The following is a 57,671-nucleotide window of genomic DNA, read 5'->3' on the forward strand; positions in this document are numbered from 1 at the left end:
CAATAGTTTTTTAAAAAATTTTACGACCCCCGCTAATGCAGGTAAATGCTTTTTAGACCGAATCATTCAACACTCCACGATAGTTAAGAGCTTCCGTCAAATTAGAATTTTAATGAGGGGATGGAAAAATAGGGAAATTTCATTAAGATTTCTTTGCGGGTTTTTGAAGTTAAAAGAGGTTTCTTGAAGTTTTTTGCAATTATTGTAAAAGAATAACCTAAAAAAGGGCAGACTACTCCCTTGGTAAATTTTAAATTTTTTAAAAATGATCTTAAAGAGGATGTTCAAAAAGGAGTATTTTGAACATTTTCAAAACCAAAAGAAAATTTTCCGGTCTTCCATAAATGGAAATAAAAGTAATTTATTTGTTCGATATTACTTTCCCTGTTAAAAAGGTGGAATTTACATCTAAAAAAGGGCAGACTTCCCCTTGGACCCCGTATTCCGCCAATCACATCATGTCGAATTTTATGGTAAACCCACATCAAAATTCGACTTATTTTTACATCTAGTTAGGATTGAATACGTGCTTTAATAAAGGAAAGGCCTGAATGGCTTCCCTCCGCTATTCTTCGACAAGATCGTTCGACACAGTGGGTTTATCTAGGCCCACTTTCATCCAAATAAATGGACTCATCGAAGCCCAACCAATTTAATAACGTGCGCGTTACTTCGGGAAGATCTGACAAAATCCGCCTTTTACCATAGATGGGATCCGTAATTTCCACCACACTTACATTATTGAATTGATCCAGAATCGTTTTACCTGTTGGCCGGTAAAAATCCTTTCCGAAGAGGCGAATAGGCGTTTTGTCTTTCTCGATTTTCACTCGAATTCTGCGTTGCATCAAGGCATAAATCAAAAGTCCAATAACAAGTACGTAGCTTAAGCCCAAAACCCTGGCTTCGTTTTTTAGGTAAATCCCGTGTACAAAATATAAGGATGTTTCAATGCCCGGAAGAGATTCTCCACGTCTATCTGTTGCTTGTACCTCTTTAGAATATCGAGGCTGCTGGGCACCAGTTCCCGTTTCGCATTGCTAATGAGGACAAACGTACTTTCCCTTTCCCGTTCTTTTTGAATCTGTTTCTCATCCTTTTCAAGTGTAAATTCACATACATAGTAGCGTTCAATTGTAGCTGTTTCCGTTTTGGATGGGCGTCCAGGCCGTCGTTTTATTCGTTCTTTTTGTACGACTTTGCCATGTATCTGATGAAATTTAGGTGCTGTCTTCAGACATTCAGCCAGTCGGGCAACGGCGTCCTCTTCACAATGGAATTCCGAACTGCTCCAGTTTTTACTAGACTTTTCTAGTTTAGACTGCTCGTCCGCAATCTGCCGATCAATTTTCTTTTGTTTCCGCTGATCAAGAGCCGAGGAGTGAACAATCGTAAACCGGTACTCCCGATCATACAGCTCAGCTGTCACTCCTTGAATCCGGTAAGATGCCGCGTTCTTGGTATCCGTCAGTTTACCGATCTGAACCCAGTCGGATTGCTTTTCAAACGCCTTAGTTTTCAGTGATTTACAAAGTGCAAAGTTCTCAGGGAAACGGCTAATAAACGGGCGCTCACCATAAAGTTTCAAGTTCTCTGCGGTGACCATCGCTGAATCAGCAATCGTTACCATCGAATCCAGCGTTTCCTTCGGAAGTAAGTCTTTCATTCGGATTGCCATGTTTCCGTTCCAACTCTTATCCGATGTGCTTCCGTTCATGACATCCGCAAATAAAGGGATTCCATCCACACTGCCAAGTCCGAACATGAGTTGTTTTAGATCCTGGCGAAGATCCTTACTGTGGCCATACTCAATCTTGAGAAGAGAGCCTTCTTTCTCCGACTGTTCACAGTGTCCCTGCAAAGACAAGCTTGTCGTGTCAAGATGGGCTTGATCCAGAATGATGCCTTCCTTTTCTAACGCTTCACGAGCGATGGCGTAATAGATACCTGGAAGATCACTGTGAGTCATCTTTTCGAGCGCCCTCCCAAGTCGGTCATCATTAAAATCTTCTGGCTTCCACGTCTTTCCAAATAAATTTGGTATGTCCATCTCTTTGTAAAAACGTTCAACACCATACAATGGTGCTCTTTTAACCAAAAGATTGATGATTAACGCTTTGACGGCTTCCCCTGGGGACATCTCAGAACGGTGAGGATCCCAAGACACTCCTTCGTTGATGTGGTTAACCACACCTAACGAGTCACAAAAACGGGCGATTACAGCAGATGAGCGAGCAGTGATTACATGAATACTTTCAGCGGTGTTAAACATGAAAAACCCCTCCATTTAGAACGACATAAAGATTGATTCACCAAGAGGAGTGGCAATTCCTTTTACTAGACACATAAATTCAAATTTCGAGCTTTTGTGACATGCGGAATAGGGGTTGGACATAAACAACTTTTTTAAGAATTGTTCGACTGGGATTTACTAAACAGCGAAGTTTAATGACATCTGTTCAATCTGTATCTGTTGTAATTCCTTTATTTTTTCGACATGATCCTTTGGTAAAAGGGTATCTCGGGCTTGCTTGATCATTCGTTCAATCATTCGAAATAAATCTCTCATAATAAAAAAGGATTGAACTCTTACTGTTTTTCGTACAGGTACTTTCTTGTGGCGCATAACAGAATCTAACTGATTGGATTCATGAGCGAAGGCTAACTCGACTTGCTTACGATAGTGAAGTATTTGATTTTGTGGCTCAGAACCTTGTGGGACCGGGCCATAGAAGAACGGGTTTTCTTCAAAAGAGAAACTAAACTGTTTATCGCAAGTTGCCTGCAGTGGACAGGACATACATTTGCTTTCGTCCCCATTAAACCAAGACGTATAGGTTTTTCGGTCAAATCCATCCCAGATTAGCTCATGTCCTGCCTCACATTCAGGCTTCCCTTCTTTGGAACAGGTTTCTGGAATCGTTGTATTTTTCTTGAAATCTGTCACAACTGCTACATCGTGCTCAACCAAGGATTTGGCCTGATGTTCAGCACTAAAATAACCCAAATCAGCCGCGAGATATTCAACTTTCAGATCCCCTATTTGCTTGAGTTTTTCAAGCAACGGGAGAAGGACATTCACGTCAGAAGTATCCGGCGGAAGAATAATCGACAGTAAGACAATTGGGCCTGAAGGTGTGGGGCACACGATAGAATGCTTGCGATAGCCAATAAAAAACTTGTTTTGATTAGCCTTATTTCGCTGAACTCCCACTTTTGCATCAGGATCCGAGTACGTTTTTTCGCAATCACAGGTTTCTTTGTTTTCACATCGACAGCGTTTCTTTTTGTATCCATTTACATGTGCGTAAACGGGGCGCGAATCAATGCCTGCAAGGGTTGTTTGTAAAAAACCATCTAATTTCAAGGCTTGGCGAATAAGGTCAAATAAAATGTCATAAAACAGTTCTGGCGTTACGGCATTACGAAAGTGACTCAAACTACTGTGAACAGGTACATCTTCTATGTTGGGAGTACCGATAAAGTTACGCCAAGCCTGATTTTTCGGATCAACAAGTTGCTTGCAAAGCTGACGAAAAGACGTGATTTCAGGACGAGTAAAGTAGAGATAATGCATCCGGAAATAGGTTCTCGGATCTTTAGGGGGACGCCCACCGATCTTAAAAAGGGGGGTTAATTTTCTCTAACACAATTGAATCATCTACCAAATTAATATAATCAATCAGTTCCACGTCAAAACCGAGTGTGTTATAGTAATGGTAAGGAAGCAGTTCTAACTGCATATCCATGAAAATGCACCTCGCAAATTGGTATTTTTGGTTTATTTGTCTCTACCATTTTACCATTTTTCGCATAGGTGCATTTTTGTTTTTTTCAAAAATTTGAGGGCTTTTTGAACACGCTCTTATACATAAATTTCTTTAATAGAAAATAGTTGTCCAGCAATATATTTATGCTAGCCTTATTCAGTTACTTTTGCTTCGGCACGAGAAGTATCGAGTTGCTTATTGATGTCTTCGACGTCTTTATCTGAAAGTGGGTAAAGAGCTATAACAATCATTGATACGATAGCAAGCGCTGCTGGAATCCAGATCGCAGTCATATTAATACCAGAAAGAGCACTTGCTGTTTGCTTCACCGCATTTCCATTAAAGCCGTAGGCGGCAAGCAACCAGAGCGGAATGGCACCACCAAGAGTAAAACCAATCTTGAAGAAGAGGCCCATGATCGCGTTGATGATAGCAGCGTTACGTTTGCCAGACTTCATTTCGCCATAAGAAACAACTTCTGGAACGAGTGCCCACATGAAACCAGTAGCTGAAGTGAGACCCCACTGTTTGATGAAGGTTGAAACATAAGCAAGGAAAAGTGAATCCTGCATACCTTTTAACGACCAAACCCAAGTAAGGATTTCACCTACAACAAACATACCAAGGAAGAAATGGAAGAATCCCTTTTTACCAAAGATTTTCCTCAGTTTTGGCCAGAAGACTGGGAAAGCAATACCAGGGATGGAGGCGATGAGACCTATGGCACCCATCCAGTCAGAGTGATTCACCGTGTATTGGTTAAAGAAGCCATTTACAGTGTTCATGAAGAACATGAAGGTGAAAGCAAGCATGAAGAAGAAACCTAGAATAACAAGTGGTTTGTTGTTCTTCAATTCAAGGAATAGGTCGTAAGCTTTCACTTTTGCAGATTGTTCCGCAGTTGCGATAACGCGTTCTTTAGTAAGACGGTAGCAGAAGAACAAAGCAACAGCACCAAGTACCATGTAAACCATGTAAACCCCAAACCAAGCGTTACTTGCAGATGCATCCGTATAAGTACCCATGTTGAGTTTAAGACCAAAGAAACCTGTATCTTTGAGTGAGCGAGCTTTTGGTGCTGCCAATTGGATAAACATTGGAAACATTGTGTAAACCAAAAGGTTAGCAATGTTAGCCAGCATCATACGGGTCGTTGTGATTTTATCTACGGATTCAGGGTCACGTGTGAGTGAAGCATTCAGCGAACCGTAAGGAATGTTGACAACGGAATAAACCAAGTCGAGCAGGAAGTATGTGATAAAGGCTATTGGTACTGAACCACGAATTGCTGGAATTGGAACAAAAAGCATCGCTGCCAAGATAAGAAGTGGAATACCTGCAATCAAAAGCCAAGGACGATATTTACCGTTTTTGAATGTATGCCTATCGACAAAGGTACCAACCATCGGATCCCAGAATACGTTGATGATACGTACAAACAAGAAGATGAACCCAGCTGCTGCCGTACCAATAGCATTAACGGTAGTCAGATAAAGAGCTAGAAATCCTCCGACTGTACCAAATACGAGGTTTTGTGCAAAATCCCCAAGACCGTAACCGATCCGTTCAGAAAGGCTGAGCTTTCGATACTCGTCTTGTTGAATGTTTTGCGTGTTATTGCTATTCTTCATTTGTTGAACTGTTGATTCCATTAAATAAGCCATGTATAGAACTCCTTTTCTGCTAAATTTTAAATAGATTTATCCGCTTACAAAAATATTGGAAAAATAGGTTTTTTAAAAATAACTTCTCTATCTGTTATAACAAAAAAATTCGAATAAACCGCTTTCAGATAGGAAAAAAAAATTAAAAACCCTTAAATTAGGTAAATATTTTATTTATACACTAAACAAAAAGAAACAATACTTAAACGACCACCTGCTAAAGCAGGTGGATTTTGACATAAATGTCGACGACTAAAGTCGTAATCTAAGACTCAAGTCTTCTTAAAGTCCCTATGCTGAAGCAAACTAAATTTGACTAAACTCATTCTTCAATCTTGAATATTTCACTATCTCCCTCTTCGAACTGGTTTGCTATATAATTTCTGATTATTTCTTCTGTCACAGTTCCAACCGTTGCACAAAAGTATCCTCTAGCCCATAGATGCTGCCCCCAATATCTTTTTTTGAGCTCTGGAAATTCATCTTGGAGTAGCCTGGATGACCTACCCTTTAGATACTGCAATATTTTGCTTGGCGCCAAACTTGGTGGACAGGACAACAAAAGATGTATGTGGTCCTTTCCAACACTTCCTTGTAAGATCGTAATTCCTCTCGCCTCGCACCCCTGCCTAATTAACTCTCTTGTCCTCAGAGCTATTGGGCCATTCAGAACTTTATACCTGTATTTTGTAACCCATATCACATGGTACTTGATATCATAAACTGCATGACTGTTCTTTTTATACTCCATACTTTCACCTCAACTTCAGTATGGACATATAAAAATAAGGCTAAAAGCTGATACCGTCTAAAGACGGTGGAGTTAAACCACGCGCTTGTAAATTAAATTAAATACAGCGAAAGCCTATTAAACAAAATTCGCATTCCAACAGTGCTTTCCTTGACGAATTCATTTGAAACTACTACCCTTGTATGTTGTTTAAATGAAGAGTTTCCCACTCAAGACTGCGAATAGCCTTTTTCATTTTCTAAATTCTGTCAATTGGTCATTAAGAATCTTAGTTTGTGTATATACTTGCTGATAAATTACAAATAGCTTTTTATAGGTTTCTACATTTTCCTTAATAGGATAATAGGTTTTAGAAGTTTGAATAAATCTGTCCGCACATTCTTTTAAGGAAGTAAACCAACCGCATCCATAGGCTGCCAGCATGGCTGCACCCATTCCAGGACCTTGTTCACTTGAAAGTTTTTCAATTTTCGCATCAAAGATGTCTGCCTGCATTTGCAGCCAGATTTCGTTTTTGGCGCCGCCGCCAATGGAAACAATGGTATCAATAGTTTTTCCATTTTGTCTAAAAATCTCAATCGATTCATTCAATGAGAACGTAATACCTTCTAAAACAGCACGGACAAAATGCTTTCGCTCATGGGAAGCATTAATCCCAATAAAGCTGCCGCGAATATTTGAATCGGCATGAGGTGTTCTTTCTCCGACTATGTAAGGAGTAAATAATAGTCCGTTACTGCCTGGAGGAACAGAATCGACACCCTCTAAAAACTGATCAAAAGCTTCCTGATTAGCAAATGTTTCTTTAAACCAGCTTAAACTAAAACCAGCAGCCAGTGTTACTCCCATGGTATAATAAGCATTTTCCTCGCCATGGTTAAAATAATGGACCTTTCCTTTAAAGTCGAGGTCATTCCGTTCTTCATAAGATAGGACAACACCAGAAGTTCCAATGCTGCTCAAAGTTTTCCCTTCTGATAAAATTCCTGATCCGATGGCACCACAGGCATTGTCCGCACCACCTGCAAATACCTTTGTTGCTTCTGATAATCCCGTTGTGCTTGCAAACTCAGCAGTAATGGTTCCAACGCATTCATGAGATTCTACTAGTGGCGGGCAAAACTTGGGTGAAATATTAAATAGACTTAAAATTTCTGTGCTCCATTCCCGTTTTGCCACATTTAACATTAATGTTCCAGCAGCATCTGAATATTCCATATGAATATTCCCAGTCATTCTAAATCGCAAATAATCCTTTGGAAGCATGAAAACGCGTGAGCGTTCATAGATTTGTGACTCCTGCTCTTTCACCCAAAGAATTTTAGGCAGTGTAAATCCTTCTAATGCAGGGTTTTTTGTCACCTCTAATAATCGTTCTTTCCCCATAACATTGTAAATTTCCTGACACTGTGCAGTTGTTCTTGTATCATTCCATAGAATGGCATTTCGCAATACTTTTTTATCTTGGTCTAATAAGACAAGGCCATGCATTTGTCCGGAAAAGCTGATTCCCTCGATATCCTTAACATTTCCATTAAATTGTTGAACCAGTTCTGTCAATCCCTCGGATGTCTTTTTAACCCATTCCTCGGGATTTTGCTCACTATATCCGGATTTTTCGATAATTAATGGGTATGATTTGGATATTTCCTGACATACTTCACCCTTTTGATTAACAAGTAAAATCTTAACTGCGCTCGTTCCAAGGTCGACCCCAATTACATACTTCATTCCTATCATCCTTTTTTATAAAAACGTGCTGGAAGTTTTAAATTCCAGCACATTTTTATTGTTGTAATTATTTTTTTATACAGTTACGCTGGAAAGAGTCTCAAGCAAATACTGATTTACCAATGCTCTTAATCGTTCTGTCTTACCAGATTGGTTTTTAATTTCTGTCAATTGTAATGCATATGCTTCCAACTCACGGAAATTTGTTTTGCCTTCCACAATCTCTAAACCAATTCCTTTTGTGTAGCTGCTGTAACGTTCCTCAATAAAGCTGTCAAGAACCTTATCTTCAATTAGCTTATTTGCAACCTTTAAACCAATGGCAAAGCTGTCCATTCCTGCAATATGGCCTTCGAACAAGTCTTCTGGCTCAAAGGATCCTCTTCTCACCTTTGCATCAAAGTTCAGGCCACCCTTGCCTAAACCGCCGTTTTTCAATATTTCATACATTGCTAATGTTGTAGAGTACAAATCAGTAGGAAATTCATCAGTATCCCAGCCAAGAAGCGGGTCACCTTGGTTAGCATCCACTGAACCAAGCATCCCGTTAATTCGAGCAACACGTAGTTCATGCTCAAAAGTGTGACCGGCAAGTGTTGCATGGTTTGCTTCTATATTAAATTTAAAGTAATCTTCCAGATTGTATTTTTGTAAGAAAGCCAGTCCTGTAGCAACATCAAAATCATATTGATGTTTTGTTGGCTCTTTTGGTTTTGGTTCAATTAGGAATTGTCCGTCAAAGCCAATTTCTTTTGCATAATCAACTGCCATATGGAAGAAACGGGCTAAATTATCTTGCTCCAATTTCATATCGGTATTCAGAAGGGTTTCGTAACCTTCCCGGCCGCCCCAGAATACATAGTTTTCTGCACCGAGTTCTTTAGCTACTTCCAAACCTTTCTTTACTTTTGCTGCAGAATATGCAAAGACGTCGGCATTGCAAGAAGTTGCTGCACCATGGACATATCTTGGATTTGTAAACATGTTAGCAGTATTCCAAAGCAATTTGGTCTTGCTTGTTTTCAAATATTCCTTAATCATCGAAACAATCACATCTTGATTTTCATTCGTTTCTTTTAATGTCGCACCTTCTGGGGCGATATCAACATCATGGAAACAGAAAAAAGGAACATCCAGTTTTTCAAAAAGTTCAAATGCAGCTTCTACACGCGCTTTTGCTAAGTCCATTCCAGTTAAATGACCCCAAGGGCGAATGGCTGTACCAACTCCAAATGGATCGGTTCCATCAGCTGTAAAAGTATGCCAGTAAGCAACAGAGAAGCGTAATAGTTCCTCCATTGTTTTTCCGTTTATTTTTTCCTTAGGATTATAATACTTAAATGCTAAGGAATTTTTTGAATCTGAACCTTCAAATTGAATTTTTTTTACATTTTCAAAAAAAGCCATACGAATCTCCTCCTAAAAATAACCTTATTTGACATCGCTTACATTAAGTTCTTTTTACTTCTACCAAAAATGAATTTTCAGTCTGATACTTTAATTAAAGTATAGCATCACCTCATTAGTTTGTCTATTAAATAAACAAAGATTTTTTAGAGATAGCTGTCTTATTGAAACAGACAGCTATTGTTTTAGTCATTCTGTAGAGCAGTAGTGCTTCTTACTTTCTTCTAGCCACAAAATACTTGTCACTCCACGAGGATAATACTTACTTCCAGCAATTTCCCCCGAAATTATTTGGTCGCTCCAACTCCAAACAGACAAAGTTGGATGGGTTAGCCAAGCTACGTGAGCAGCATCTGCTTTAGCCCCTTTTTCATCCCATTCCCAGTCAAGAATCTGACGGGCAATAAACTGGCATAAATAAATTTTACTAAGCCATGAATTATTACTTGTAGAAGAAATTTTCCAACCCCCATCTTCAAACAAACAGACTCCATCAGTAAGAACGGTTTGCAGATGCTTTTTCAATGCCTTGATATAAGGTCCAAATCGACCATTTGGGTCTAATGCTTTTTGATTGTTGGTATAGTAAGGGAAAATTAACCCTTCAATAGCAGGAATAATTTTCGAATCATTTCCTTCCTTAATAACAGCAGGTATATAACCTCCATCCGTTACATGACTTACAATGGTTTCGGCGCATTTTACGGCTTGTATACCTGCAACTGTTGACAAGTCTCCTTGATTATTTTCAGCAAATATTTTTTCTAAGGCTATATAGGACGCCCATGATTTTCCTGCCAGATAAATATTATTTCTCGCCTGACCTAAAGAAACATCTAAACTATCATAAGTAGTGATTTCAGCTCCACCCATTACCCGTGTAGAGTCAAGACCCATAATGCCATTGCGTTTTTCCGCTTCTGGATGATCACGGTTCAACATACTTTCAAAGCAACGAACAAAAATGACCATATTATCGTTTAGCCATTGTTGATCTCCCGTTTGTTCCACGTAAACCGCAGCACACAACACCCAGTTTACAAGCTGCTCATGGGTCATATGTGAGAAACATCCGTCTAATCCATAGAGCTCATAAGAAGAATAATGCGAACGAGAAACCGTGTTAGCCACTCCCATGTCATGGGTAAAACTAATACCTCCCGGATACTCTTTTTCATCTCCAGGGAAACGGACACGATCTTCATAGCTAAAGCGTTCCACAAACATATCCAGTTCATTTTTTACTGTCCAAGGATTCATCTTTAATTCAAAGAAAATTTGATCAACCGTCAAGTCAAACGTATTCATCATGCGATATTCGCCTTCATTTACCACCCAAAATGGTTTCCCATCTATATCTAACATTTGAGTGCATCCATAATAGCTTCGAATAGAGTGAACCATCATAAATTTTTGATCTTCAGATAAACCGGAAGCCATTACCAATTGATTTGCCTCTTTTGCTCTATTTGTAAACTGTTCGAAATGTTCTAATGCAAAGGAAGCAACTGATTCGATATTAGGAAAATACCTTGTATAATAATAGGATGCATCTATACCAGCTGTGACATATCCAGAACGATGGAAGCAAACGGAAAATTGATAATTTCGCTTTTCCCCTGCCGGTACATCCATAATAAGAGTTCCAACCGAGCCTAATCCAAATGTCCTATTCTCTTCAAATGGTGTTGTTAAAATATTTTCCATACTAAAGTGTAATGCTGACTTTACTTCAGGATCTGCAGATGTAATAGCTGTTATTCTTCCTTGGCCAATACCGGCTATTCCATCACATGTGTCATCAAGCCGGCGCATTGAACTGTATGGGTCGCTGCCTTGATATCCAAAAAAGGCACGGCGACTTTTATTTCCTTTGGTGTTGTCAATGGTAAGCTCCGCCCAGACAGCAGGTATTAAGGCCTGTTTCATTTCATCATCTGTTGCTGTAGAAGGATCCGGAACAGGATGAGCTTGGGAATAAATTGTAAACGTTAAGTCTCCAGCCTTCCAGGTATCGGTCCCTAGCTGAAAATCACGCTCTATCGCATCTTTTGAAAAAGGGAAAATAAGGCGTGGCTTATTAGGATTTGGATCCATATTTTCAATATCATAGCGCTTACTTTCATCGTCTACTACTTCAAAAAATGGCAGTGCTTCATATATTCCTTCTCGATCTGCTGACTCTACCCCAATATACACATTTTGCCTTGGTGGACGACCGAGCTCCAAGTCCAATCCGCCACCGTTACCAAAAAAACCTAATGTAAAGCTGGAGAAAGCCCCGATAGGAGCGTGGTGCGCATTAAAAAACATATTCTTTCCCATACAGTTCCCTACCTTCTTTTTGTTAGTTCTACTGCAAATTTTCTTGAATTCGATTAATCACATGTGTCAATCATGTTTTAGAAATGCTTTTCTAATAAATTAAAAGATTGAGATAAGAGTTTTCTCCAATTGCTTGTGAAAATTTTTTAACTTCGGTCATATAGAGTAGCCATCTACCCACTTTATACAATGCAATCCACTTGTTTAGATTGAATAGTTTTCAAGCCTTTATTTCCATACTGTTATTTTGTAAAATTAGCTTTGCTTAATACTCCTTAACATTTTTTAAGAATTATATTACTCCTTTCATATTGCTATAGAATTATTGTATTTATTATACCACCTAAATAAAAGTTTGTATATTCAACAAACAAACTTTATGATAAAATATATATACCAACAAACGTAAGGAGTTTTAAATTTGCCACAATTAACTTGGAACCAACAAGTCGTAAAAAAAAATAATAAATCTCTTGTTTTACAGATGGTTATGGAGAAGGATCCGATTTCTAGGGCGGATATCGCCCAAGTTACTGGGCTCAATAAGGCAACAGTGTCCTCCTTAGTCAATGAGTTGTTAGAAGAGGAACTGATTTATGAATCTGGCCCCGGAGAATCGAGTGGCGGCAGACGTCCAGTCCTGCTTCATTTTAATAAAGTTGCCGGCTATTCCATAGGAATTGATATTGGTGTCAATTATATTCTGGGTGTTCTTACGGATTTAAAAGGTGAAATTCTATTTGAACAGAATCAAACGATTATTGATACATCTTATCCAGTTATAGCCGAACTTGTCCAAAAATTGATACAAACTCTCTTAGAAAGTTTGCCAAAGAGCCGCTATGGTGCAGTTGGTATTGGCATTGGTGTTCCGGGTATTGTTGAAAAGGAAGGAACTGTGCTACTTGCTCCTAATCTAGGATGGAAGAATATTTCTCTAAAAAAGCAGATTGAGGATGAATTCCAGCTTCCTGTTATCATTGAAAATGAGGCAAATGCCGGTGCATATGGTGAAAAACAATTAGGTGCGGGGCAGGACGGTGAGAATATCATCTATGTTAGTGCAGGTATCGGTATCGGTGTGGGAATTATTTTAAACGGAAATTTATATCAGGGAAAAAATGGTTTCTCGGGTGAAATGGGTCATATGATTATCGAAGTGAACGGTAAGCAATGCAGCTGCGGCAGTAAAGGATGCTGGGAAGTGTATGCTTCAGAAAAAGCCCTATTAAAAATGGCAAATCAAAAAAATATCACTTTAGATACATTAATTGAGTCCGCTGAGAATCATGACCTAAATGCAATCTCATTGTTTGAGAAGATAGGCAACTATTTAGGATTTGGTATCAACAATATTATTAATACGTTTAATCCTGACCAAGTCATTATTGGTAATCGTCTGGCGAAAGCAAAATTATGGCTAGAACAACCGATTCACAATACTATTGAAAACCATACCTTACCATTTCATCAAAAAGAAGTGGAATTGCGTTTTTCCAAGCTTTCCAAATACTCAACTGCATTAGGTGTTTCCGCTTTTGTTGTGGAAAACTTTATCAATAATGATGAAATTCCGATAACAATATGATTGAAAAACTTATCAAATTTGCGCCCCTAAAAAAAGTTAGAGGCGCTTTTTTACAAAATCAACACTTGTATTGGAATTTCATTTCTACTTTTTTAATTCCTACCTCCTCGAAACCATCACCCTCATCTTCCCATCCAGCGCAAACTCGCCAAACCCTACCGGCACAATCAAATGTACCCCTTTTTCCAAATCAAATGTTTCCCCTTCGTGAAGAAGCTTACCCTCGCCATCGATCACGCTTACCAATAAATACTGGTCGTTAAATGAAAATGTGGTGTGGCCGCTGATGTCCCATTTATAGACGGAGAAAAAGTCCGATTCGATAAAGGTGGTGATGACGGCATTTTCGCGAGTCTCGATTCTCGGACGGCTTTCAGCATCTTGATGCGGCACGGTGGTTACATCAATTGCTTTTTCCAAATGAAGTTCGCGCAAGTTGCCTTGATCGTCGCGGCGGTCGTAATCGTAAACCCGGTAGGTGGTGTCCGAACTTTGCTGCGTCTCTAAAATGACGGTTCCTTCACAGATCGCATGAATGGTACCACTTGGAATATAGAAAAAGTCGCCTGGTTTGATTTTTACACGGCGGAGCAGTTCGTTCCAGTTGCCTTGCTTTGTTTGCTCAATGAGTTCTTCTTTCGTCTTGGCAGTATGGCCAATGATGATGTCAGCATCATCTTTGCAATCAATGACATACCAGCACTCTGTTTTTCCTAGCTCCCCGTTTTCGAATTCTTTTGCATAGTGGTCGTCGGGGTGTACTTGGACGGAAAGATCCATATTGGCGTCAAGGATTTTGGTCAATAGCGGAAAAACTTCTTCGGACGGGTTGCCGAAGAGTTCCGACTGTTCTTTCCACAGCTCGTCCAACCGCTTGCCGGCAAATGGACCGTTTTCGATGATCGAAGGGCCATTCGGATGTGCGGAAATAGCCCAGCACTCTCCTGTTTTTTCGGAAGGAATCTCGTAGCCGAATTCTTCTTGCAAAGCGGTTCCGCCCCAAATTCGTTCTTTAAAAACGGGTTTTAAAAATAATGGCTGCACGTATCGTTCCTCCAGATCTTATTCATTTTCCCCTTGTAATGCTTGGGATGCCAACAGCAGTGAACCAACAGTCCCCGCATTGTCCCCTAAGCCCGGGCTGACGATATAGCTTGAAAGTTCAGGCAGATCAACATAACCATTTAAAAATTGTTGCAAATAGTTGTAAACATAAGAGAAAACTTGCTTTTGCTTCATGACGCCGCCGCCTAAAATAATTTTTTTCGGCGAAAGGATCAGAATATATTGCATCAACGCTTGTGCAATATAATAGCCTTCAAGCTCCCAGACTTCCGTGCGCTCAACAAGTTCAATTCCTTTTGCTCCCCAGCGCTCCTCTACGGCCGGCCCGGCTGCAAGGCCCTCCAAGCAGTCGTTATGGAATGGACATCTTCCTTGATAAGGATCTTCAGGATGACGGCGGACAAGAACATGGCCCATTTCCGGATGGGTTAAGCCTTGCAGCAGGTTTCCTTGAACAATCGCACCGGCGCCAATTCCCGTGCCAACAGTTATGTATAAACAACTGTCCAGCCCTTTCGCCGCGCCATAAGTTGCTTCGCCAAGAGCAGCTGCATTCACATCGGTATTGAAGCCTATAGGCACCGGAAAGGTTTCTTTGATCGTTTGCACGAGCGGGTAGTTTTTCCAGCCTGGCTTAGGCGTGGACGTTATATATCCATATGTAGCACTATCCTTATTGACATCAACCGGACCAAATGAACCAATACCAATGGCTTCTATCTCGTATTTTTTAAAAAAATCAATCACTTGCGGCATCGTTTCCTCTGGCACCGTTGTTGGGATCTGAATTCTTTCAACGACATTCCCCTTTTCATCACCAACCGCACAAACAAATTTTGTGCCCCCGGCCTCAATTGCTGCTAACATCGTAACCCTCCTCAAATCATTTGTGAAATTCTTTTTCCATATAAATTATCATAACGGAATCCTATCGACATATACAATCGGAAAAAGTAGAAAAAACTTGAACATTACAATCCTTGAATTTTTGATTTTACACTGCTGGAGCTGGCCAGTTTTTCTTTTCCAAACAGAAGCAGGGACAATAGGCCGATTCCTGCAAAAACGGTATAAATGGTAATAAGATTTCTATAGTTGATCACTTCTGTGATGACGCCAAACAACAAGAATCCCATCGTAGAACCAATTTGAGTTGTGTTCATATAAAGGGTTGTGGCGATTCCCTGTGCCTCCGGAATGAAGTCCTGAAAATAGGAAATGGCAATTCCACCCGTGATAGAAACTTGCGCGGCGCTTAAAAACTGAATCAGATAGATTTGCCATGGCGCTTGAACCAATCCAAACAATAAAAAGTAAATAAAGGCGATGGCAAAGCCAATTCTGATCAAAATCGCATTATTGATTTTCGTTGCCATCACCCCGATGATAATCATAAACGGGACTTCAAAAATCGGCGGCACGCTAAAAATAATCCCGACATCCATTTCTGTCCCATGTAAAATCTTTGTGACAAATTGCGGTGTATTCAGCATATGGATCGAGGTTGCGGCTGATAGCAAAAAGGCTGCGGCAAGATAAGCAAAAATATGCGGTTTTTTTACGTAATTCCTGACAATCGGCGCCTTTTTCACTGAGAATGAATGTTTTGGAACGTCCTTTAGCAGACAGACAATCGTCAAAAAGGACAAAAAATAACCGGCTGCCACAAATGAGAACAAACCTTCGAAACCAACCTTCATCAAAATCCAAGAACCTAATGCCGGCCCCACTGTCCATGATAGCGCAAAAAACATCCGAAAAATATTCATAATGAATGGCGTTTCTTCACTCGGGATGTTTGCCTGTTTTAGGGCATCCCGGGCATATGCCCATAATTGCGGAATCGCACCAGCTGTGACACCGAGAACAAAAAATCCCGTTAAGGCAAGAGCGAAATAGTTGCGCAAAAAAGCGTACAGTGCATATCCCAACATTCCGGAAAACGATGTGACCACCAATAGCCTTTTTCGGCTTGTATTCGTATCAGACAACCGGGCAATATAGCTGCTGATCACAACCCCGCCGATCGCTGTAATTGTCATAAAAATCCCGAAACCAACATTGCTCATTTTTACTTCATCGAGCCCAAAAAGGGACGAAAACGGAGCAAAAAACGATGAAGAAAGTCCAAGAATAAAATTGATCAGAAAAAGGACTGGGAAAGAAGGGATATTCCAAACAAACAGCACTCTTTCCTTTACCTTTGAAAAAGCAATCTTTTTCATTTATCTCACCAGTCTAGTCATTTATTTGAGATGAATTACACCGCTAACTCTTCGGAGTAGCCCCACTAATTGCAATCCTTTTAAAATACCATCTTCATCAACCGAGTTTGTTACATACTTGGCTGCCTTTTTAACCACTTCTTCGGCATTTCCCATCGCGATGCTATTTTTCACAAACGAAAGCATTTCGATGTCGTTAAGTCCATCTCCAAAGGCAAAAACTTGATCCATTGATAGATTCAAGTGGTGCATTAAGGCTTCAATTCCTTTTGCTTTCGAGCTTCCCGCCGGCAATACATCCACAGAAAATTCATGCCATCTGACAAATTCGAACTTTTTAAAGTGCTTCCGATACTCTTCTTCCTCATCTGCTGTGCAAAAAAGCAAAGATTGGTAGACTTCATGATCGTGAAAATAAAAAGGGTCATAGATTGGCTCTTCCGCTATTTGCAATGAGCCAATCCCAGCGTCGATGTAAGGATGCGATTCCATGTTGGCATGCAATTGTTTATCTGACTCATAGATAATCGGATTTCTCCGGCCGACTGCATATTCCGTAAGAAGATGAAGCTCCTTTTGATCCAATGGATTTTGATACACAGGTTTCCCATTATGGACGACATATTGGCCGTTAAAGCTGACATACGTATGGATTCCCAGTTCTTCCCGTAAATCTTTAAACATAAACGGTGCTCTTCCGGTTGCAATCGCCAGTTCATGACCCAGCTCTTTTAATCGATTGATCGCTATTTTTGTAGATTCCGGCAGCCTTTTTTCATGATTGAGGAGGGTACCGTCAATATCAAAAAAAATCATCTGTTTTTCCAAGCTGCTTTCCATTCCTTTCCTAACTGGTTGTTTTTAAAAATGTGCCAATTCCATTTTACCTTAAAAAACCCTCCACTCAGAACGATTTCTTGCTTGTGGAGGGTGCTTTTTTTGTCAATTTTGTAAAATAAAGTCCGGCCTTTAAAGATTTGCGCCATTCTGGGCAATAACGTCTTTGTACCAAAAATAACTCTTCTTTTTAATCCGGCGAAGATCATGTTCGCCTTCTTCGTACTGATTGACATAAACAAAACCATAGCGCTTTTGGAAACCGTTCAGCCAGCTTAATAAATCGGTAAATGACCAAGTGCAATACCCCAGCATATTCACACCGTCAGATATCGCTTCTTGGACTGCTTTTAAGTGTGTTTGCAAATAAGCAATCCGGTAGTCATCGTTAACGATGTCCCCTTCCTCCAACTTGTCATACTCGCCCAAGCCATTCTCGCTAATTAAAATCGGCAGCTGGTAACGGCTTGTTATCCGGCGCAGACCGATCCGCAGGCCGGTTGGGTCGATATTCCAGTCCCAATTGGTTCTTTCGAGATTTTCGTTTTTAACCGTTTTAAACAACCCCGGAATTCCCCGCTCCCCGGAGGTTCCTTTTTTCCCAGTCGTATTCATCCTGCCTTCGGAAACGCCGTCTAATGGATTGGATTCAAAAGTAGTTGTTTGATAATAGTTGACGCCCATGAAGTCTGGTTTTCCTTCTTTTAAAAGCTCAAGATCGCCTTCTTCCAGTTTCGGAGTCAAACCTTTTTCCTCCAAGTAGTTCCATGCGGCTTCTGGGTAGGTGCCCCACGCATAAACATCCATCCACCAGTGGCTGTTAAACTCCTCTGCATTTTCAGCTGCAAGGATATCTTCCGGTTTAGATGTTGCCGCATATGCCGGAGAATAAGCGAAACTTGGACCGATCTTTCCATCTGGAACATACTGACGGAATTCCTTAATGGCACTTGCGTTGGCAAGGTTGGCATGATGATTTACTTGATAAGATAATTTTTCATCCTTCAACCCGGGTGGATGCTGGGCGGTTTTATAGCCCATGCTTGTAAATATATTTTGCTCGTTTAAACTAACCCAGTACTTTACACGATCACCAAACTGTTTATATAACGTGACCGCATAATTCGTAAAATCTTCAACAATTTGCCGCGATTCCCAGCCGCCGTATTCGTCTTGAAGCGCTTGTGGCAAGTCCCAATGATAGATGGTTAAAATCGGTTCAATTTTATTTTTAATTAATTCGTTAATCAACTGGTGATAAAATTCTATCCCTTTTTCATTTATTTCACCTTTGCCTTTTGGATAAATCCTCGCCCAGGAAACGGAAAAGCGATAGGCTTTCAAGCCCATTTCAGCCATTAACCGGACATCTTCTTGATAGCGGTGATAATGATCAACAGCCACATCTCCCGTTGTTGCTTTAAAGGTTTTGCCCGGAATTCTTACAAACTGATCCCAGTTGGAAACGCCTTTTCCATCTTCATTCCACGCACCCTCTATCTGATAAGCAGCAGATGCGGATCCCCACAAAAAGCCTTTCGGAAAGGATTTCAATTTTTCATGAATCATTTTCATTTCGCTCCTTTATTTTCTGGCGTTATTCAAACTTGACCAATCGTCCATTCTGTTTAACTCCCAAAGCAATTCCAAAAACTGTCCAAATTTTTTATGTATTCCTTTTTTGAATTTATTGTAAGTTAAAAGCACCTTCATTTACAGATAACGTTTTTCCGTTGTGCAGCGGAAAAAATAAAAAGGCGGAATGATTTTTTCTCATTCTGCCTTTCCTTTAACTGCCTATGAAAACTTATACTTCCCAATCAATTGATTTAATTCTTCGCTTAAACTGCTCAAGCCATCCGCAGCTGTGCTAACGTTGGATACTGCACGAACTTGCTCATCGATGGAAGATGTGACTTCTTCGGAGGCAGCGGCTGTTTGCTGGGCAATGGCAGAGATATTTTGAATGAATGTCATGATTTTATCATTCTCTGACGTTACTGATTGAATCTCAGCGTTTAACTTTTCGACCGCTGCAATGGTTTGCGCTACTGCATGCTCAATTGAAACAAACTCTTGTTCCGTTTTTACGACTGACTCGTTTAATTGCTGGCCTATATTGGCTGTTTCCGCCATATACAAGACCGTTGTTTCGGTTTCTTTCTCAATACCTTCAATCATTTCCTGGATTTTTTTCGTCGCCGCGTTCGATTCTTCTGCAAGCTTGCGAACTTCATCAGCAACAACCGCAAAGCCTTTGCCGTGTTCTCCTGCCCGAGCTGCCTCAATGCTTGCATTTAATGCCAGCAAATTGGTTTGCTTCGTAATATGCTGAATCGCTTCCGTAATATGCGAAATATCTTGAATCTTTGCAAAAAGATTCGTGATCCCAATACTGATATTTTCTGATGCTTTTTCAGTTTCGGAATTAGCCTTTTTGAGAACGGAAACAATATTTTTTCCGTGCTCTGTCGCTTGTTTCGATCCATTCGTAATTTCGAGAATCGCACGGCTTTCCTGATTTATTTTTTGAATCGATTCCGTCATTAGCTCCATCAGTTTGCTTGTGTTCTCAATATCTTCTGACTGAGAAACGGTACTAGCTGAAATTTGCCCCATTGCAGTGCTGACCTCTTCGCTGCCAGCGGTTGTTTCTTCAGAAATAGCTGCAAGATCGGATGAGGATTCCAATAAACGAACACTGGTTTCTTGAAGCCCCGTCATCATCCCGCGAAGTTCTTTTACCATGATGTTAAAAGCAGCGCCAAGTTTGCCGATTTCATCATCCGACTCAGGAAATTCAGACGTCATCAATTCTCCGCTTGCAATTTTTAAAGAAGTATCAGATATCTTGTGTAATAACTTTAGTTTCCTTTTTGTCATAAAATAAAAAGCGAGTAAGCTAACGCTTGCAACGGCAATCGAGACAAGAGCGATCAAGAGCTTGACGATTTTCAAAGATTCATAGAATTCATCTATGTAGGCTCCAATTCCAATATTCCATCCCCATGGCTTGTAATGAACAACATAAGCCATTTTCTCCCTTTCCTTCGTTTCACCCGGGTTTTTCCATGAATATGTATAATAATGTTCATCTGGATTCTTAGCAATTGCAGCCTTTAGAATATCCCGAATCACATAATCACCGCTGCTGTTTTTTAAATCGTATTTATTTTCCCCGTATGGGATGGTTGGATGCATTTCTACCTTTCCTTTTTCATCATAAGCAAAAAGGTAGCCTTGTTTTTTATATAGAAATTTGGATTTCGAAAAATCGTAGCTTTTGCTGTTTCCCTGTACCGTTGCTGGTCCGATTAATATTTCTCTAGCCTGTTCCTGAGCTTCTTTCAAGGTGAGATTTCCAGCTTCGACTTCTTTGTTTAATAAGTCAAGGGTAGGGATGGCTGTGTTGACAATATGTTGCAAATCCAACTTTCCGCTGTTCACTAATTCTTTTTTGGCAAAGTTATAACTTAATGTTCCAATTAACGAGCTGATCAATAAAATAATAACGGCAATGGACAACAACAGTTTAAATGAAATGGAAGTAAAAAGTTTTTTCATAGTTGACTCCTTTTTTAAATTTTGACTTTTTTATAATAATTGGTCAATCACATTGATTAATTCGCCAATTTCCGGCTTGCTGACTTGCGCGTCGGCACCAACCGTTTCCCCCTTATGACGAAGGTCATCGGTAATTAGGGAAGAAAAGATGACAACTGGAAGTTTCGATAAAGTCGAATGTTCTTTAATTTGTTTCGTTAAAAATAATCCATCCATAACGGGCATTTCAATATCCGTAATCACAAGCTGAGCCGCTTTTTCTATATCTGGTTCTTGGCTGATAGCGGTTTCCAAATAATCTAGAGCATCCTTGCCATTTTCAAAAAAATCAACTTTATGAAAACCGGCCTCAGATAAAGTATCTGACAGTAATTTTCTTAAAAGGGCTGAGTCTTCAGCAACGACAATTTTATATTGCGATCGGTCACGCTTTTCAATTTGCTTTAAGCGGTTAGGATTAATTCCTGTTTCCGGATTGATATCGACAACAATCTTTTCAAAATCCAAAAGCAACAGCATCCCGTCTTCTTTGCGGATAACACCAATAATTTGGCTGTCCAAATTTTGATACAAATTGGTTGGTTTCTCAATTTGGTTCCAGGAAATGCGATGAATTTTGTCAACACCATGAACATGGAAAATCACTTTTTGCATATTAAACTCAGTGACAATATACTTATCCATTTCTGGAAGATCTGAGTCAGGATAACCTAATACTCTGGCCATGTTAATAACCGGGAGAATCTCTCCTCTTATTTCAATAATGCCTTCAATATGTTTATGAGCATGAGGAATCGAAAAAACCGGGATTGGATTAATAATTTCCCGAACCTTAATCACATTGATGCCAAATTTGTTATTAGCCACACTGAATTCAACAATTTCCAGCTCATTCGTTCCACTTTCTAATAAAACACCTTTTTGTTCCATTTCGTCCTGCCCCCACCTATCCAATCGATTTAAACGATTACATTTTGAGTTCAATTTCTTTAGAGCGTTCATTTAACTGATTCATTTTATCCAACGTTTCGCCAAGCAGCTGGCCTAGTGTAAAATCAATTGTTTGACCATAACAGACTGCTGGCCTTCCTGCGATTATGAAACCATGTCTTTCGCTAATTCATCAGCCCCTCGCCTTTGATAGAAAGGTCTTTCGAATTGTCAAAGGAACTCTGGCTTAAATCGTTTAAACTTTATCAAAACGATCTTTAATTTTCGTAACTAAGTTCCCCATTACATGATGCTGGCTATTGTCCTTTTCGTGCTGATCAATGGTCTTGGTTAATTCCGAATGAAACGATTCAATAAATTTCCTTGAAAAATCCTCTTTCTTTTTTGCCTCAGGAAGAATCGTTTCCAGTTGCAGCTTTAACACCAAATTTTCTTCTATTAACCGGGAATATTTCTCTCTAGCAATGATCCTCTCTTGGATCCTCCGTGTTTATTTCCCTATCTGAGTGAAATGAAGCTTGCCAATTTAACCTTTCCTACCAGTATAGAAGTTTAGGATTCAAAAAAGGAGTGAACGTATTCACTCCTTATATCGGTAAGGTTCGACAATGTTTTAATAAAAAAATACAGGAAGACGGCTTTATTATATTCTTGCATTTTTCAAAATACTGGTTAACTGTTCGGTATTCGGGTAGTCCGATTCTTTCAATTGCTTGATCACTTTTTCAACTTCGTAGCCAACACGGGTGATGGAAGCTTGGAAACAGCCTTTTTCAAGTTCCAGTATCATATAAGAGGCTTTTCTCATGCCATCAAACGGCAGGCCAACACTCCCAATGTTGACGATGCATTTTCCGTTCAGATAGCGGACATACGGCTTATGAATATGAGCGTAAACATACACATCCGCCTCTTTCACCATCATTTTTGAAATGATGGTTTCATCGTTTTCATCAGGAAGAACAACATCAAACAAACTTGCAGGCGTCGCATGGAAAGCATGAATCTTCACACCTTCTGATTCCAACTGCAAATCATTCGGCAGCTTCCGCAGGTAATCGATGCTCTCTTCATCTAGCTTCTTTCGGATCCACTCTCGCTCTTTGTTCATCATCTCAAGTGCCTGATCCGGAACTTCTCCTTTTTCGACTCCCCGAATCACCCACTCATCCGCATTTCCTTTGATAACATCTGTTTTTAACGCACGAACCAGTTCTAGAGCCCGCTTTGGCTCCGGCCCGCGATAGCACAAATCCCCCAGCACCAAAACCCGATCAACCTTTCTTTGCTTGATATCGGCCAACACTGCTTCTAGAGCAGCCGCATTGCCGTGAATGTCGGAGATAAAGGCTAGTTTCATATTTCAAAACCCCTTTCTAATGCTATTTTTTGCACTGGTCTTTCATTCATTCTAAACATTCTAAATTTTTTCCACGATTTCCCCTAAACAACATGTGCAATCAAAGAATGTGTCTGTTCATATGATATCTCAATGACGCGTAAACACTGAAGACTTTTTTAAAAAAAGGTTTTAATTTTCAACTAAAGGGGAGATAAAATTGTATCTCATCGATCTTAACAAGTGGAACATTAAACAAGGAATTCCATCAAAACCTTACACAGATGCGGATTATTTTATGGCGGATGCAAATATTCAGGGGATCAACAATGCTATCCAATACGCATATAATAATGGCTATTCTGGCATAATTCTGCCAAGGGGAGAGTATGCACTCTGTTACCCGAGAGAAATTAAAATGGCCAGCCATTTGACTTTTGATTTAAACAGCTCCACTTTAAAAGTTCTCTACGATTCTGACAGAAAATCGCCTTTTGACAACCGAACCACCACCGATTACTACAATTTCAAAGGCAACAGCATTGTATTCGACAATGTCACGAATGCTCATCTAACTGGCGGTACTATTATCGGAGATCGGGATGACAGGAGCTTCTCAAATTTAAATGCTGAACGAAAAATGGAGCATACCTATGGGGTTGTCTTTCAAAGAAGTACAAAATATTGTTCGGTAAAGAATTGTATTGTCAGGGATTATATGGGTGATAATATTACTTTTTCAAGCTCGGCTATTAGAGAATTGGTAGAGTTTAATATGTACTTAACCTTAAATTCAATCGATTATCCAACTGGGCAAATCGTTCCATCGACAAATACTTTGGCAACAGGATTTATTACTGTTCCAGAAGGTTTTCATTCTTTTTTAATGGCGGGTGCAGGATATTCAAGATTAACCAATTTAACGTCAAGAGAAGTTGATGTCTTTTTTTACAGAACAGATAATCGCTTTATCGGCGTCCTAAAAAAGCGCAAAATCTATACGGACATCTCCATTCCGCTTGGAGCCACAAAAATGAGAATGGTCTTTCAAAACGAAACAAATCCAGCCAAAAATATTCAACTTTCATTAAAATTCGGCTTAATTCCTCACCATAATGTTGTCGAACATAGTGAAATCTACAACGGACAAAAGAGGCGGCATTTCACTTGGCGGAAGCTACAATGTGGTACAGCACAACACCATTAGAGACAACGGCAAGGGAAGCAACAGCTTCTTAGATGGAAAGCCTTTCTTTAGTGACCCAACAAGGTATGCAATTAATCAAGAAGATTCTTATGGTGACAACTGTATAATTCGAAACAATTTAATATATGGAAGCAATCATGGGATACTCGTTGGCTGCTATTCCATTCAGATCGAAAATAACCATATTTATAATATTGATTCGATTGCTATCAATCTATATAGTTTACTATACGCAAATATTAGAGGAAATGTCATGAATAACTGCCCGACCACCATCGGTTTCATGACTACTGATTTTAGAAATGCATTGGTTAATATATTGGAAAACAGCTTCCAAGGAGGAAAATTTTCTGTTGATGCTACGGATAGTTATCAAGTAAATGTGGCAAATAATCATTTTGTAGATGTAGATTCTATCTATTTGGGTTCAAGTACTATCAATAAATCTTTTTACAGCAATCGAATCAAATATGATCAAGTTTCCGGAACCCCATCTATTTCTGCCTACAAAATAGAAAATTGTATTTTTGATTCAACCACCGTTAGGGACTTTCTGATAAGAGTGTATAACCAAAAGGGCTGCACTTTTCATAATTTGCGCATTTCCCTGCAGACGCAAAATGGAGCAACCAAAAGGGAAAAAATCTTGATTTATGATTGTGAATATACGAACTCGACGTTAATAAATCTAATTTTCGGGACAAAAGATCGGGAAGTATCTATATCAAATTCTAAATTCACTGATACAGTCGTTAAAGTCGGCAATATCAACACTGTCGGTTTTCCGGCAACAACGACCCTTGAAAATTGCGAGCTTTATTCAGCTACAATGAGCTATCTTTTTGCTACCGACTTTAATCAGCCAAGCGGAATGATTAAGCTGAGCCACTGTAGGATCGAAATTGCAAATTCAAGTTTCGCTCACCTGATTCATCACGACAAAACTGCAGGTATATCCTCAGTTTTTACGCTGTTTTTAAAAGATTCTAGCCTCAAGTACACTGGAACTGCCCCACTTGATTTCATTTATTACAATAACATCAATCCAATGATTCAATTGATTTCAGCAAATAATGAGTATATAAACATCCATCTTCCTGTTGAAGATCCGGGCATCTTTGTCGGATATGATCCAACAAACACGTACAAAACAAGCGTGATTTTGCAGCAAACAAGTGATGGTTATTCTGCTACGATTACCCACAACTTAAAAACATTAGATCCCTATGTTTTATGCACCACATTAAAATCTGAAATGGTACAACCCCTAATTTCAATTGTTGATGAAAATTCTCTTTTAATCAAGACAATAGGTAGTTCTATTTTAAAGGTTACTATTAAAAAGGTTTAGCTAAAAAAGGGGGTAAAACCCTTTTTAACGAAAACGGATACTGCGGGGAAAATAAGGAAACAGATTTAGAAATGGGGCATCTCATCGATAGCTTAATGAATAGGTAATACTGATTCATAGAACAATGATTCTCTATGTAGTATAATGTGTTGTTGTTACAGCTATTTTAGAGAATTCATAGGAGGCTAGTACGATGCGGAATGTTTTAACAAAAAGTTTATCTGAAGTGATAAAAGAACGTCATTCTGTCAGAAAATATGATCCGGTCTTTACTATTTCACAAGAGGAAATAAATGATATGCTACAGGAAGCAATCCAAGCTCCATCCTCTAGCAATCTTCAGCCTTGGAGATTTATGGTTTTCCAAGACAAAGAGGCTAAAAAGGAGCTTCGAGCGATTGCAAACAATCAAGAGCAGGTGGAGACAGCATCGGCTATTATTGCGATTTTGGGCGATAAAGAAATGTATAAAAGCGTAGAAAAAGTGTATCGCGGAGCTTTTGAAGCAGGATTTATGGATGAAGCCAACATGACCCGCTTAATTGAAAGTACAAATAGATTATACCCAAATGTACCAGAAGAAGTGCGGAAAAATATTGCTTCTTTTGATGCTGGACTTGTTTCCATGCAGCTTATGTTAATTGCAAAAGCTAAAGGTTACGATACGGTTCCAATGGGCGGCTTTGACAAACACCAATTTGTTCAAAAATACAAAGTGGACGATCGCTATTTTCCCATTGTTTTGATTGCAGTTGGAAAGGCAGCTGCACCAGCATTCAAGACAACTCGTTTACCTTTAGAAGATGTAATAATCGAGTATCGATAAACCTGTATCTGAAGTCTACTCAAGGTTTCCATGAACTCTTTCTTATACAAGCTATGGTTTGACAGCTTAAACGTAAGATAACGACCGATCTTACGATTTTCCCTGCAATCTTGATGAGTTGTAGGCGAACAGAATCAATCTGTTTTGTGTTCATGGAATCTGGTAAACATAATCTTTTAAATCCATTGTGAAGGTTATATAATGGCGATTAGTAACTTACAAGCATTACGTTCAAATTCGGTGCTAGTCATTTTACCAAAGGCAATGTAGTTTTCCATTGTCCCCCGATTGAAATAAAGCTTCGTAACATTCTTAGGGGACAAATTCATGTTTGTCACAATAAAGGTGAATTGGAAAAGAAGCTCATCTGTATGTTCGTTTAAACTAGTCATGGAGAAGCCCCCTTCTTGGTTTTGTTTTGGCTTAGTCACCTATGACATTACCAAAAATGGGGCTTTTTTCATGTTTTTAGACTTCACCTTTTGGGTGAAGAACATTTTACTTCTTGTCAACACTACATTTTGGGTCGATTTAGATTGAAGCTATGAATAATTCAGGGATGAGTAAATTTCGAAAACTTTCGTACCAACCTTCGTTAATGAATACTTTCTCATCCTTTTTTCACTCTTCAAACCCATTTCTTTACGAAGAGCATTAGGCTGGTAGATTTCTATTATTCTTTCGCCAACTAAAGTTGATTTTTCAGCAGGAATTAGATATCAACCAACACCTTCTTCAACCAGCTCCCTATGCCCCCTATTATCACTTGCCACAACCGGAAGCCCGCAGGCCATGGCTTCCATAATGTTGACGGGCAGCCCTTCGCGGAGGCTTGAGGCCACAGCCAGATCACTTATTTTTAAAAGCTGTTCAACATCTTGGCGTTGGCCTAAAAACTCAACCTTTTGATCGATCCCAAGCTGAGCCGCCAGCTGCTTGCAATCCAATAAAAGAGGACCATTTCCCGCAAGCAGCAATTTTGCTTGTGGGATCTGGTCCTTAATTTTGGCTAATGCTTTGAGTAAAAGCTGTTGATTCTTGTTTTGATTAAATTCCGCAGCGTAAATCATTAAAAAATCTTGCTCTTGGTAGCCGTATGTTGTCCGCAGCCGAAGTTTATGCTCGCGATCGATTGGATGAAAACGTTCCGTATTCACTCCTACTCCATGAACATGTTTGATTTGCTCAGCCTTGAAACGGTGTCGCTGCGCCAGCTGAAAATCTTCATGATTAATTGTAATCAAACAATCCGTAACCGCTGAGAAGATTTTTTCAATTGGATAATAAACAAGCCAGTTCACGAACGGTGCCACATTAAAAAAATGAAAACCGTGGGCGGTGTAAAGAACCTTTGTTCCTTGCTTTCGTGCTTGTCGTGCCGCCAAACGGCCAAGAGCTCCACCCATTGGGGTGTGGCAGTGGACGATTTCGTATTGGTTTGCATCAATCAGCTTTTCAGCTGTTGATATGCCTTGAAATTTTCTTTGTGAAACGGAGCCCTTTGAATCGGGAGCGAAAATTTTTTATCGACAAATGGCAGCTCTAAACTGCCAGCTGCCGCTACATCGACTTCCCACCCTTGTTCTTTAAACCATTTTAACTAAGGCAGCGACAGTAGCAACAAAAAGAACTTTTTGTGCCATGTTAATCAGCCTTTTGTACGTTCTTTCATCAGTTCTTTTTCGAGAACCTCTGAAAGATATTCAATTAACTCTGTGCGCAAATCCTCGCGCTTTAAGGCAAACTCAATCGTCGTCTGAATAAAGCCCATTTTCTCACCGACATCATAGCGAGTTCCTTCAAAATCATAGGCGTAAACCGCTTCAAATTGATTCAATGTCGAAATGGCATCGGTCAGTTGAATTTCACCGCCGGCGCCAGGACTTTGTTCCCCTAAAATTTCAAAAATTTTCGGGCTTAAGATGTAGCGTCCAAGAATGGCGAGATTGGACGGTGCTTCTTCCTGCTTCGGCTTTTCAACAAGGCTGTTGACACTGTAGAAGCGCTCACCGATGGCCTGGGCGTCAACAATCCCGTAGCGGGAAACTTCCTCGTCTGCTACAGACTGGACACCCAGAATGGAAGCATTATATCTTTCATATTGTTCCATTAATTGCTGAAGGCACGGTTTTTTTGCCTGCACAATATCATCGCCGAGCAAAACGGCAAACGGCTCATCGCCAATGAATTTGCGCGCACACCAAATCGCATGCCCCAATCCTTTTGGTTCCTTTTGACGGATATAATGAATGTCTACAAGTCGGGACGATTTTTGAACTTCATCCAGTAAATCCATTTTCCCTTTTTCCAATAAATTGTGTTCAAGTTCAAAAGAATTGTCGAAGTGGTCTTCAATTGCCCGCTTTCCTTTTCCTGTCACAATAATGATGTCTTCAATTCCGGAGGCAACGGCTTCTTCAACAATATATTGGATTGTCGGCTTGTCGACAATCGGCAACATTTCTTTCGGCATTGCTTTTGTGGCCGGAAGGAATCTCGTTCCTAACCCGGCTGCAGGGATAATGGCTTTTCGTACTTTCATTTCTCGTACACTCCTTTAAACAGAAACAGATAATAATGGTTTGGTGATTGCTTTATGATTGGCAAGGTGGATCAGTTTTTCCTTTAGTTCCTGTTGTTCCATAGTTTCAAATGTCGCGATAATCTCCTCAATTTCTTCTAAAAAGATTTCTGCCTTCTTGCCGATATTGATTTTTGGATAGATCTGCTGTTCATGAACCTCATCCGGCTTTAACAATTCTTCAAAAAGTTTTTCACCTGGACGAATCCCTGAAAATTCAATGCCAATCTCTTCAAGTAAGTTGCCGGCAAATTTCGGAACCAATCGAACCGCCTGCCCCCGTAACAAGCACCACCTTATTTGTAATATATTCCGAAATACTTTCTATGTCCATTTGAACCGGTTCTCTTCCCAATAAATCTTCTACTTCGACATCGCGAAACTGCTGTACGGATACTTTTCCTGTCATAAATCCTCAAGAATTGGCAAAATTTGTGTTTTTACTGCCGTTTTTGCGCATTCTTGAAAAATGACATTCAATTCTTTTTTGCTTAAAGAAGGAATCGCAATCAAAATATGATCAATATTTAATTCTCGAACTGCCTGCTCAATTCCTGCCACACCGCTAATAACTGGAAGTAATGGTTCCTTCTCATGACGCGCTTGCCTGCATTTTTTCCGTTCATGCGTCATGACGACACTTCTCATGACGCGATCACTCGCTTTTTTTTCGTTTACGCGTCATGACCACACTTCTCATGTCGCGATCACTCGCTTTTTTTCTGTTTACGCGTCATGAACACCTCTCTCATGACGCGCTTGCCTGCATTTTTTCCGTTCATGCGTCATGAAGGCACTTCTCATGTCGCGATCACTCGCTTTTTTTCCGTTTACGCGTCATGAACACCTCTCTCATGTCGCGCTTTCCTGCATTTTTTCCGTTCATGCGCCATGACGACACTTCTCATGTCGCGATCACTCGCTTTTTTTTCGTTTACGCGTCATGAACACCTCTCTCATGTCGCGCTTGCCTGGATTTTTTCCATTCATGCGTCATGAAGGCACTTCTCATGTCGCGATTACTCGCCTTTTTTTTCGTTTCCGCGTCATGAACACACTTCCCATGACGCGCTTGCCTGCATTTTTTCCGTTCATGCGTCATGAAGATACTTCTCATGACGCGCTTGCTTGCATTTTTTCCGTTCATGCGTCATGAAGGCACTTCTCATGTCGCGATTACTCGCTTTTTTTCCGTTTACGCGTCATGAACACACTTCTCATGTCGCGCTTGCCTGCATTTTTTCCATTCATGCGCCATGAACACACTTCTCATGACGCGATCACTCGCTTTTTTTCCGTTTACGCGACATGAAAACCTCTCTCATGACGCGATTACTCGCCTTTTTTTTCGTTTACGCGTCATGAACACACTTCTCATGACGCGATCACTCGCCTTTTTTCCGTTTACGCGTCATGAACACCTCTCTCATAACGCGCTTGCCTGGATTTTTTCCGTTCATGCGTCATGAACACACTTCTCATGTCGCGATCACTCACTTTTTTTCCGTTTCCGTGTCATGAACACCTCTCTCATGTCGCGCTTGCTTGCATTTTTTCCGTTCATGCGTCATGAAGGCACTTCTCATGTCGCGATCACTCGCTTTTTTTCCGTTCATGCGTCATGAACACACTTCTCATGACGCGCTTGTCTGGATTTTTTCCGTTCATGCGTCATGAACACAATTCTCATGACGCGATCACTCTCCTTTTTTCCGTTTCCGCGTCATAACGACACTTCTCATGACGCGATCACTCGCTTTTTTTCCGTTCATGCGTCACGACGCAACATCAAGTAACAAAGAAGCGACCTCTTTTCTAATCGCATCAGGCTCCTAAATTGCTAAGAAATACGTTTTGGCAATCACTAACAAACTTAATTTTCAAATTAATTATTGACATCTCCCAAAGAATTGTAGTAAATTTTAAAGAAAAGTAAAAATATTTGATTTCTTATCAAGAGAGGTCGAGGGAATGGCCCAATGACACCTCAGCAACCTTCAATTGTTTTATAGATTGAAAAGGTGCTAAGTCCATCAAGTTATCAGCGTAACTTGGGAGATAAGAAGACGGCTGCGTTCGCACAATGACAAAAGTCTTCTTCTTATAGAAGACTTTTTTTATTTACAAAAAACAACTATAACTTTCAAGGAGTGATCGTCATGTACAAATTAGAAACAAAATTAGCTCAAATTGGGAACCGCAGCGAAACAGCAACCGGTGCAGTGAATCCGCCAATCTATTTTTCAACAGCCTACCGGCATGAAGGGATTGGGCAATCGACCGGGTTTGATTATAGCCGGACAGGAAATCCTACCCGCCAGCTTCTTGAAAGAACAATTGCTGATTTAGAAGGCGGGGATCAAGGTTTTGCCTGTAGTTCGGGCATGGCTGCCATTTTTACCATCCTATCGCTCTTTCAATCTGGCGATGAGTGGCTCGTAAGCGAAGACTTATACGGTGGAACCTACCGCCTGCTTGAACAAGGCTATAAAAAATGGGGCTTGACCGCTCACTATGTTAATACCAGCAATATCGATGAAATCGAAAAAAAGATTACCCGAAATACAAAGGCCATCTTTCTTGAAACGCCCACCAATCCGCTTATGCAGCAGACGGATATTGCGGCCGTTGCGAAAATTGCCAAAGAACACGGAATCCTGTTAATCGTTGACAATACATTTTATACCCCGCTATTGCAGCAGCCGATCAAACTTGGTGCGGATATTGTCATTCACAGCGCAACCAAATATTTAGGCGGACACAATGATGTACTCGCGGGGTTGATCGTTGCCAAAGGAAAGGAGCTTTGTGAATCGCTAGCCCTTTACCATAATGGTGCCGGGGGTGTCCTCAGTCCATTCGATTCATGGCTGCTTATGCGCGGGATGAAGACTTTGGCATTGCGAATGAAACAGCATGAAAAAAACGCAAAGCAAATCGTCGAATACCTTTCCCAGCATGAAGGAGTCACTGATGTTCTGTATCCGGGAAGGGGCGGGATGCTTTCTTTCCGTGTAAAAGATGAAACATGGGTCAACCCATTTTTGCAAGGCCTGTCATTGATCACTTTTGCTGAAAGCCTAGGAGGCGTGGAAAGCTTGATCACCTATCCGGCAACTCAGACCCATGCGGACATCCCGGAAGAAATCCGGATTCAATCCGGTGTCTGCAATCGCCTGTTGCGCTTTTCTGTTGGAATTGAAGATGCAGCCGATTTAATTTCCGATCTTGAGCAAGCTTTTGCCAATGTAAAACAAGGAGTGAACGCATGATGAAAAACGAACAATTCAGCTTTGAAACAAAGCTCCTTCATAACCGTCATAAATTTGATCCAACAAACGGCGCGGTCAGCGTACCAATTCAGCATGCCTCAACGTTTCATCAGTTCGAAATCGACCAGTTTGGCAAATATGACTACAGCCGGAGCCTGAATCCAACAAGAGAAGCACTGGAAGATGTCATTGCGGAGCTCGAGGGCGGTGTGAAAGGATTTGCCTTTTCTTCCGGAATGGCGGCCATTTCAACCGCCTTCCTCCTCCTTTCTTCAGGCGACCATGTGGTAATTACTGAGGATGTATATGGCGGGACCTTCCGAATGGTGACAGAGGTTCTATCGCGGTTCGGGATTGAACATACATTTGTTGATATGACTAATTTGGAAGAAGTAAAACAGGCAATCCAACCAAATACAAAAGCCTTTTATGTTGAAACACCATCCAATCCACTGTTAAAGGTAACCGATATTCAGGCAATCAGCAAAATAGCGAAAGAAATTGGCGCCTTGACCTTTGTCGATAACACTTTTTTAACTCCGCTTTTGCAAAAGCCGCTTGAGCTTGGGGCCGATATTGTCCTTCACAGCGCGACGAAGTTTTTATCCGGCCATAGCGATGTCGTTGCCGGGCTTGCAGTTGTGAAAGATGAAGCTTTAGCAAAAAGGCTCGGTTTTTTGCAAAATTCATTTGGAGCTGTTTTAGGGGTACAGGATTGCTGGCTTGTTCTTCGCGGATTAAAAACGCTTCATGTCCGTCTGGAACAATCGCAAAAATCAGCGGAGAAGCTTGCCGAGTTTTTCGAAAACCATCCACTTGTACCTGCAGTTTATTTTCCCGGCTTGAAAAATCATCCGCAGCATAAGGTGCAAACCTTACAGGCTGACGGACCGGGAGCAGTGCTATCGTTTGAATTGGAAAATGAAGAAGCCTTACGAATCTTTGTCAAACATGTCAAGATTCCGGTTTTTGCTGTAAGCCTTGGCGCAGTGGAATCGATTTTGTCCTATCCTGCCAAAATGTCGCATGCAGCAATGCCGCAAACTGAACGGGAAAAGCGCGGCATTCAAAACAGCCTGCTCCGCTTATCGGTTGGACTCGAAAATCCGGATGACTTGATCAATGATTTTTCACAAGCACTAGAGCATGTACGGCAAAAGCAGCTTGTTTTACCAGGAGAAAACGTATGAGCTTTTTACAAAAATTAGAAAAACAAATGTTGATTGCTGATGGGGCAATGGGGACATTGCTTTATAGTTATGGTAAAGACTCCTGCCTTGAAGAATTGAATCTATCCAAACCGGAGCAAATTCAAGCGATTCATCAGGCATATATTGATGCTGGCGCCGATGTGATTCAAACGAACACGTATGCGGCCAATTATTTAAAACTGCAGCGCTACGGCTTGGAGGATTCTGTCAAAGAAATCAACAGTGCGGCTGTCCGGAACGCAAAACAAGCTGCTGGAACCGGGACTTTTGTGCTTGGAACAATGGGCGGCAATCGCGGTATAAAGCCAAGTTCAATTGCGCTTGAAGAAATTAAACGTAGTTTCCGTGAACAATTGTATTGTCTGCTGCTTGAAGGTGTCGATGGCATTCTTTTAGAAACCTTTTACGATCTAAAAGAGCTCGAAACGGTGGTAGCCATTGCCCGCAAGGAAACCAATCTGCCACTGATCGCTCAAGTCTCGCTTCATGAACCCGGGATTTTACAGGATCAAACGCCCGTCAACGAAGCCTTCAAACGATTGGAGAGCCTTGGCGCAGACGTAGTCGGTTTGAACTGCCGGCTTGGACCACACCACATGCTGCTAACACTTGAGCAAGTTGAACTGCCGAAAAAGGCCTTTTTATCCGCTTATCCAAATGCGAGCCTGCCTTTCTACCTTGACGGGAAATTTCATTACGAAAGTGACGCTGGATACTTCCGCCGCTCGGCTCAAGCTTTTCGAAACGAAGGAGTCCGCTTGCTTGGCGGCTGCTGCGGGACTACGCCGGAACACATTCGCGCAATTGCCGCGGAACTAAAAAACGCGGCTCCAGTAACAGAGAAGACAGTAAAACGAACCGACACAAAAATCGCTGTTCAATCACCCCCAGCCAAACGCGATTTCCCCCGCCTTGAGGAAATGGTAAAAGAAAGCCCGTCGGTAATTGTTGAGCTCGACCCGCCACGGAAACTGAATACCGATAAATTTTTCGAAGGGGCAAAGGCGCTGAAAGAAGCTGGCATTGATGCGATTACATTAGCTGATAATTCGCTTGCTTCGATCCGGATTTCAAACGAATCACTCGGCTATTTGGTGAAAACCAAACTCGGAATGCGGCCGCTCATTCACATTTCCTGCCGGGATCGCAATATTATCGGAATGCAATCCCATTTGATGGGACTTCACACGCTTGGGATGCATGATGTGCTAGCGATAACCGGCGACCCGGCACGAGTCGGCGATTTTCCCGGAGCCTCATCCGTTTATGATCTGTCATCATTTGACTTAATCCAAATGATGAAGCAAATGAATAACGGTTTGTCCATATCCGGCAAAGACCTTGGCGAAAAAACCGCCTTTAGCATTGCAGCAGCCTTTAACCCAAACGTTCGTTCACTGGAAAAGGCCGTACAGCGGCTCGAGAAAAAAATAACTGCCGGAGCGGATTACTTTATTTCCCAGCCTGTTTTTTCCGAAGAAAAATTGCGGGAAATCCATGATCACACCAAACATCTGGATGCACCAATCTATATTGGATTGATGCCATTGTTAAGCAGTAAAAATGCTGAATTCCTGCACAATGAAGTGCCAGGGATAAAAATTTCCGAACAGATTCGGGAGCGGATGTTCCGCTTCAACGACGATCCGCTTCAGGCAGCCCGCGAAGGAATCGATGTAACCAAATCGTTAATTGATGCCGCGCTCGAGTTATTTAATGGCATTTATTTGATCACACCATTTTTGCGCTATGAACTGACAACAGAATTAGCCTTCTATACCCGTCAGCATGCGAATGACTTAAGGAGGAAGAGATATGCCGAAAACACCAATCATTGAACAACTGCAAAAGCGCATTCTTGTCATGGACGGAGCAATGGGAACGATGTTGCAACAAGCAAACTTAACCGCTGAAGATTTTGGAGGCGAACAATATGAAGGCTGCAATGAACATCTTAATCTCACCGCTCCTTCGGTTATTGCTAAAATCCATCAGGAATACTTGGAAGCCGGGGCCGATATTATTGAAACAAATACGTTCGGCGCAACTAGTCTTGTCCTCGATGAATATGGCCTTGGCTATAAAGCATATGAACTCAATAAAATTGCTGCGCTGATTGCGGTTCGCGCAGCCCAACAGGCATCCACTGACGACTGGCCCCGCTATGTTGCCGGTTCGATGGGGCCAACAACAAAGACGCTAAGCGTTACTGGCGGCACTACCTTTGATGCGCTGGCGGCCGCATATGAAGAGCAAGCGATCGGCCTAATCGATGGCGGAGTGGACTTGCTTTTGCTCGAAACAAGCCAAGATATGCTAAACGTGAAAGCAGGTTATTTGGGAATCAAGCGGGCATTTGAAAAGACTGGGAAAAAACTTCCCTTAATGATTTCCGGAACCATTGAACCGATGGGGACAACCTTGGCTGGACAATCAATCGAATCTTTTTATATTTCTGTCGAACACATGAACCCGATTGCGGTCGGCTTGAACTGTGCCACAGGCCCTGAGTTTATGCAGGATCATGTCCGCTCATTGTCGGATCTCGCTTCCACTGCAGTCAGCTGTTATCCAAATGCCGGCTTGCCTGACGAAGAAGGACATTATCACGAAACGCCGGAAATTTTAGCGAAAAAACTCGCAGATTTTGCCGACCATGGCTGGTTAAACATTGTCGGCGGCTGCTGCGGAACGACACCAGAACATATTCGGGAAATATCCAAAGCGATGAAAAACTATCAGCCTCGAGAAACAAAACAAGCTTCCGTTCACATGGTTTCCGGGATTGAACCGTTTATCTACGATGATCCTACTTTGCGGCCGATAATGGTCGGTGAACGGACAAATGTGATTGGGTCGCGAAAATTTAAACGATTGATTTCGGAAGGAAAGTTTGAAGAAGCCGCTGAAGTTGCCCGCGCCCAAGTGAAGGGAGGCGCTCACGTAATCGATGTTTGCCTTGCCGATCCCGACCGCGATGAAATAACAGATATGGAAAATTTTATTAAAGAGGTTGTTAAAAAAGTCAAAGTTCCGCTCGTAATCGATTCGACTGATGAAAAAGTAATCGAAAAAGCACTGAAGTTTTCCCAAGGGAAAGCAATCATTAACTCGATTAATCTTGAGGATGGCGAGGAGCGCTTTCAAGCGATTGTTCCGCTCATTCACCAATACGGCTCCGCCGTTGTTGTTGGGACGATTGACGAAAAAGGAATGGGTGTAACCGCTGAACGCAAGCTGGAAATTGCTGAGCGCTCTTATGAATTGCTGGTTCACAAATATGGCCTTACACCGCAGGATCTTATTTTCGACCCGCTCGTTTTCCCAGTGGGAACGGGTGATGAGCAGTATATCGGCTCGGCTAAAGCAACGGTTGAAGGCATCCGGTTAATCAAAGAAAAATTTCCTGAGTGCCAGACAATCCTTGGCGTCAGCAACGTTTCATTCGGACTGCCGCCTGTCGGACGGGAAATTTTAAATTCCGTTTTTCTTTATCACTGTACCCAAGCAGGCCTTGATTACGCAATCGTCAATACGGAAAAATTGGAGCGGTTTGCTTCAATCTCCAAAGAAGAAATTGCCTTGGCAGAAGATCTTTTATTTAAGACAACCGATGAAACACTGGCGAAGTTTACGGATTTTTACCGCGGTAAAAAGAAAGAATCAAAGGCCACAAAGCCATCGATGACTTTGGAAGAACGGCTTGCCTATTATGTTGTGGAAGGAACAAAGGAAGGTTTACTGCCGGATTTGGATTTGGCATTGCAGTCGTATCCTGCCCCGCTTGATATCATCAATGGACCGTTGATGGACGGGATGAAGGAAGTCGGTCGGCTGTTCAATGACAACCAATTAATTGTTGCCGAGGTTCTGCAAAGTGCTGAAGTGATGAAAGCCGCAGTATCTCATTTGGAACCGCATATGGAAAAAGGCGATGTTTCCGCTTCGAAAGGAAAAGTCCTTTTAGCAACGGTAAAAGGGGATGTCCATGACATCGGCAAAAATTTGGTTGACATCATTTTGAGCAACAATGGCTATGATGTTCGGGATTTAGGGATTAAAGTTGCACCTGCAGAGTTAATCAAAGCGATTCGGGCTGAACAGCCGGATATCGTCGGTCTGAGCGGATTGTTGGTAAAATCGGCGCAGCAAATGGTACTGACCGCACAGGATATGAAGGAAGCCGGAATTTCCCTGCCGATATTGGTCGGGGGCGCTGCGCTTTCAAGGAAATTCACCGATACGAAAATTTCAAAAGAATATGACGGCCTTGTGCTTTATGCAAAGGATGCGATGACAGGTTTATCCCTTGCCAACCAGCTCCAGTCTCCCGATGATCGCGAAAAATTAATGATTGAGAAAAAGGCAAAAGCCGAGGAACTGAGCAAGGGCACCGAAAGCCTGAGACGTTCGGCTGTTTCTGTTGCTGTAAAGCCGAAGCCGGCTGTTTCTACCGAAGTTCCTGTTTTCGTCCCAAAAGATTTGAAAAAGCATATTTTAAAATCATACTCACTTTCTCATATTGAGCCCTATATTAACATGCAAATGCTGCTTGGCCACCATCTTGGCGTAAAAGGAAAGGTTGCAAAATTGCTCGCTGAGAAAGATGAGAAAGTATTGAAAATTAAAGAAGTAGTCGATGGCCTGATTGCCGATGCAAGTTCGCAAGGCTGGATCACTCCGGCGGCCGTTTATCAATTTTTCCCGGCGCAATCGGATGGGAACAAGGTTCTCATCTATGATCCAGATCAGCCGGAAAAGATTTTGCAAGTTTTCGATTTTCCAAGACAAGAATCAGCACCGCATTTATGTTTGGCCGATTTCCTCAAATCAGTAGACAGCGGGATGATGGATTATGTCGGATTTTTCGCCGTTACGGCAGGAAAAGGAATTCGCGAAAGAGCGGATCAATTCAAGCAGGATGGCCGCTTCCTGGAAAGCCATGCGCTGCAAGCATTGGCACTTGAGTCAGCAGAAGGTTTTGCCGAGCTCATCCACCGGCAAATGCGCGACCGCTGGGGCTTCCCGGATCCAATCGATTTCACGATGCAGGATCGGTTTGCCGCTCATTATCAAGGCCAGCGCTATTCCTTTGGCTACCCGGCTTGCCCTGAACTGGAAGATCAGCAAAAATTATTTGCTTTGATTCGTCCAGAGGATATTGGCATCGAGTTGACCGATGGTTTTATGATGGAACCGGAAGCATCGGTAACCGCCATCGTCTTTGCCCACCCAGAAGCGCGGTATTTTAATGTGTTGAGATAGAACTAGCGGCTTTTTAGGAGAGCGCGCAATCCCATCGAGGAGAACGAAAAGGTAGTTCCCAGTTCCTTTTTATGGAATTGGAAACTGCCTTTTTCCTCTTTTTCGGGCTTTGAGTGACTCTCTCAGTGACCGATAAAGCCATTTCTCCTCCTTATCGGGCTTTGAGCACCTCTCTCAGTGACCGATAGGACCTTTTTTCTTCAGTAGTCAATGCCGCCGATTCGTTACCATGGTTGCACTTATTGAACTGTATCGAAAAAAACAGGAACAAATACCTCATTCCAATAACAATCCAGCTTATAAATTATATAGTTTGCATTTTTCATAGAAACTGGTTTTGCTCATTTCCAAATATTTTGCTGCTTCCAGTTTGTTCCCCTTCGTAAAGGCTAGGGCATTTTCAATTGCTTGTTTTTCAACTGCGGCAAGTGTTTCTTTCAAAGGTTGAACGGGAATAGTAGAAAAATCAGGCATGATGTTGGATGTTTTACTCTTTTTCTTTTCGTCGTGATGGGGGGATTCTTGCTCTCTTAAGTAAAGTGGGAGATGGTCTAACTCGATTACTTGTCCATCCAAAACATTGATTGAACGCTCCAATACATTCTCCAGTTCGCGAATGTTACCTGGCCATGAATGCTGAGTAAGTTTTCCCTTTACTTCTTGAGAAAGTTCAATTCCTTTGCGAAAAAATCTCCCTTCCAACTTTTTCAATAAATTCATAGCGATGAGCTCGATGTCCTCTTTTCGTTTTCTTAATGGTGGGATTTCTATTTTTATGACATTCAGCCGATAATACAAATCTTGACGGAAGTGACCCTCTGCAACCATTTTGTCCAAATCTCGATGAGTTGCCGCAATGATCCTGACATCAACGGCGATGGACTTTTGCCCACCAACCCGATGGATTTCTCTTTCTTGCAAAACTCGCAAAAGCTTACTTTGCATGGCAATCGGCATATCACCGATTTCATCCAAAAAAAGGGTTCCATTGTTGGCTATTTCAAACAGCCCTTTCTTACCGCCTTTTTTTGCACCGGTAAAAGCTCCCTCCTCATAACCGAACAGTTCCGACTCGAGTAAATGCTCCGGTATAGAAGCGCAATTGACCGCCACAAATGGCATACCTGAACGATCACTGTTATTGTGAATTGAATGGGCAAACAATTCTTTTCCAGTCCCGGATTCTCCAATGATCAAAATATAGGAAGCGCTTTCAGAAACTCGTTCAGCAAGCTTTTTTGCAGCAACAAAAAGGGGACTATTCCCAATTAAATGACTAAAGTCATGTTTGCTTTTATATTCGGATTGAACCTTCGTTTTATAATATCGTAATTCTTCGACAAGTCGCTGAATTTTACTTTTATACATCCGCCATTCTTCCGGATTCCGAAACATTACTGTCCCCAGTGCTCCAACAATCTCCCCATTTTCATAGAGCGGATAGCGGTTTGCGATCATTTCACTTCCGTTAATCGGCTGAACGGCCGCAAGCTCCTTTTTCCCTGTTTTGGCAACAATATGCATTCGTGAATTTTCAATTACTTCGTATACAGGCTCATTAAGCGCTTTTTCCACAGTGGTTCCCAAAAACTCACAATAAGCTTCATTTATGTAAAGGATATTTCCTTCCCGATCTACAACCACAATTCTTTCTGCAAGTAGATCAATAATTTGTTCATGCCAACTATAAGGAATGTTTTTAAACCCCTGACATGCCATTAAACCACCTCTCTCTTAATTTCGTTAATGTAATTATACCAAAGAACAAAGGGATTATGTGGCTTAATGCTCCTAGTAACAATGAAACTTGTCTTGTTCACTTTTGGGTATTTTTGGTAAAAAATAAAAAGTCCGAAAAAAATTTCGGACTTACACAGCCAATTTTACTGGTAGAACTTATCTCTAATTTTTGCTACCTCATCAACTGAAAGATTTAATTTTTTAGCGATTTCCTCTATCGGTCTTTGTTTCATTAACATTTTGATGACACTGATACTTTGGTCTATTCCTTCCTTTTTACCTTGATCTTTGATTTCTTCATCATAAGAAAGCATGAATCCGCCCTCCCACTCTTCAATTATTTCGCGTTCGAATTTGGTCTGAAGTTCATCGGATAGCTTAATAATATTATCCATGAATCGGACTAATGCAGCAACCCTTTTATCATCAGGATTCCTTTATAATTTTATTGTACCGTATACCCCCCATCAATAATTACTGCTTGACCGGTAACCCCTTTTGCTTTATCGCTTGCTAAAAATAACGCGTATTCCGCAATTTCCCCTACAGATAATAATCTTTTTTGCGGGACGAGCGGATAAATGACTTCTTCAAGCACACTTTCCAGTGGTACATTCCTGGTTGTGGCAAGATCTTTCAACTGTCCCTGGACAAGGGGTGTATCCACGTAGCCCGGACATAGTGCATTAACAGTAATTCCTTCAGCAGCACCTTCCAGCGCAGCCACCTTTGTTAATCCGATCACTCCATGCTTTGCACTGTTATAGGCTGCTTTGCCGGCAAAGCCGATCACGCCATTTATGGACGCCATGTTGATGATTCTTCCATATCCTTGTTTTTTCATTATCGGAAAAACATTCTTAATGCCGATAAAAGGGGCTGTTAGCATAATTTTCACCAGCAATTCAAATTTTGAGGTTGGAAACTCCTCGATGGGCGCAACATACTGCATCCCTGCATTGTTCACTAAAATATCAATTGTTCCAAACGCGTTTACTGCCCGATCAAGACTATGTTTAAATGCCTCTTCATCGGTTACATCACATGGTGCCGAAAGTGCCTCATACCCATTCTCTTTTAGCTCTTCAGCAACTTGCTCGCTTTTTTCCTTATTCAAATCAGAAATAACAACCTTGGCGCCTTCCTCGGCAAACGTTTTGGCAATTTCCAGCCCAATGCCGCTTGCCGATCCTGTAATAAATGCAACTTTTCCTTCCAATGACTTGACCATCGTTCTCTCCTCTTTTCTCTTAAACTATACCGAATAATGTATAAAGGCCGATCACCACAAAGACGGCAATTGTTTTGATAATCGTTACTGCGAATATATCCCGGTAGGATTGTTTGTGTGTCAAACCTGTAACTGCAAGGAGGGTGATAACGGCGCCATTATGCGGCAGTGTATCCATGCCGCCCGATGCCATTGCAACTACACGGTGCATAACTTCTGGCGGAATATTGGCAGCAGCAATTGCCTGATTATATTTGTCAGCCATCGCTCCAAGGGCAATCCCCATACCTCCTGATGCTGATCCGGTGATCCCGGCCAATGTGCTTGTTGTTACGGCGCCATTGACGAGAGGATTTGTAAAGGTGTTTGAAATCCCGTCACTTACTTTTGCAAATCCGGGAAGTGATGCAATTACACCCCCAAATCCATACTCAGAACCCGTATTCATCGTTGCCAAAAGAGCTCCGGCAATGCTGAGATTCAAACCTTCTTTCAGATTGCGGGTAACCCGTTTCCAGTCGAAAGCCAAAGTTGTTACAATCCCGACAATAAGTGCCATTTCGATTGCCCAAATGGCAGCAGAAGCCGTTACATCAACTGTATACGCTTTCAAACCAATTGCTGAAAAATCAAAGCCTTTTGGATACCACTTTGGAATATAGGTGATAAATAATTTGTTTGTAACCCCTACTAGTATAAGGGGAATAAAAGCCAGAACTTGCTTACTAACCGATAGCTGTGTAGTTAAGTCCGGTACAGCCAGTTCATTTGTTTCAATTCCTGCTGCTGTTTCTTTGTCAAACCCATAGTAACCTTCGCCCGCTCTTTCGGCTTTTCTTCTTCTCATTTCCAAGTACAATAAGCCGACAACGAATACAAAAATTGCGCCAAGTATGCCCAGAGTCGGTGCGGCGTAAATATCTGTTTTAAAAAAAGCAATTGGGATTACGTTTTGAATCTGTGGTGTTCCCGGCAATGCATCCATCGTGAAGGTGAAAGCCCCTAGAGCAATCGTTCCAGGAATGAGTCTTTTTGGAATATCGGCTTGCTTGAACATTTGCGCAGCAAAAGGATAAATTGCGAATACTGCCACGAATAAGCTAACCCCGCTGTAGGTTAAAATAGCACCTAATAAAACGATTGTCAGCATTGCTCTTTTGGCTCCCAGCAGTCGAACAATTGTCTTCGCTATGGATTCTGCAATCCCTGACATTTCTACAACTTTGCCAAAAATCGCTCCCAACAAAAACACAGGAAAATAGGATTTTATAAATCCAACCATTTTCTCCATAAAAATACCTGAAAAGAACGGCAGTACATTACTTGGATCTGTCAAAACAACTGCCAAAAATGCCGCAATCGGAGCGAACAAAATAACTGAAAAACCACGATAAGCTACAAACATTAATAGACCGAGTGATAATAAAATGATAAACAGTTCCATATGATTCCCCCTCGCTAAATTTTGTAAACTTTCTCTCCCATCTCCGTAGAAAGCGTTTTCAAAAACAAGCCTCCTTTTTTCAAGAAATTTGTTCACATGATACAAATGCAATTTTTGTGCCAAATGAATAAATGATCTCTAAGAGATTTTTAATGATCCATAAGGCATAAAAAACGGATTTTCCTGATTTATGAAAGAATTTTTTTCCGCAAATTCGGAATTTTCCTTATTTGCGGAAGGGTGTTATTCCGTAATTTCGTAGTTTCCTTATTTGTGGAAAAGTGTTATTCCGTAATTTCATAGTTTCCTTATTTGCGGAAGAGTGTTATTCCGTAATTTCATAGTTTCCTTATTTGCGGAAGAATATTATTCCGAAAATTCGGAATTTTCCCTATTCACGGAATAACCTTACCAAATTTAGTTTTCCATCTCGACAATTGTCGCAATTCCTTGGCCACCACCAATGCAGAGTGTGGCCAATCCGTAATGAGAACCTCTACGTTTCATTTCGTGGAGCAGGGTAACAAGCACTCGGGCACCGCTTGCTCCAATCGGATGTCCCAAGGCAATTGCCCCGCCGTTAACGTTTAGTTTATCAGAGGGAATCTGCAGTTCTCTGGCGACCGCCAGTGATTGGGCAGCAAAAGCTTCGTTTGCTTCAACCAGATCAATGTCATTTATCGTGAGACCCGCTCTTTCCAATGCCTTTTTCGTTGCCGGAACAGGTCCAATTCCCATAATTTTAGGATCAACGCCAGCAGTTCCACTGCCGCAAATTACTGCCATCGGCTTAATTCCGAGTTCTTCTGCCTTTTCTCTGCTCATTAGAACCAACGCAGCCGCTCCATCATTGATGCCGGAAGCATTTCCAGCTGTAACCGTGCCACCCTTTTTAAAGGCTGGCTTTAAGTTTGCCAGCTTTTCAGTTGTAACGCCGGAGCGAGGGAATTCATCTTTAGCAAAAATAATCGGCTCACCCTTCCGCTGCGGAATAACAACAGGGGCAATTTCGGCTTCAAACCTTCCCTCTTTGATCGCCCTTTCTGTCTTTTGCTGACTCCATGCAGAAAATTCATCCTGCTCTTCTCTCGTTAAACCGTATTGCTCAGCAATATTTTCAGCAGTAACTCCCATATGGTACTCATTTATCGCGCACTGGAGACCATCCTGAATCATGCTGTCCAAAAGCTTGCCATCACCCATCCGCAAGCCGGTTCGCCCTTCCAGTAATAGATAAGGAGCAAGACTCATATTTTCCATTCCACCAGCCACCACGATTTCTGCATCTCCCGTTTGAATAGCCTGGACAGCGAGATGGACTGCTTTTAACCCCGAACCGCATAATTTATTGATTGCCATCGATGTCACTTCAATCGGCAGTCCAGCCTTTAAAGAAGCCTGACGGGCAGGCCCCTGCCCCAATCCCGCTTGAAGAACATTGCCCATGATGACTTCATCCACTTGCTCTCCCTTCAAATTCGCTCGTTTGATCGCTTCTTTAATGACAATTGCCCCCAATTCAGTAGCCGGTGTCTTGCTTAATGCCCCCATAAAACTGCCTATTGCCGTACGTACAGCACTGACAATGACCACTTCACGCATGGTTCATTTCCCCTTCCGATTCTTTTTCTATTCATATGGTAGAATAGCTGGTTTAACTTTAAATGATGCTTCTGTTTTTTCTTTTATTGTTTCCAAATCAACGCCTGCCTGAAGTTCCTCAAGAAGAAGTCCCTCTTCTGTTACACGAAATACAGCCAACTCGGTTACAATCAGATTGACCACTCCTTTTCCGGTCAAAGGCAGTCTGCATTGTTCAAGTATTTTCGAGGAGCCATTTTTTGCAGTGTGCTCCATTGCCACAATGACCTTCTTGGCACCCGTTACGAGATCCATCGCACCCCCCATACCGGGAACCATCTTTCCGGGAACCATCCAGTTGGCCAGGTTTCCTTTACGATCAACTTCTAAACCGCCCAGAACGGTTACATCTACATGCCCCCCGCGAATTAATTCAAAGGAGAAAAGACTGTCAAAGAAGGCTCCTCCCGGCAGGATGCTTGCTGGCTGTCCCCCTGCATTCACAAGATCAGGGTCCACTTCACCCTCAATCGGCCCAAGACCAATGTATCCGTTTTCAGATTGAAGGATGACATTTACCTCTGGCGGTAAAAAGTTGGGCACCATCGTCGGAAGGCCGATTCCCAAGTTTACGACATCTCCATCTTTCAGCTCCTTTGCAACACGGGCGGCAATGACTTGTTTAGAGTTTAATTGAGTCCTAACCATTATCGGCAACCTCCACAAACATAGATTTTGTCGATCAAAATCCCTGGCGTCATGACTTCATCAGGATCAATTTCCCCAATCTCAACCACTTGATCTACCTGAACTATTACCCTATCTGCTGCCAACGCCATGACAGGATTAAAATTTCTGGCAGATCGGTGGTAGACAAGATTTCCAGCTTTATCTGCCTTAAATGCTTTGAGAAGTGCAATATCCGCACGAAGCGGTTTCTCCAGCAAAAATTCCCGGCCATCCACGATCATTTTCTCTTTCCCTTCTTCTACCACGGTTCCAACCCCTGTTGGCGTCAACACTCCGCCGAGTCCTGAACCGCCGGCACGTACCCGTTCAGCCAATGTACCTTGTGGCACCAGTTCAACCGCCAACTCACCAGCAATCATTTGCCGTCCAGTTTCCGGGTTCGTCCCTATATGGGAAACAATTGCTTTATTGATGCGTTTGTTTAAAATTAATGGGCCTACCCCTGCTTCAATGAAAGCGGTGTCATTTGCGATTAAAGTAAGATCCTTGATCGTTGACTCTAACAACACATTTACGAGTTCCTGTGGCGTACCTACTCCCATAAATCCACCAACCATCATCGTCATCCCATCTTTAAATAAGGACGGTATCTCTTCTCTAGCTATAAGTTTATCCATTCACTGCACCTCCAAATAATTCTTACAACCTTTCATATATGCAAGAAACATGCCAAATTTAAAATTAAGCGGTTTTTCTTTACTCATTCTCTGCCTGAATTTTCCCCAATTTGATAAAATGACGTCTTTGGTTATTCAGCTTTTGTGAACTTGTTTTTTCATCGGAATAACTACCTTGACCAGTTTTAATTCCTAAATTTCCTTCTTCAACTAACTCTCTAATGATCGCTGGAGCAGACTTACTTCAATCAAGATCGGGTGCAATATTGTCAAATACACGCTGCCATGTATCCAGTCCGCCAAAATCAGCGATTTCAATTGGACCGGTAAAAGCCCAGCGAAATCCTGGTCCTGCTGTGACAGCCGTATCAATATCACGTGCACTTGCCATTGCCTCACGCATTAGCGCTGTTAACTGAACAGTTCGAAGAAGATCCATAGAATTCCCATTTTGAAGAGCATATTTCAACAAATATTACTTTCTGAACAATGCTTTGGCGCATTTTCCAATTTTTTATTTTCGGGCTAACAAAAGGAATATAAATATGAAAAATCTGTGAACACACAATAAAAAAATAATAAAATTATTTTGGGAAGACGTAGGAATAAATTGTTTATTACTGAATTATTAGAATTGCGAAACAAAAATATTGTTTATTGTTGTAACGGAAAGGAGAAGTATTTTTCTAAAGGTTACATACAACATTTTGAGTAGAACACACGCTTTAAAGATATTTTTTTGGAATTTAAAAGACAGATTTTTGTACTCTTTAAGAGGATACAGCGAAAGCAGCATTTGTGAGAATGCTTAAAAAAATGAAGGGGAAAATTATTTATGAAAAAGTTTTTTAGTGTTTTTTTCATTTTAATTCTATTAGGTGTCAATTTACAGATTGCTAGTGCCGCGACAGAAACGCCTACTTTTCGTTACAATTTAACTTGGAATATTCGGAGTATATATTATTACACCGATAGTTCAGCTCAGAGCAAATACGGTACTCCAATAAGTGCTTTAGAACATAATAATACAAATCCATACAGTATCATGGCTCAATCGTACGTAAGAGCAGTATATACTGTTCAAAAAGTTGATAATGATGCCTTTAACCTAAAACATCCATAAAAAGAGGGATAATAAAATGAAAAAAAATATTTGGACATATGGCGGTATTATATTCACCATTCTATTGACATTTGTTTTGGTTTGGAATTTTAATAATACTACTTCTAAAGAAACTTCTGTTTCCGTTAAGTCTAAAAGTATAAAAAAAGCTATTAAAAAAGAAACAATAAGTGGAACAACAGCAGGCATGAAAACAGCATTCACAATTGTTTCTCATGCGGATTATACCAAAGATACTGCCTCTGTTTACACAATGTACCAACATGCACCCGTTGTTATAGTAGGGAAATTTGAGAAAGATCATAAATCTTTTGTAGACCAAAATTTTATAAAAACTGAATCACACATGAAAATAATTAAAGTGCTAAAGGGAAATCTGACCGATTTAGAAATGAAGAACGGGATAGATATAGTTTATTACGGTGGAGAAGTGACTCTAGAAACTTATCTGAATAACACAACACCCGAACCCACTAAAGTTGATAGCAATGGTGTTGTTCATAAACCAAAACAATATTCTAAACAAGAGCGTGAATCTGAAAAGGTTGTTTCGACACCTGAACAACAAGCTAATAAAGATAAAGATAAAAACTCAGAAGTCATGGTTTTCTTGTCTCGTAATCCAGCTCCAAATAATTATTTTGTATTTGCCGATGAATTCGGATATAGAAAAATTAACAATAAAGGCGAGGTATTTAACCCGATTACAAATTCTTATGAAAGTGTAGAGTTTTATTCAAAAAATTAACAAAAAATACAAAGAATCCAATTTTGTTTTCAAATAATTAGGATGCTTTTTTTACTTTTTTCCAAAATCACAATTGCCATCCAGGACACTCCTCCAAATTGCCGTGGACTGGCGACGGCAACATTTCTCTCAATCTATGACACTGGTGTCGGCTTAGGTTCTTTTGCCGTCGGAGCGATCGTGACTACGATCGGTTACAGCTCATTCTATTTAATCAGTTCGGTTTATGTTCTGTTGGGCGTCCTTCTCTATTACTTCTTGCACACCCGCAAGCAATTTTCGTTTAAAAGTACGGAGGAAAATCATTGATGCTATTGAAAAAGGAATCTGCCAAAGACAGATTCCTTTTTTCTTTACCCTTGTTTTACTAAATCGAGTTCCTTTTGTACGGCTTCTTGCAGTTGGGTATCAAGCGCTGCTTTCCCAGATGCGTTGGTTAATTCATAGAAATGGGTGCTTGCTGCTGCAGCGGCTTCGAGTTTGCGCACTTGTTCTTCTGCCTTGGCAAACCCGGAAACGGCTTGCTCGGATTGGAACGAGGCTAGCATAGCTTGTCCTTGCTGAATTGATTTTGCTGCATGGGCTCTTGACGTAAGCACTAATCTTTTATACTGCAGCTCTTGAAACTCTTCTACCAGTTTGCTAATTTGTTCTTTTAGGTTTTCTGTCTGCTGTTTTGTGATTTCATACTGTTGACGATAACGGTTCACTTTCGTTTCATGCAGGATTTTTTCCTGAAGGGCCAGTTTGGCGATTTCATCTTCTCCTCGTGTAACTGCCAGTTCTGCCTGGCGAGCCCGCTTGGCAACAAGGGCTTCCTCATCAGCAACTAAAAGCTCATATTTTTTCTCAAGGTAGAGTTGATCAGCCAACGCTCCCTTTGCCTCTTCTAGTTGGTTTTCCACATCCCGCAAGTATTGACTCAACATGCTTAGCGGATTTTCCATTTTATCCAATACCTCATGGACATCAGCCGATACAATTGTTTTTAATCGTTTAAAAATTCCCATTTTCCTTTTCCTCCTTGTTCATGTTACGTTCCCATTCATCAAGTATTGCTCCAGCGCTGCTCGTAACCGGTGTTACGGATTCGAAAGTGTCATCGACTTTCCAATCTGTTTGCGCGTTTTTCCTTCTTTTAAGAAGCCTGTAAAGAACAACTACACCGACAGCCAATACAACGAGCGGCAGCACTTTTGCTAAAAGAAGCAAAGCACCGATTGCGATCAGCAGCCAGCCTGTCCATTTCCGCCAAATGCTTTCACCTGCGTTCTTACGGAACAACCAGCCCAGGAAGATTGCTGCGATTGCAAACAGAATACCCCCAAATTCGAAGTCTTCTTTTCCTGCAAAATGCCTTTCCCTACGAGGACCATTCATGAAATTGCCGCCGTGACGAAATTCCCGGCCTCGTTCCATCATTTGAGCTCCAATTCCACCAGAACCGCGATGGAAGGATTGGATTTGCGCAGCTTTATTTTGCCATGCTCCCAGTTCTTCATGTCCCCATCTACCATCCCCAACGAAACGGAAGCCAACAAAAAAGACAATCCCAAGTGCAGCTATGAGCAGTAGCCACTTAAACAGTTTTTTGGGTTTCATGTATTTTCATCTCCTTTATGATCAGTCTGTATAACTTTTTATTTGCGAATCTTCAACTCTCTTCTTTGCACCGCCCCTTTCAAAAGAGATTTGAAACCTTTCAGCGGTTTCACAATGCTTATTATGATCGGGCCTGCTTAACTTTTTCTTAACTATTCCTATTTTTTTAAAAAAATAAGAGGACATCCGTTTGAGGATGTCCTCTTGTTCATTTATTCAGCAATTGGGGACCTGCTGCGCTTGTTTCTCGCTCTTCCTTTGAAAATAGCAGGTATTTCCTTACTATTTGCTTTTATTCCCTGTATCCGTGAGGTGATGCCTTTAAAGTTACCTGAAATGCCTTTAAAATTTTTTGATAGTCTTTTAAAATCAGCGGTTAGACGATCCGTTCTTGTTCTGACTTTTTTTATTTTTTTAAAAAGATATGCCATTTTGGCCAATCCTCCTTTTTATCGTTTGAGCGTTTCATTGCCTCCAGTATGTTTGCCCTGATGTTCCGGTTTCTGCGTAGTGCGCTCAAGTTCTCTCGTATCCTCCCCCATTCCTTTTAAAAATTCCAACATAAACGTAATCGAGCGATTGATTTCATGATCTTTTAATGAACGAAAAATATCAAAGAAACTCATTTCACGATTGTGATCCTTGATTTCCGCCACTCTCGCAATCCCGGCATTAACTTTTATCAAAATCGGTTCCAACTGTTTGACATCTAATGTACCCAGCACGCCTGCCATTAACAGTAAATTTTTCAGTGTATTCGCTGTTTCCGGAGTATCCGCTTTTGTGACGAGAAGTTTTAGCACTTTATCCCCTTGTCCAAACAGTCCATTCAGTAATGCGAGAAAGCCGCGGTCATGCATATGCTGTATCACTTGAAGCGATTCAAGGATCGCTTCCTTATTATGGACAAGTGCATCTTCCACTTCCTGCAAATCGAGACGCCGCTTATCTTCTTCGCTCAATTCGATGCGCTGAATTTTTCGTACCGCTTTAGCCATGCTGTTTCCGCTCCTTTTTCACTTGATCTCCTGGAAAAACATAGTCCGGGCGTGCCCATTTTTTCTGAACTTGAACCCCCATTTGCGGCTGCGGGTTGCCATAGCGGAAATTAATCCTTGGCAATGGATTAATTCCTTCATATTGTAAAATTTCCATCTTTGCTTGTGTTTCTTTATAAGCAGGGGTATCCGTATCCTTATCCGCAAAGCTACTAGTCAATAAATTGATTGCTGCTTCGCCCGAATCATTCATTGGCAAATAAACTTCTTTGCCTTTTACCCGTGCTGTAACATGGCATTTTACTTTAACATTTCCAAAAGGAGACGTTAATCTTACCAATGTTCCATCTTTTATGCCTCTTTCAGCGGCAAGTTCTGGAGAAACTTCCAGGAAGACTTCTGGCGTCTTTTCGGAAATTCCTTTTGACTTATAAGTCATATTGCCTTCATGGAAATGCTCTAAAAGACGGCCATTATTAACATGAATATCGTATTCTTCACCAAAATGATGCGGTTTTGTCCAATCGACAGGGACTAACCTTGCTTTGCCGTCAGGGAAGGGAAACCCGTTTGTATAAAGGAGAGGAGTATCCGTTCCATCGGGTGCCACCGGCCATTGCAGACTTTTAAAACCTTCCAGCCGTTCGTATGTCACACCTGAATAAATCGGCATAAGCATAGCCGCTTCAGCCATAATATCGCTTGGATGCTGGTAATCCCATTCGGCGCCAAGACGGTTGGCAATCTCCATCATAATTTTCCAGTCGGGCTTCGCGTCTCCCATCGGCTCAAACACTTGGTAAAGGCGCTGGATTCTTCGTTCAGTATTCGTAAATGTTCCTTCTTTTTCCAAGCTTGGTGCTGCCGGTAAAACCACATCGGCGTACTGGGCTGTTTTTGTGAAAAAAATGTCCTGAACAACGAAGAAATCCAACTTTTCATATGCTGCATGAACATGATTGATATTGGAATCAACAAGACCCATTTCTTCGCCTTTTACATACATCGCTTTTAATGTGCCATTATGGATGCCTTCAATCATGTCATGGTTGTTAATTCCCGGATCTTTCGGAAGCTTCACGCCCCAAGCTTTTTCAAATTTTTCCCTTGCTTGATCATCATAGACTTTCTGATACCCCGGCAGGCTGTCAGGGCTGCTGCCAAAATCACCTGCACCTTGCACATTGTTATGTCCCCTAAGCGGATAGGCGCCTGTCCCTGGTTTCCCATAGTTTCCTGTGATGAGCAGCAGATTGGAAATGGCTGTGCTCGTGTCACTGCCGCCCATATGCTGGGTGACGCCCATTGCCCAAAGAGCGCTGACACTTTTCGCCCCATGAATCATTTCTGCCATTTTGATTAAATTGGCAATCGAAATGCCTGTTTCTTTTTCGGCATATTCCAAAGTAAATGGTTGAAGGCTTTGACTATATTCCGTAACGCCATTTACCTTTTCTTGTAAAAATTGTTCATCTACCCAGCCGTTGTCCATCATGTATTTGGCAAGGGCATTAATCCAAACAATGTCGGAACCCGCCTTTGGCCGAACAAACAAGTCAGCTCGGGCTGCCATTTCATGTTCACGCAAATCCGCGACAATGACTTTTTGTCCTTTTAGCTTTTGTGCCCGTTTTACCCTTGTGGCTAAAACAGGATGCGATTCCGATGTGTTCGAACCAATGATTACGACGAGTTCTGCCATCCCAATATCTGTTATCGATCCAGCATCTCCGCCGTAGCCGACTGTGCGGAATAAACCTACCGTTGCCGGTGTTTGGCAATATCGTGAGCAATTGTCAACGTTATTGGTGCCGATGACAGCTCTGGCCAGTTTTTGCATGACGTACGATTCTTCATTTGTACATTTGGAAGAGGTAATAAAGCCAAGCGAGTCTGCACCAAATTCATTACGAATTTCAGCAAATTTGCGCGCGACGAGAGCTAGCGTCTCATCCCATTCTGCCTCGCGGAACTGATCACCTTCACGGATCAGCGGTTTTGTCAGCCGTTCCTCGCTATTTACGTAACTCCAGCCGAATTTCCCTTTTACACACGTCGAAATGCCATTTGCGGGCGCCTCGGCCTGTGGCTCAACCTTGAGGATTTCCCTTCCTTTTGTCCAAATTTCAAAACTGCAGCCAACCCCGCAATACGTACAAACGGTTTTGGTTCGTTTAATTCTCTCTTCGCGCATCGCCGACTCCATATCCGAAATCGTTAAAATTGAGCCGTAGCCTGTTTCAACCCCTTTGGTCAATTCGATCATCGGCCGTAGTGTGTCTTTGGCAATTCCCGTTAAATACCCAGCTTCGCCCACCATGCCTTTTTCCATCATCGCATTGCATGGACAAACGGTTGAACAATGACCGCAGGAAACGCAGGACGACTCATTAATCGGGACATCGTTATCCCAGATCACACGCGGTCTTTCCCGATCCCAGTCAATTCGCAGTGTCTCTGTTACCTGTACATCCTGGCATGCCTCGACACAGCGGCCGCAAAGGATACATTGATCAGGATCATAGCGATAAAATGGATTCGAATTGTCCTCATGGTATGGCTTGTGAGCAAACGGCGTGCTTTGGTGATTCATTTTCATTTCTTTCACAGTGTTATGAATTTCGCAGCCGCCATTGTTGTAATCACAAACCGTACAATACAATTCATGGTTGTATAAAATTTTATCCATCGCAATCGTCTGTGCTTTTTTTACATCAGGAGCAGCTGTATCAATTACATCTCCCGCTTCTAGAGTTGTTGAACAGGAGCGAACCAGCTCGCCATTTACATTCACAATGCATGTATCACATGTTTCAATTGGCCCTAAGCTTGGATGATAGCAAACATGCGGCACTTCAATTGAACTTTCTGACAGAAATTGAAGCACAGATTGATCCTCTTTTGTTTCCATTTCAACTCCATTTACAACAACTTTTATCCCCTCAGACAAATTTGCCTCACCCTTTCTCCGGAAAAAATAAAATGGATCTCTACCCATTTCAATAACCTCTTGGAAGAAATGTTAAACATTTTATAATGGAGGGGAGGAAGGGAAAGGGAAAGGGAAAATTTTGCTCATGCTCTTTTCCGCAGGTTGGTTTCGCATACCTTAACGGGCAAATCGTCAAGGATCTTGGTACCACGTGTTCATTTCACGGACTGGCTCGGCTTATCCGCGAAGTTTACCGGGTTATCCGTATTTCGCGCATCCCCGCATCTGGAATGGACTCTTTTCCGCGGACGGTTTCGCCTATCCGCGGAAATTACCTGTTTATCCGCGGATTTTTTTCTTTTATCCGCGGAAAATTACCTTTTATCCGCGGACTTTTTCCTTTTATCCGCGGAAAACCCGCGTTTATCCGTATTTCGCGCATCCCCGCATCTGGAATGGACTCTTTTCCGCGGACGGTTTCGCCTATCCGCGGAATTCACCTGTTTATCCGCGGATTTTTTTCTTTTATCCGCGGGAAATTACCTTTTATCCGCGGACTTTTTCCTTTTATCCGCGGAAAATCCCGGTTTATCCGTATTTCGCGTGTCGCCGCATCTGGAATGGACTCTTTTCCGCGGACGGTTTCGCCTATCCGCGGAATTTACCTGTTTATCCGCGGATTTTTTTCTTTTATCCGCGGAAAATTACCTTTTATCCGCGGACTTTTTCCTTTTATCCGCGGAAAACCCGCGTTTATCCGTATTTCGCGCATCCCCGCATCTGGAATGGACTCTTTTCCGCGGACGGTTTCGCCTATCCGCGGAATTCACCTGTTTATCCGCGGATTTTTTTCTTTTATCCGCGGAAAATTACCTTTTATCCGCGGACTTTTTCCTTTTATCCGCGGAAAATCCCGGTTTATCCGTATTTCGCGTGTCGCCGCATCTGGAATGGAACCTTTTCGCTAAACTGGTTCCGCTCTATCCGTGGAATTTACCTGTTTATCCATGTTACTGGCCCCCTTTAGGCTTCACAAGGATGTCTTTCATCATCAAATGATGGCCAGTTCCGCAATATTCCAAGCACAAAATTTTATAAGTGCCCGGTTTTTGAAAGGTGACCGATACGGTGTTTGTATATTGTGGCATGGCTTGGGTCTGGGCGATCAGTTGCATTTTCTCGTTGTACACCCCAAACCCATGGGTAACATCTTTACTTGTTACGCGAAAAAGGACCGGCTCACCAACGGTAAAATTCTCATTGCTTAAAGTCCAGGAAAATTGCAGACCCGTAACATCTACAATCTTTGCATTTTCAGAAGCCATTGCCCGCTCGTCGGGATATGGCAATCTGCTTAATGTGATAGCGGAAACGAACACCATCACGGCCACCAAGGCGAGAAAATAAAATTTGCGAATTTTATAGCCTTTTTCCTGAATAGGTGCATAGGCTTTTAGTCTCCTTGATTCCCCGTAAACAAACGAAAACGCCAATGCAATGAGGAAAACAAGGAACAGTGTAGTGTACCAGGCAATTGATTGGTACATGTTTACCCCTCCCATAATTTGAATTCATCAAACAAGAAGTCCCCCAACCACCTGTTTGACTTCACTCATATTTTAATCTTTTACAAAATTGTAAATAGTTAAAAAAATCATACGTATAGTTAAAATCCCGCCGGTAAAAAAATGCAAAATACGAAAAAACGCACAGATCCTTGATCAAAATTTTTTACATTATTTTCTTCGTGCGCTATACTGTTATTTAGAATGATTTTAAAGAAAAAAACTGGAGGGAAATAAAATGTATGATGTAGTAATTGTTGGTGCAGGACCTGCGGGTGCAAGTGCTGCATTGTTTACAGCAAAGGCTGGAAAAAAGACTCTTGTAATCGATAATGATAAAACGGTTACAAAACGGGCATGGCTTGAAAATCACTATGGTGTCATGGAAATCAGCGGTCCGGATCTTGTGGAAACGGGCAAAAAGCAAGCAAGCAAGTTTGGTGCAGAAATCGTTGCAGCGACGGTAACGAATGTAGCAAAAACGGATGCAGGCTTCAAAATCGAAACGGATCGCGAGCAATATGAGGCAAAACATGTGATTCTGGCAACAGGATTTGCTGCGGACTTGGCTGAAAAAATCGGCCTGCAAACAAAAGCAGGAACCGAGCCTCGTGTGAAAACGATTATCGATGTGGATGCAGCCGGTAAAACAAGTGTTGAAGGAGTTTGGGCAGCGGGAACGATTGCAGGTGTGAGTGTACATACGATTATTACCGCTGGCGATGGGGCGAAAGTGGCGATCAACGTCATCAGCGAAATCAATGGCGAACGCTATGTCGACCATGATGTGTTGAAAGCTTAATTTATCATAAATGAAAACTCGCCGACTGGCGAGTCCTTTGGACGAAGACAGAGGCGTAGTTGAATTTACCACGCTCGTCGTATACCTGCCACATCCTGTGGCACTTGCCTGACTAGGACGTCCTGTCCATCGTCCGTTCAGAATTTACCCATATAAATTCTGGTGATTAGCTAAAAAAAGAGTCGTGTTGGACATCTGTAAAAAAGGTCTGCATATGGCATAAAAACAGCATCGGTACTTTTCGTCCGATGCTGTCTCCTTTCATTAAAAACCTTGGTTATGCTGCTTGTTTGGCAGCTTCTTGCTTGGGGCATTTTGCTGGCCTTGCGTTTTTTTGTTTTTTTCTGCCTTTCTTTGGTTTTCATGCAATTTCTCTACAAATTCATGGGTGCTTTCCATTCTTGATTCCTCCTTCAAAAACTCACATGAAAGCATGGATATTTTCCCACAAAACTGGTCCATTATTCTGCATCGGACTCGCTAAGCCGCTGAATTTCCCTTTCGTGGATGGCGCTAGTTTGCATAATAAACTCATTGATTAAAGCCAATTCAGCTTCGCTATAGTGGGAACACAGCTCAGTCATCGCGTTAGTTAACGGCAAAAAATGCTGCCGAATTAGCGGTTGTTTGTCTTTTACCGGCACAATCATCACCCTGCGCCGGTCGTTTGGATCTTTCTCCCGTTTCACTAGTTCCGCTTGTTCGAGGCGATCAATCAAAGCGGTTACGGAACCCGTTGTTAAACCCGTTATCTTCGCCAGCTCCCCAGCCGTTATCGGACCGGTTTCATTTAAAATATCGGCTGTTTTAAAATCAGTATGGGCAAGCCCAAGCGAATGGGCCGCAAACTGTTGAAACAGAACCATCCGCGTGCTTAGTTTTCGTAAATTCTTGATTACATCATGGCTTGGTTCCGGATGATTTGCGATTTCCATTGACAAAAGCCAATCCTTTCTCTTAAACTATTTTTATCTTGATCATCAAGATACTTATGTTTATTTTAACAAAAAAAAATGAGCTGTAAAGGAAGCACTCCTTCCTTCGCAAAGGGGTTTGAAAGATGATTAAAAAGGACAATAATCTAAAATTGGTTGTTACTGGTTTATTGCTGGCAATTCTGATGTCGGCAATGGATAATACCATTGTAGCAACTGCGATGGGAACCATTGTTTCTGATCTTGGCGGCTTTGACAAATTTATTTGGGTGACTTCTGCCTACATGGTCGCAGTCATGGCAGGAATGCCGATTTTTGGTAAGCTGTCCGACATGTATGGACGTAAACGATTCTTCCTTTTTGGCTTGGTCGTCTTCTTGATAGGCTCTGCATTAAGCGGCCTTGCTCAGAGTATTGAACAACTTAGCATTTACCGGGCGATTCAAGGGATTGGCGGCGGGGCACTGATGCCAATCGCTTTTACAATTGTATTCGATATCTTCCCACCGGAACAACGCGGGAAAATGACCGGATTGCTGGGCGCGGTTTTCGGTGCATCGAGCGTGCTTGGACCGCTGCTTGGTGCCTACATCACTGATTATATTAGCTGGCACTGGGTCTTTTATGTGAATGTACCGATAGGCATTGTTTCCTTGTTCCTAATCGTACGCTT

The 57,671-nt window shown here is 41.6% G+C and carries 50 protein-coding genes, 2 pseudogenes and 1 riboswitch (1 of these 53 cut by a window edge); of the genes and pseudogenes, 13 read left to right on the forward strand and 39 right to left on the reverse strand.

The annotated features are described in order from the left end of the window. Window positions 1-599: 599 nt before the first annotated feature. The 9 genes from ACQYAD_RS04420 to ACQYAD_RS04460 all read right to left on the reverse strand — a co-directional run bounded on the left by ACQYAD_RS04420 (window position 600) and on the right by ACQYAD_RS04460 (window position 11,648). Window positions 600-896 carry a hypothetical protein gene (locus ACQYAD_RS04420; RefSeq protein WP_430235948.1) on the reverse strand — a complete coding sequence of 99 codons (297 nt, stop codon included), beginning with the start codon at window positions 894-896 and terminating at the stop codon, window positions 600-602. A 17-nt stretch (window positions 897-913) separates the two neighbouring features. Next, window positions 914-2,272 (reverse strand): IS1634 family transposase, encoded by a 1,359-nt coding sequence (locus ACQYAD_RS04425; RefSeq protein ID WP_430235950.1) that lies wholly within the window; start codon window positions 2,270-2,272, stop codon window positions 914-916. Between the two features lie 159 nt (window positions 2,273-2,431). Next, window positions 2,432-3,619 carry a transposase gene (locus tag ACQYAD_RS04430; protein ID WP_430236105.1) on the reverse strand — a complete coding sequence of 396 codons (1,188 nt, stop codon included), beginning with the start codon at window positions 3,617-3,619 and terminating at the stop codon, window positions 2,432-2,434. A gap of 1 nt (window position 3,620) precedes the next feature. Next, window positions 3,621-3,749: a hypothetical protein gene (locus ACQYAD_RS04435; RefSeq protein WP_430235952.1), complete on the reverse strand. Its 129-nt coding sequence runs from the start codon at window positions 3,747-3,749 to the stop codon at window positions 3,621-3,623. A gap of 173 nt (window positions 3,750-3,922) precedes the next feature. Beyond that, on the reverse strand, window positions 3,923-5,434 hold the full coding sequence (locus ACQYAD_RS04440; protein ID WP_430235954.1) for an MFS transporter: 1,512 nt from the start codon (window positions 5,432-5,434) through the stop codon (window positions 3,923-3,925). Between the two features lie 322 nt (window positions 5,435-5,756). Further along, window positions 5,757-6,185, reverse strand: a complete 429-nt coding sequence (gene tnpA / locus ACQYAD_RS04445; RefSeq protein WP_430235955.1) for an IS200/IS605 family transposase — start codon at window positions 6,183-6,185, stop codon at window positions 5,757-5,759. A gap of 231 nt (window positions 6,186-6,416) precedes the next feature. After that, window positions 6,417-7,916, reverse strand: coding sequence for a xylulokinase (gene xylB / locus ACQYAD_RS04450; protein WP_430235957.1), 1,500 nt, complete (start codon window positions 7,914-7,916; stop codon window positions 6,417-6,419). Window positions 7,917-7,991: 75 nt separating this feature from the next. Continuing rightward, window positions 7,992-9,323 (reverse strand): xylose isomerase, encoded by a 1,332-nt coding sequence (xylA, locus tag ACQYAD_RS04455; protein WP_430235959.1) that lies wholly within the window; start codon window positions 9,321-9,323, stop codon window positions 7,992-7,994. Between the two features lie 189 nt (window positions 9,324-9,512). Beyond that, window positions 9,513-11,648, reverse strand: coding sequence for a glycoside hydrolase family 52 protein (locus ACQYAD_RS04460; RefSeq protein ID WP_430235960.1), 2,136 nt, complete (start codon window positions 11,646-11,648; stop codon window positions 9,513-9,515). A 421-nt stretch (window positions 11,649-12,069) separates the two neighbouring features. Here ACQYAD_RS04460 and ACQYAD_RS04465 point away from each other — a divergent pair, with 421 nt between their 5' ends. Beyond that, window positions 12,070-13,236, forward strand: coding sequence for an ROK family protein (locus tag ACQYAD_RS04465; protein ID WP_430235961.1), 1,167 nt, complete (start codon window positions 12,070-12,072; stop codon window positions 13,234-13,236). 99 nt (window positions 13,237-13,335) lie between these two features. Here ACQYAD_RS04465 and manA read toward each other — a convergent pair whose 3' ends face one another. The 9 genes from manA to ACQYAD_RS04510 form a co-directional block, all read right to left on the reverse strand. Then, a complete protein-coding gene (manA, locus tag ACQYAD_RS04470) occupies window positions 13,336-14,280 on the reverse strand; it encodes a mannose-6-phosphate isomerase, class I (RefSeq protein ID WP_430235963.1) in 945 nt (314 codons plus the stop codon). Window positions 14,281-14,298: 18 nt separating this feature from the next. Beyond that, complete coding sequence (locus ACQYAD_RS04475; protein WP_430235964.1) at window positions 14,299-15,168, reverse strand: ROK family protein; 870 nt, start codon at window positions 15,166-15,168, stop codon at window positions 14,299-14,301. Between the two features lie 104 nt (window positions 15,169-15,272). After that, window positions 15,273-16,526 carry a sugar efflux transporter gene (locus ACQYAD_RS04480; protein WP_430235965.1) on the reverse strand — a complete coding sequence of 418 codons (1,254 nt, stop codon included), beginning with the start codon at window positions 16,524-16,526 and terminating at the stop codon, window positions 15,273-15,275. Between the two features lie 21 nt (window positions 16,527-16,547). Next, window positions 16,548-17,354 (reverse strand): Cof-type HAD-IIB family hydrolase, encoded by an 807-nt coding sequence (locus ACQYAD_RS04485; RefSeq protein ID WP_430235966.1) that lies wholly within the window; start codon window positions 17,352-17,354, stop codon window positions 16,548-16,550. A gap of 141 nt (window positions 17,355-17,495) precedes the next feature. Next, the gene (locus ACQYAD_RS04490; protein ID WP_430235967.1) at window positions 17,496-18,932 is read right to left on the reverse strand and encodes a glycoside hydrolase family 1 protein; all 1,437 of its coding nucleotides are present in this window, start codon (window positions 18,930-18,932) and stop codon (window positions 17,496-17,498) included. A 228-nt stretch (window positions 18,933-19,160) separates the two neighbouring features. Then, window positions 19,161-20,927 carry a methyl-accepting chemotaxis protein gene (locus ACQYAD_RS04495; RefSeq protein WP_430235969.1) on the reverse strand — a complete coding sequence of 589 codons (1,767 nt, stop codon included), beginning with the start codon at window positions 20,925-20,927 and terminating at the stop codon, window positions 19,161-19,163. 30 nt (window positions 20,928-20,957) lie between these two features. Then, a complete protein-coding gene (locus ACQYAD_RS04500; protein ID WP_430235970.1) occupies window positions 20,958-21,857 on the reverse strand; it encodes a chemotaxis protein in 900 nt (299 codons plus the stop codon). A gap of 256 nt (window positions 21,858-22,113) precedes the next feature. After that, window positions 22,114-22,302: a hypothetical protein gene (locus tag ACQYAD_RS04505; protein WP_430235972.1), complete on the reverse strand. Its 189-nt coding sequence runs from the start codon at window positions 22,300-22,302 to the stop codon at window positions 22,114-22,116. Between the two features lie 219 nt (window positions 22,303-22,521). Next, on the reverse strand, window positions 22,522-23,238 hold the full coding sequence (locus ACQYAD_RS04510; protein WP_430235973.1) for a metallophosphoesterase family protein: 717 nt from the start codon (window positions 23,236-23,238) through the stop codon (window positions 22,522-22,524). 199 nt (window positions 23,239-23,437) lie between these two features. On the opposite strand from ACQYAD_RS04510, the gene ACQYAD_RS04515 reads away from it, so the two are divergent. From ACQYAD_RS04515 to ACQYAD_RS04525, 3 genes are all read left to right on the forward strand, one after another. Continuing rightward, complete coding sequence (locus ACQYAD_RS04515; RefSeq protein WP_430235974.1) at window positions 23,438-24,424, forward strand: hypothetical protein; 987 nt, start codon at window positions 23,438-23,440, stop codon at window positions 24,422-24,424. Then, entirely contained in the window at window positions 24,348-25,775 is a 1,428-nt protein-coding gene (locus ACQYAD_RS04520; RefSeq protein WP_430235975.1) for a hypothetical protein, read from the forward strand. Before ACQYAD_RS04515 ends, ACQYAD_RS04520 begins: the two co-directional genes overlap by 77 nt. A 193-nt stretch (window positions 25,776-25,968) precedes the next feature. Beyond that, the gene (locus ACQYAD_RS04525; protein WP_430235976.1) at window positions 25,969-26,601 is read left to right on the forward strand and encodes a nitroreductase family protein; all 633 of its coding nucleotides are present in this window, start codon (window positions 25,969-25,971) and stop codon (window positions 26,599-26,601) included. A 194-nt stretch (window positions 26,602-26,795) separates the two neighbouring features. Here ACQYAD_RS04525 and ACQYAD_RS04530 read toward each other — a convergent pair whose 3' ends face one another. The 5 genes and pseudogenes from ACQYAD_RS04530 to ACQYAD_RS04550 form a co-directional block, all read right to left on the reverse strand. Continuing rightward, window positions 26,796-26,993 (reverse strand): hypothetical protein, encoded by a 198-nt coding sequence (locus ACQYAD_RS04530; RefSeq protein ID WP_430235977.1) that lies wholly within the window; start codon window positions 26,991-26,993, stop codon window positions 26,796-26,798. A 150-nt stretch (window positions 26,994-27,143) separates the two neighbouring features. After that, a pseudogene (locus ACQYAD_RS04535) lies at window positions 27,144-28,201 on the reverse strand (glycosyltransferase family 4 protein); the annotation flags it as partial. 48 nt (window positions 28,202-28,249) lie between these two features. After that, the gene (galU, locus tag ACQYAD_RS04540; protein ID WP_430235978.1) at window positions 28,250-29,143 is read right to left on the reverse strand and encodes a UTP--glucose-1-phosphate uridylyltransferase GalU; all 894 of its coding nucleotides are present in this window, start codon (window positions 29,141-29,143) and stop codon (window positions 28,250-28,252) included. Window positions 29,144-29,158: 15 nt separating this feature from the next. After that, window positions 29,159-29,470, reverse strand: coding sequence for a polysaccharide biosynthesis protein (locus ACQYAD_RS04545; protein ID WP_430235979.1), 312 nt, complete (start codon window positions 29,468-29,470; stop codon window positions 29,159-29,161). Beyond that, window positions 29,421-29,761: pseudogene (locus ACQYAD_RS04550) on the reverse strand (hypothetical protein); the annotation flags it as partial. The gene ACQYAD_RS04545 and the pseudogene ACQYAD_RS04550, both read right to left, overlap by 50 nt. A 1,368-nt stretch (window positions 29,762-31,129) precedes the next feature. Continuing rightward, window positions 31,130-31,247: riboswitch (SAM riboswitch) on the forward strand. A 94-nt stretch (window positions 31,248-31,341) separates the two neighbouring features. Here ACQYAD_RS04550 and ACQYAD_RS04555 point away from each other — a divergent pair. Genes ACQYAD_RS04555 through metH form a run of 4 tightly spaced genes read left to right on the forward strand, consistent with a single transcriptional unit; the run spans window position 31,342 to window position 38,930 of the window. Further along, entirely contained in the window at window positions 31,342-32,454 is a 1,113-nt protein-coding gene (locus tag ACQYAD_RS04555) for a methionine biosynthesis PLP-dependent protein (protein ID WP_430235980.1), read from the forward strand. After that, on the forward strand, window positions 32,454-33,644 hold the full coding sequence (gene metC / locus ACQYAD_RS04560) for a cystathionine beta-lyase (protein ID WP_430236106.1): 1,191 nt from the start codon (window positions 32,454-32,456) through the stop codon (window positions 33,642-33,644). Before ACQYAD_RS04555 ends, metC begins: the two co-directional genes overlap by 1 nt. Then, entirely contained in the window at window positions 33,641-35,503 is a 1,863-nt protein-coding gene (locus tag ACQYAD_RS04565) for a bifunctional homocysteine S-methyltransferase/methylenetetrahydrofolate reductase (protein WP_430235982.1), read from the forward strand. The genes metC and ACQYAD_RS04565 overlap by 4 nt, the downstream gene beginning before the upstream one ends. Beyond that, window positions 35,481-38,930 (forward strand): methionine synthase, encoded by a 3,450-nt coding sequence (gene metH / locus ACQYAD_RS04570; protein ID WP_430235983.1) that lies wholly within the window; start codon window positions 35,481-35,483, stop codon window positions 38,928-38,930. The genes ACQYAD_RS04565 and metH overlap by 23 nt, the downstream gene beginning before the upstream one ends. A gap of 297 nt (window positions 38,931-39,227) precedes the next feature. On the opposite strand, the gene ACQYAD_RS04575 is transcribed toward metH, so the two are convergent. From ACQYAD_RS04575 to ACQYAD_RS04610, 8 genes are all read right to left on the reverse strand, one after another. Then, window positions 39,228-40,649 carry a sigma-54 interaction domain-containing protein gene (locus tag ACQYAD_RS04575; protein ID WP_430235984.1) on the reverse strand — a complete coding sequence of 474 codons (1,422 nt, stop codon included), beginning with the start codon at window positions 40,647-40,649 and terminating at the stop codon, window positions 39,228-39,230. A 164-nt stretch (window positions 40,650-40,813) separates the two neighbouring features. Then, window positions 40,814-40,984, reverse strand: coding sequence for a helix-turn-helix domain-containing protein (locus ACQYAD_RS04580; RefSeq protein WP_430235986.1), 171 nt, complete (start codon window positions 40,982-40,984; stop codon window positions 40,814-40,816). Between the two features lie 131 nt (window positions 40,985-41,115). Next, entirely contained in the window at window positions 41,116-41,901 is a 786-nt protein-coding gene (locus ACQYAD_RS04585; RefSeq protein WP_430235987.1) for a 3-hydroxybutyrate dehydrogenase, read from the reverse strand. 19 nt (window positions 41,902-41,920) lie between these two features. Next, the gene (locus ACQYAD_RS04590) at window positions 41,921-43,345 is read right to left on the reverse strand and encodes a GntP family permease (protein ID WP_430235988.1); all 1,425 of its coding nucleotides are present in this window, start codon (window positions 43,343-43,345) and stop codon (window positions 41,921-41,923) included. 417 nt (window positions 43,346-43,762) lie between these two features. Then, on the reverse strand, window positions 43,763-44,947 hold the full coding sequence (locus ACQYAD_RS04595) for an acetyl-CoA C-acetyltransferase (RefSeq protein ID WP_430235989.1): 1,185 nt from the start codon (window positions 44,945-44,947) through the stop codon (window positions 43,763-43,765). 27 nt (window positions 44,948-44,974) lie between these two features. Beyond that, entirely contained in the window at window positions 44,975-45,634 is a 660-nt protein-coding gene (locus ACQYAD_RS04600; protein ID WP_430235991.1) for a 3-oxoacid CoA-transferase subunit B, read from the reverse strand. Further along, a complete protein-coding gene (gene atoD, locus ACQYAD_RS04605; protein ID WP_430235992.1) occupies window positions 45,634-46,293 on the reverse strand; it encodes an acetate CoA-transferase subunit alpha in 660 nt (219 codons plus the stop codon). Before atoD ends, ACQYAD_RS04600 begins: the two co-directional genes overlap by 1 nt. A 244-nt stretch (window positions 46,294-46,537) precedes the next feature. Continuing rightward, window positions 46,538-46,732 carry a 3-hydroxyacyl-CoA dehydrogenase family protein gene (locus ACQYAD_RS04610; RefSeq protein WP_430235993.1) on the reverse strand — a complete coding sequence of 65 codons (195 nt, stop codon included), beginning with the start codon at window positions 46,730-46,732 and terminating at the stop codon, window positions 46,538-46,540. Window positions 46,733-47,128: 396 nt separating this feature from the next. Between ACQYAD_RS04610 and ACQYAD_RS04615 the strand changes: the two genes are divergently transcribed. Together ACQYAD_RS04615 and ACQYAD_RS04620 are read left to right on the forward strand one after the other, a co-directional pair. Then, window positions 47,129-47,416 carry a hypothetical protein gene (locus ACQYAD_RS04615; protein WP_430235995.1) on the forward strand — a complete coding sequence of 96 codons (288 nt, stop codon included), beginning with the start codon at window positions 47,129-47,131 and terminating at the stop codon, window positions 47,414-47,416. A 16-nt stretch (window positions 47,417-47,432) separates the two neighbouring features. Next, window positions 47,433-48,164 (forward strand): hypothetical protein, encoded by a 732-nt coding sequence (locus ACQYAD_RS04620; RefSeq protein ID WP_430235996.1) that lies wholly within the window; start codon window positions 47,433-47,435, stop codon window positions 48,162-48,164. 353 nt (window positions 48,165-48,517) lie between these two features. On the opposite strand, the gene ACQYAD_RS04625 is transcribed toward ACQYAD_RS04620, so the two are convergent. From ACQYAD_RS04625 to fdhF, 5 genes are all read right to left on the reverse strand, one after another. After that, window positions 48,518-49,174 carry a PspA/IM30 family protein gene (locus tag ACQYAD_RS04625; protein ID WP_430235998.1) on the reverse strand — a complete coding sequence of 219 codons (657 nt, stop codon included), beginning with the start codon at window positions 49,172-49,174 and terminating at the stop codon, window positions 48,518-48,520. Beyond that, the gene (locus ACQYAD_RS04630) at window positions 49,161-49,766 is read right to left on the reverse strand and encodes a hypothetical protein (RefSeq protein WP_430235999.1); all 606 of its coding nucleotides are present in this window, start codon (window positions 49,764-49,766) and stop codon (window positions 49,161-49,163) included. Before ACQYAD_RS04630 ends, ACQYAD_RS04625 begins: the two co-directional genes overlap by 14 nt. A gap of 212 nt (window positions 49,767-49,978) precedes the next feature. Further along, window positions 49,979-50,197, reverse strand: coding sequence for a hypothetical protein (locus tag ACQYAD_RS04635; protein ID WP_430236000.1), 219 nt, complete (start codon window positions 50,195-50,197; stop codon window positions 49,979-49,981). An 18-nt stretch (window positions 50,198-50,215) separates the two neighbouring features. Next, window positions 50,216-50,764 (reverse strand): DUF1641 domain-containing protein, encoded by a 549-nt coding sequence (locus ACQYAD_RS04640; RefSeq protein WP_430236001.1) that lies wholly within the window; start codon window positions 50,762-50,764, stop codon window positions 50,216-50,218. Further along, the gene (gene fdhF / locus ACQYAD_RS04645; RefSeq protein WP_430236107.1) at window positions 50,757-53,675 is read right to left on the reverse strand and encodes a formate dehydrogenase subunit alpha; all 2,919 of its coding nucleotides are present in this window, start codon (window positions 53,673-53,675) and stop codon (window positions 50,757-50,759) included. The genes ACQYAD_RS04640 and fdhF overlap by 8 nt, the downstream gene beginning before the upstream one ends. A gap of 125 nt (window positions 53,676-53,800) precedes the next feature. Between fdhF and ACQYAD_RS04650 the strand changes: the two genes are divergently transcribed. Continuing rightward, window positions 53,801-54,664 (forward strand): hypothetical protein, encoded by an 864-nt coding sequence (locus ACQYAD_RS04650; RefSeq protein ID WP_430236002.1) that lies wholly within the window; start codon window positions 53,801-53,803, stop codon window positions 54,662-54,664. Window positions 54,665-54,706: 42 nt separating this feature from the next. Here ACQYAD_RS04650 and ACQYAD_RS04655 read toward each other — a convergent pair whose 3' ends face one another. After that, a complete protein-coding gene (locus ACQYAD_RS04655; RefSeq protein WP_430236004.1) occupies window positions 54,707-55,243 on the reverse strand; it encodes a cytochrome c oxidase subunit II in 537 nt (178 codons plus the stop codon). A 256-nt stretch (window positions 55,244-55,499) separates the two neighbouring features. Here ACQYAD_RS04655 and ACQYAD_RS04660 point away from each other — a divergent pair, with 256 nt between their 5' ends. Continuing rightward, entirely contained in the window at window positions 55,500-56,063 is a 564-nt protein-coding gene (locus ACQYAD_RS04660; protein WP_430236005.1) for an FAD-dependent oxidoreductase, read from the forward strand. Window positions 56,064-56,327: 264 nt separating this feature from the next. Here ACQYAD_RS04660 and ACQYAD_RS04665 read toward each other — a convergent pair whose 3' ends face one another. Both ACQYAD_RS04665 and ACQYAD_RS04670 read right to left on the reverse strand, forming a co-directional pair. After that, window positions 56,328-56,462 (reverse strand): DUF4023 domain-containing protein, encoded by a 135-nt coding sequence (locus tag ACQYAD_RS04665; protein WP_430236007.1) that lies wholly within the window; start codon window positions 56,460-56,462, stop codon window positions 56,328-56,330. A 62-nt stretch (window positions 56,463-56,524) separates the two neighbouring features. Next, on the reverse strand, window positions 56,525-56,998 hold the full coding sequence (locus ACQYAD_RS04670; RefSeq protein ID WP_430236008.1) for a MarR family transcriptional regulator: 474 nt from the start codon (window positions 56,996-56,998) through the stop codon (window positions 56,525-56,527). A 125-nt stretch (window positions 56,999-57,123) separates the two neighbouring features. Between ACQYAD_RS04670 and ACQYAD_RS04675 the strand changes: the two genes are divergently transcribed. Continuing rightward, on the forward strand, window positions 57,124-57,671 hold the 5' end (the start) of the coding sequence (locus ACQYAD_RS04675; protein ID WP_430236009.1) for an MDR family MFS transporter. The gene runs 967 nt beyond the window's last position; only the first 548 of its 1,515 coding nucleotides appear in the window; it begins with the start codon at window positions 57,124-57,126; the stop codon falls past the right edge of the window.

The organism is Neobacillus sp. SM06, assembly GCF_050496765.1.
Classification (GTDB): Bacteria; Bacillota; Bacilli; order Bacillales; family Cytobacillaceae; genus JAEVLT01.

Bases quoted from the DNA above. Each gene is read 5' to 3' on its own strand.
- ACQYAD_RS04425 (WP_430235950.1), bottom strand. From the start codon at position 2,272: ATGTTTAACACCGCTGAAAGTATTCATGTAATCACTGCTCGCTCATCT.
- ACQYAD_RS04435 (WP_430235952.1), bottom strand. From the start codon at position 3,749: ATGGATATGCAGTTAGAACTGCTTCCTTACCATTACTATAACACACTC.
- ACQYAD_RS04440 (WP_430235954.1), bottom strand. From the start codon at position 5,434: ATGGCTTATTTAATGGAATCAACAGTTCAACAAATGAAGAATAGCAAT.
- tnpA (WP_430235955.1), bottom strand. From the start codon at position 6,185: ATGGAGTATAAAAAGAACAGTCATGCAGTTTATGATATCAAGTACCAT.
- xylB (WP_430235957.1), bottom strand. From the start codon at position 7,916: ATGAAGTATGTAATTGGGGTCGACCTTGGAACGAGCGCAGTTAAGATT.
- xylA (WP_430235959.1), bottom strand. From the start codon at position 9,323: ATGGCTTTTTTTGAAAATGTAAAAAAAATTCAATTTGAAGGTTCAGAT.
- ACQYAD_RS04460 (WP_430235960.1), bottom strand. From the start codon at position 11,648: ATGGGAAAGAATATGTTTTTTAATGCGCACCACGCTCCTATCGGGGCT.
- ACQYAD_RS04475 (WP_430235964.1), bottom strand. From the start codon at position 15,168: ATGTTAGCAGCAATTGAGGCCGGGGGCACAAAATTTGTTTGTGCGGTT.
- ACQYAD_RS04480 (WP_430235965.1), bottom strand. From the start codon at position 16,526: ATGAAAAAGATTGCTTTTTCAAAGGTAAAGGAAAGAGTGCTGTTTGTT.
- ACQYAD_RS04490 (WP_430235967.1), bottom strand. From the start codon at position 18,932: ATGATTCATGAAAAATTGAAATCCTTTCCGAAAGGCTTTTTGTGGGGA.
- ACQYAD_RS04495 (WP_430235969.1), bottom strand. From the start codon at position 20,927: ATGAAAAAACTTTTTACTTCCATTTCATTTAAACTGTTGTTGTCCATT.
- ACQYAD_RS04500 (WP_430235970.1), bottom strand. From the start codon at position 21,857: ATGGAACAAAAAGGTGTTTTATTAGAAAGTGGAACGAATGAGCTGGAA.
- ACQYAD_RS04510 (WP_430235973.1), bottom strand. From the start codon at position 23,238: ATGAAACTAGCCTTTATCTCCGACATTCACGGCAATGCGGCTGCTCTA.
- ACQYAD_RS04525 (WP_430235976.1), top strand. From the start codon at position 25,969: ATGCGGAATGTTTTAACAAAAAGTTTATCTGAAGTGATAAAAGAACGT.
- ACQYAD_RS04530 (WP_430235977.1), bottom strand. From the start codon at position 26,993: ATGACTAGTTTAAACGAACATACAGATGAGCTTCTTTTCCAATTCACC.
- galU (WP_430235978.1), bottom strand. From the start codon at position 29,143: ATGAAAGTACGAAAAGCCATTATCCCTGCAGCCGGGTTAGGAACGAGA.
- ACQYAD_RS04555 (WP_430235980.1), top strand. From the start codon at position 31,342: ATGTACAAATTAGAAACAAAATTAGCTCAAATTGGGAACCGCAGCGAA.
- metC (WP_430236106.1), top strand. From the start codon at position 32,454: ATGAAAAACGAACAATTCAGCTTTGAAACAAAGCTCCTTCATAACCGT.
- ACQYAD_RS04565 (WP_430235982.1), top strand. From the start codon at position 33,641: ATGAGCTTTTTACAAAAATTAGAAAAACAAATGTTGATTGCTGATGGG.
- metH (WP_430235983.1), top strand. From the start codon at position 35,481: ATGCCGAAAACACCAATCATTGAACAACTGCAAAAGCGCATTCTTGTC.
- ACQYAD_RS04575 (WP_430235984.1), bottom strand. From the start codon at position 40,649: ATGGCATGTCAGGGGTTTAAAAACATTCCTTATAGTTGGCATGAACAA.
- ACQYAD_RS04580 (WP_430235986.1), bottom strand. From the start codon at position 40,984: ATGCTTTCTTATGATGAAGAAATCAAAGATCAAGGTAAAAAGGAAGGA.
- ACQYAD_RS04585 (WP_430235987.1), bottom strand. From the start codon at position 41,901: ATGGTCAAGTCATTGGAAGGAAAAGTTGCATTTATTACAGGATCGGCA.
- ACQYAD_RS04590 (WP_430235988.1), bottom strand. From the start codon at position 43,345: ATGGAACTGTTTATCATTTTATTATCACTCGGTCTATTAATGTTTGTA.
- ACQYAD_RS04595 (WP_430235989.1), bottom strand. From the start codon at position 44,947: ATGCGTGAAGTGGTCATTGTCAGTGCTGTACGTACGGCAATAGGCAGT.
- ACQYAD_RS04600 (WP_430235991.1), bottom strand. From the start codon at position 45,634: ATGGTTAGGACTCAATTAAACTCTAAACAAGTCATTGCCGCCCGTGTT.
- atoD (WP_430235992.1), bottom strand. From the start codon at position 46,293: ATGGATAAACTTATAGCTAGAGAAGAGATACCGTCCTTATTTAAAGAT.
- ACQYAD_RS04610 (WP_430235993.1), bottom strand. From the start codon at position 46,732: ATGGATCTTCTTCGAACTGTTCAGTTAACAGCGCTAATGCGTGAGGCA.
- ACQYAD_RS04615 (WP_430235995.1), top strand. From the start codon at position 47,129: ATGAAAAAGTTTTTTAGTGTTTTTTTCATTTTAATTCTATTAGGTGTC.
- ACQYAD_RS04620 (WP_430235996.1), top strand. From the start codon at position 47,433: ATGAAAAAAAATATTTGGACATATGGCGGTATTATATTCACCATTCTA.
- ACQYAD_RS04625 (WP_430235998.1), bottom strand. From the start codon at position 49,174: ATGGGAATTTTTAAACGATTAAAAACAATTGTATCGGCTGATGTCCAT.
- ACQYAD_RS04630 (WP_430235999.1), bottom strand. From the start codon at position 49,766: ATGAAACCCAAAAAACTGTTTAAGTGGCTACTGCTCATAGCTGCACTT.
- ACQYAD_RS04635 (WP_430236000.1), bottom strand. From the start codon at position 50,197: ATGGCATATCTTTTTAAAAAAATAAAAAAAGTCAGAACAAGAACGGAT.
- ACQYAD_RS04640 (WP_430236001.1), bottom strand. From the start codon at position 50,764: ATGGCTAAAGCGGTACGAAAAATTCAGCGCATCGAATTGAGCGAAGAA.
- fdhF (WP_430236107.1), bottom strand. From the start codon at position 53,675: ATGGAAACAAAAGAGGATCAATCTGTGCTTCAATTTCTGTCAGAAAGT.
- ACQYAD_RS04650 (WP_430236002.1), top strand. From the start codon at position 53,801: ATGGAGGGGAGGAAGGGAAAGGGAAAGGGAAAATTTTGCTCATGCTCT.
- ACQYAD_RS04655 (WP_430236004.1), bottom strand. From the start codon at position 55,243: ATGTACCAATCAATTGCCTGGTACACTACACTGTTCCTTGTTTTCCTC.
- ACQYAD_RS04660 (WP_430236005.1), top strand. From the start codon at position 55,500: ATGTATGATGTAGTAATTGTTGGTGCAGGACCTGCGGGTGCAAGTGCT.
- ACQYAD_RS04665 (WP_430236007.1), bottom strand. From the start codon at position 56,462: ATGGAAAGCACCCATGAATTTGTAGAGAAATTGCATGAAAACCAAAGA.
- ACQYAD_RS04670 (WP_430236008.1), bottom strand. From the start codon at position 56,998: ATGGAAATCGCAAATCATCCGGAACCAAGCCATGATGTAATCAAGAAT.